Below are 57,671 nucleotides of genomic sequence, written 5' to 3' on the forward strand. Positions count from 1 at the left end.
TAAGGCGGCAAATCAACCGGATTCGTCAACACAGTATTCAGCTCTGGCCTATCGGCGAGCCGAATACTTAGTTATTGGCAATAGTTTTTTGCTATTTCTCAAAACATATCTCCATCTTTCACATCAACATCTAATAGTTTAAAGAAATGAATATATGCTTTCTTAAATTTATCAATTGTGCTTCTATCACATTCGATTAAAATGCTAATTGCATATTGTCTTACGTATTTTTTTTCTCCAATTAATTCTAAATTTTTATCTTCTGTATAAGATTTGACGTTCACGCCTTCTGTTTTTAGATTCACACTTAATAACTGCCAGCCATCATTCCTATATTTTACACTTATAGATTTTACATCATTTGGTTTGATTTCGTTAACGAATGAAGTTAATCCTCCTGCAGTTCTAACAGCACTAAAAAGCACTTTGTTTTCGTATTTGTCGTAAAAAATTTGCTCCTTACCATCAGAATTTCTTGAAATCCAATCAACGGTTTCATCTAATGTTTGAGAATAACTGAGGGTTGTGAATAATATTATTATAAAGGTTAGAATATTTCTCATAAGAACATTTTGTTTTATAGTTTACCGAATTTTTAATTGTAAATATATTTATAGAGTTTATCAAGAACATCTTCTCGGTAATCTTCCAAAAATTGTTTTTTTTGCGAGTAAAATTTAGAATAATTGTTTCTAAAATTATCTCTGATTGCATTCGTTATTTGATTCCAATTGCGAGATTGATAATTATTCAGACTGTCATATTCATCTTGTGTTAATTTCCCAGACTCTTTTCTGACTTTTTCTTTTGTTTGAGAATAATAGCTCCATACGAGTTCTTTTGCTTTTGCCTCTTTTTCCCTGTCATTTTGTACCATATTGTACATTTTCTCCAACGTTTCGATTTCACTTTGGGCATAAGAAGCATTTGAGATAAAAATTACAGCTAATAATATTAATGTTGTTTTCATGTTTTTTGGTTTAAATTATTGCCAACGTTGTTGTGTATGGTTAGTTGCGTGGTTAAGCAACTAATTTAGCAAACAAATACGAACCAGAGAAAATTCCAAAGGAATTTGCCAAATAAGCACTTGCCAAAGCAATTAATTATACACGGTGTTGGCGGTTCGTTGTTTTTCCACGTGTTCAATTTTCAAATACTTTGTCCAAAAGTCAGTAAGTTAGTGTCAGGGTCAAGCAATGCAAATTCCTTTTGTCCCCAAGGTTTGGTATTCAATGCCCCGTTTGGATGAATTTCTGTTTTATTGGCAAGCAAAGATTTATATAAACTTTCAATGTCGTTGGTTCGTATATATACTTGTCCATAATTTTCTTTTGGGTTAAGGTCTTTAAATTCAAAAAAATGAATTTCTATTTTGTCTTTTTGAACCATTAAATACCCTTCATAGTCGCCTATTTCTTTAAATCCTAATTGATTTATGTAATAATCTCTTGTTGCGTTTTTATCACGCATTGGTAATTTTGGGTTTATTTCTGTTAGCATATATTGAATATTTACTTCGTAATTTATGAGTAAAGGTGGTGATAAATTCAAACTCTGTAATTGATTATAATCAAGAAATTAAACAATTCGTGCTCTTATGCAAACAACGGGCATAATTAATTGCTTCGGCAAGTGCTTATTTGGAAAATTCCTTCGGAATTTTCTCGCGTTCGTTTTTGTTTACTAAATTAGGTGCTGAAACACGCAACTAGTCATACACAATCACGTTGGCAATAATTATAAAAAAAACACTTCTATTCAGCATTTTATTTATTTCAATTAGCAGTACAATCTTTTCTCAAAACTTAACTTTTAAGGAATTGTTAGATATTAATAGCTATGGGATAGTTCAAGCTGAAGAATTTTTAACGGAGAAAAACTTGGAGTTTTTGGATTCTGTATCGCCTGAAAAAAATAAAAATGGGAATGCTAACATTTGGATTTAAAACTAAAGTTCAAAATAAAGCTGAATCATTCCTTTACTATATTTTTTCCAAAAATGATAATAATAGAATTAGCATACAGATTTCTAACAAAGAAAAATAACTTGCATATTTAAAAGAAATCAAAAATGGAGAAATTGAATAGGTTTACAAAAACTCACTTGATGTATTCACAATTACAACTTACACAGAAACATCAGGTAGTAAAAGCGAAGCTTATTGGCAAATAGTAATTAGAGACATCGATGAATAATAAAAAATTAGATTTAGAAAAAGTATCTATAAAATCATTTTCTGCCAAAGTAACTTTAGGACTGGAAATAGGCTACACCAAAAAGCTAATAGAAAAGTCAGAAATAATTAAATCTTTACAGAATTATCAAAACCAGTTAATTAAGGAGAAAAATTTAATTTTAAGTGTTTCGTTGAGCGTTTGTGATATAATTTTAAGCGGACAAGTTGAGCCTCATCTGAAACTAAACTTCATAAATTATCCGAAATTTCCAATGGAGGAAAAAGTACTTAAAATTGAAATTGAAAATTTGACAAAGTATTTAATGAAAAAATTTGAACAGAATAGAGTTGTTATAGAGTATTTAGACGAAACAATAATGATTGAAAACTCTGAATTAATTGACCCAAGAATTAAAGTAAATGAATAAAAAACTATTGCCAACAACGTATCCTATGAAAAGCACTAATCCCGTTCTTCAAAAATAATATTTTTATTTTAATTATCTCATAATGATTATTTTGGGGTGTTGGAATGTTGATAATTCCGATAGGATTATCAATATTTCAATACCATATAACTTGCTCCGCATCCTATATGTGATGCATCGTCCAAGCGCGGTCACCGGCATCTGTATGATTATAAGCTATAATAAACCCGGCCACTTGCTATAAAGATGTGATTCCAATCTCTTGGATCACCTACGTTGTTTTGTGGTACGGGCTTTTAATACTTCTTTGTGAGCTTTGTTATCTGTTTATTTTATTATTCTATGACCCCTATCGCATAAGGGGTTTCTGTTTTTATGACAGCCAAGGTCCTGCTCAATAATTTACGGGCCACCTTGATTATTATTGATTTGACGTTTTTTCCCAAATGCTTGCGGTAATACGTCTGCATTATGGGGTCTGCCCTGATGGCCTGCCAGGACGCTTCTATAAAATAACTTCGCATCAATCTATGGGCGCGCATTGTAATGCCTGTGCTCTTTTGGTTGTCCCCACTTTGGTGGATTCCGGGTGCCAGACCAACATAGCCCGCAAGATGTTTTATGCTGTTAAAGCGTCGCAGATCGCCAAGCTCGCAGATAATGCCGCAGGCCACAATCCCGCCTATTCCCGGAATACTTTTCAATAAATAATAATCCTTCTTGTAATGCTTGCGGCAATAGGCGCGCATCTTTGTGGAGACATCCCGCAGCTCCTGGTCTATGAACCTGAAGCTCCGCATTCTGCTGTCCAGTGTCTCGCGCGCCGATGGATATGCAAAGACTACTTCGTCCACCCAACCGCGGAACTTGTGGCTCCAATGGTCATTATCAAACTCCTCGGGAATAGCAATGCCAAAATACAGCAACTGCATTTTTATAAGGCTCTTGATACGCCTGTAATCCTTAACCAGATCGTTTCTTCTTCTGAAAAGACTGCGCAATTGCTCCCGCTCCACATGGGGAACGTGAATACTCTCAAGTCTGCCATCCTTGAGCTCTCTACTTATCAATTGGGCATCTATTTTATCGGTCTTGGTAAAACGTTCCTTTCCCTTGCGGTGGATGTCGGCAGGGTTCACTACCAGGGAATGCCAGCCGTATGCCTCAAAACTACGATGGGCGTAATAGCCGCAACAACCTGCTTCATAAGCTGTAGTAACCTGATGGTCGGGAAAATGTTTGGCTACATACTCGTATAACACTTCAGGCTTTGGGGGCATAGCGAATGACTTGCCGCCAAAAAGATCGGTGGCGCAATGAACTTTCCAGCTACGCTTGTGAATGTCGATGCCAATGTATAACTTTGGTTGGGCAGTGGGTTCTAATTTCATATCTTATTGTTTTGGTGAACTTTAAAGATACGAGACTCGCTGCTTTTTCATAGATGCTATAATCCATTGCTAATACTAGCCTACTTACGAAAATCCTCGCAGATTTTTGCTACGCACAGTTCGCTTCGCTCGTGTCTATTCGGTTTGGATTTACTAAATTAATTGCTTAACCACGCAACTAACCAAACTCACAACGTTAGCTGTAATATAAAAATGAAAGACTTACCATATATCATAGACCTAACCTTAAAACGTGATAAAATTGAAAATATGGAAAGCTACCCTTTTTCAATTCCTGCAATACGTGAACTTGATTCTATAAAACTAGGTAAAGAAGTTACATTTTTTGTAGGTGAAAATGGTACTGGAAAATCAACATTGCTGGAAGCAATAGCTGTTTCTTTAGGTTTTAACGCCGAAGGTGGTTCAAAGAATTTTCAATTTGGCACACGTAATTCCCATTCAAATCTTCATGAATACTTAAGACTTGCGAAATCCTATAAAAAACCCAAAGATGGTTATTTTTTAAGAGCCGAAAGTTATTTTAACGTTGCTACAAATATTGAAGATTTAGATAAAGAACCTCGTGGAGGGGCTCCAATTATAGACTCTTATGGTTCATTATCTCTTCATGAACAGTCTCATGGCGAGTCATTTTTATCTCTAATGATTCATAGGTTTGGAGGCAAAGGGATTTACCTACTTGATGAGCCCGAAGCAGCTCTTTCTCCAACTCGACAACTCGCAATGTTAAGAAGAATGAAGGATTTAATTTCTGATTCTTCTCAATTTATTATAGCAACTCATTCACCAATTTTATTAGCATATCCTGATGCTAAAATATATGAATTTAATAATAAAGAAATCTCTCAAATAGAATATGAGAATACGGAACATTATCAAGTAACTAAAGCATTTCTTGCTAATCCTAAAAAAATGTTTGATGAGCTATTTAAGGAATAGTGAAACTAAAAACTACAGCTAACACCCTATAAAAATAATGCTTAGTTTAGTGCCTAATCAAGAGTCCGTGCTCTTTTGTTATACATAAACGTTGGCAAACATATGGAAAACCCTATCCAAACTTGGATTGAGTCTGACAAAAAAGTTTCAGACCTAATAAACGAAATCGAAAATTCAGAACTATCTGAGCAAGCACAGGCAGAATTAGCGATGGATAAACTGTGCCTTATGTTTGACTTACCAAAAATGCCTGAAGACACATCAAGATATGAAGACTATTACGAAGAAAATGAAATTGATGATGCACGCTCCGTTTTTCAGGAATATGCTCTTCTAAAGTATTTCTATCCAGAGCAAGACCCTCGTAGCCTAATTTTATGGGCAGTTTATAACTTGATTCATTTAATTGGTGTAGACATAGATGAAATACTTATAAATGAATTTGGAGAAGACTTTCCAGATGATTGTATAGTTGGATATAGAGGTAAAGGAATTGATGGAGAAATAGTATTTCCTTTAAAAGAAGGGAAAAACTGGTTTGAATTAGGCTGTATTGCAGCAACAAAGATTGTGAAACACAACATATAAATACGTTTGCCAACACCCTATAAAAAAAATTGCTAGTTTTAGCCAAAGAGGGATTTTGGGCAATGATGCACGGCAGCTGAACAGATGGGGCAATGTTGATCGGCAGTTTTTTCCTTATCATAAAAGGGAGCGGAAGATTTGCATTGGATTGGTTAATTTTAAAAGGAACCAATGAACGACAATAATAATAAAGGACTTTTAAGAACACTTACATTAAAAGATGCTGTGGGTGTGGGATTGGGTGCAATAATCGGCGCAGGCATCTTTGTTGTTACAGGTATTGCAGCCGGCGTTTCAGGTCCTGCATTTCTTATAGGGCTTATTGTGGCAGGCATTATTGCCGCTTTTAACGGTTTAAGCTCTGCGCAGTTGGCAGCAATATACCCTGATTCAGGCGGAACCTATGAATACGGTTACAAATTAATTAGTCCTGTTTTTGGCTTTTCTGCAGGTTGGATGTTCTTAATAAGCAAATTGGCTGCTGGTGGTGTTGTAGCTATAGGCTTTGGTAGTTATTTTTATCAATTGGTTCCTATAGGTTCGCCACTCACCCTCTCCATAATTGCAGTGGTTTTTCTTACTATCATCAATTTTTTCGGTATCAAAAAAGCAGGGATGCTCAACCTTGTGATTGTGACTGTAACTCTTTTTTCACTCTTATATCTTGTTTTTAGTGGCGTCCCTAAAGTTAATCCTGATAATTTTAAGCCATTTGCACCTTTTGGGATTTCGGGAATTGCAGAAGCTGCTGCTTTATTGTTTTTTGCATTTACGGGTTATGCGAGAATTGCAACGCTTGCTGAAGAAGTAGCTGAACCTAAAAAAACAATCCCAAAAGCAATTATTATAACAATTATCACCTCCATAGTTCTTTATGCTGCTGTTTCTATAGTTGCAATAGGTGTTATTGGAGCCGAAAATATGGCAGATAGCAAGTCGCCTTTACAGATGGTTGCAAAATCATTGACCACCCCTGCAATCAATACCGTAATTACAATAGGTGCTTCAACTGCGATGTTGGGCGTTTTGTTGAGCCAAATTTTGGGTATAAGCAGAATGATGCTTGCGATGGGCAGAAGACACGATTTGCCGCCAATTTTTCAAACAATACACTATCGTTATAGGGTGCCACATTTGGGAATAGTTGTTACAGGACTAATAATCTTGCTCCTCACCATCTTTGGAACTTTTGAATTTGTTGTTAGGGCAGCTACATTTACTATTTTGCTCTATTACAGTATTACAAATATTGCAGCACTTAAACAGCCTCGAAAAGAACAAATTTATGGCAGGATAATCCCTATTTGTGGTTTGATAGGATGCTTGACTATGTCTGTTTCTTTGCCATTTAATGTCATTATTTCAGGTATTGGATTGCTCATAATAGGTTTTATGATCAGATTTCTCTTTCATAAAATATATGACGGACGAGAATTATAAACCCTACCTTGCATCCATACACATTGGCAAGTCGCTCAAAGCCGACACACAAGCCAAATCGTTGATTTACGACTACTTTTTATTTTATATTTAGGAAATCGTAGACCTTCAGTGCGCTTTTAATAATAAAAAGATAAAAACATAATATAACGCTTTGGCTCAGTGCAAACTTGAAAGTTTAACACTTTCTACTGGTCTACTTGCCATATACTAAACATTATAATCAAGTTGAGAAAAACGTTACTAATAATATTTATCGTCATCGGAATAACATCTTGCAAGAGTCAAGAAGTTAGTGGAATTTGGATGTCATATAATAATCGTGTTATTGAAGACGGTCAAGTTACCACTACAAGAGATGAAGGAATTATTATTGATTTTGACAAACAAACTATTGGAAATATATCAACTGACTCAATAATAGGTGTAAAAATTGATTTTAAAGAATCAAAAATATTCTTGAATTCTGACACATTAAACATTCACTTCAAAACTTACCAAAAAGATTCAATTGAAATTGATTTTGGACGTAATATGATGCACGTTTTTCGACCTATAAATCTAGAACATAAATTAACAATAGATAAAGACAATATTATTGAATTTCTTACTCAAAATAAGTATAAAAAAATAAATGAATATTTAAGTTTAAACTTTCTAAACGACATGCATTTCTATGCCACTTTATATGACAGGAAAAATGATAAACGATTTCTAAAAAGCCAAATTGACAAAAATGGTTATTGGTTTGTTAAAGAATTAAAAGGTAATTTCTTTTTAATATTTGCAGTTGAGGAAATTGGAGAGCAAAATATTTATCAAATTACAAAACTCACTAAATGTCAGATGGAATTAAAACCAATGCAGGAATATGGAGAATGGATTATTGAATTAACCGAATTAAAAACTTGCTTATAACGGGCAAATGCTTATTTAGAAAATTCCTTCGGAATTTTCTCGCGTTCGTTTTTGTTTACTAAATTAGTTGCCCACGGAACTAACCATACACAAACACATTAGAAAACATTATATATGAAAAACGTTATAAAAATTTTACTCCTATTAATTATATTCGGTTGTTCAAGTGATAATTCGGAAGATACTATTAATCCTGAAGCGGAAATTAGCATAGACAATATTACTCCCTTAAGAGTTAAAATTGGAGATACTATAACAATGACGGGTTCTAATCTTGATAAATTAAGTTATGTCCATCTTATACATAATGATAGACTACTTAAACAAAATGATGTTAAAATTGAGCGTTTTTCATTTATTTCAAAAAGCAATGAAAAAATAACTTATAAAGTACCAAAACTGGTACGTGAGGATATATCAATTTTAATACCAGATATCGATAAAAAATACAAACTGAACTTAGTTGGTTTTATCCAAATACAGAATGACATTACCGTGAGACAGTCACAGGTTTTAACAGAAAAAATAGCATTCATAAATGATGGCAATAAAATATACAAATCTATAGATGGTTTTTATAAATGGGAAATTTTAGTTGAATTTTCCAATAAAAATATTAGCAGTTTTTTCTTTTTAAATGAAAACATCGGATGGATTGCTGTTATGGAAGAATCTGGCAGAAACATTTATTCCACTTTAGATGGCGGGAAAAATTTATCCTTGAAATATCATATTAATGATTTGTCAAATAAGATATTAGATGGTAGTGATATAAGAAAAATACAATTTACTTCTCAAAACAAAGGTTTTTTTAAAGATGGAAATGGAAACATTTTTGTCGCTGACAATAATTCTTTTGAGAATGTTTACAATCATTATCCTAATTTAAGTTCGTTACCTTTTGGAAGAATAAAACTTTCGGATTTTAATGCAGTAAGTGATGATTTAATCTTTCTTGCTCCTAATGGCGATCCATACCTCATAAAAATTGATAATCAAAGTATTACATACTCGGAATTTGACCTTTACCCATTGGCACCACAATTTTTTGATAATATTGGATATGTTCAAGTAAATAGTGACATTTATAAAACTTCGGACCTAGGTAATTCTTGGACAAAAATTAAAACCTTTGACAACTATTATCCTCAACTCCATTTTTTCAATGAAGATGTTGGATTTGCAATGCTAAATTATACTCCTGAAGTTTTTTATAAGACGATTGATGGTGGCAATTCTTGGATAGATTATTGGACTCCCCCATATTCGTATAATAACAAGTTGCCTTTAATTACACCTAAGCACATTTGGTTATTTGGAGATTTATGGAAATATATTGAAGAATAACAATTCTTACAATGCCTATATGTAATTGCTTATTCTCGTCTATTCTAAAATTCCTTCGGAATTTTCTCGCGTTAGTTTTTGTTTACTAAATTAGCTGCTGAAACACGCCTCTGCCCATACACGTAACGTTGCCACACATTTGAAAAAAATCGTCTACATATCAATAATTCTACTGATATTAAGTTGCAAAGCACAAATTATAACACTTGAAGATTTTGAGGACTACCCCACCGAACTTCCTGATGGGGCTTACCTAAAGGACGTAAATAATATTTTGGGGAAATATGTTGGGACATGGAAAGGAACTTATAATAATCAAAACTATGAGTTTGTAGTTGTCAAAACTACCTTTGAAAATACAACTTTAAAATACAAACATGATAAATTATTAATTCGCTATAAAATCACCAATAACTCAGGTACAGTACTGGCCAATACCTTAAACTTACCAAATGGTGATAAATACATTATTAGAGGTAGCTACTTGGCAAAATCGGGGAGTTACGTCTTAAGTTATCTTGGTTTAAATGGAAAATGTGGACAAAATGGTACTGTTTTTATTTCTGTTTACGATGTTAATAATGTCAAGATGAAACTGTTCCTTGAGCCATATGGTGAAATTTACTCTGAATGTACCACAGGTTATGCAGGACAAATTTTACCTACTGACTGGATTGATTTAACCAAGCAATAAAGTCATATCCTTAAAGATTTTATAAAGTTAATGCCATCATTCCATATCTGCTTAGAAATGATGGAAATATCGAAATGAAAACATTAAATAGTATCGGATAAGTTGACACCAATGACTGTGGATATAAATTCGACTTTAGCTTATTCCGTAAATCATAGTATACAACCGCCCTACTTTACTTACAACAACCGTTAGCACCAGGCTGTGAAATTCGCCAACTGCAGAAAACAAGGATTTAAACTGCTAATTTTGTATCTTTGATAAAAAGCTGAACAGAATGAATTTAGAAGCTCGAAAAATACAATTTGTACAAGAATTTTTAAAACTTCAAAGTGAAGAAGCTATTTCACGTCTTGAAAAAATTTTAAAGAAAGAAAAGAATACTTTAGACAGCCGGACATATGAACCAATGACTGAAGACGAACTAAATAATAGAATTGACAAGTCCGAGTCTGATTTCAGAAACAAACGATTCAAAAGTAGTTCGGATCTTTTAGCAAAGTACAAATAAAGGCTTTGAAGATTATTTGGTCGGAATTTGCTGAAACACAACTTGACGAAATTTACGAGTACTATTTACAGAAGACAAATCCTAAAATAGCTAAAACGCTTCTTAATGGAATCATTAATGCACCATTAATAGGTCAAGAAGAAGAGCTACTTAAACATAGAAAAATTGAATATAGATATTTACTATTTAAAAGCTATAAACTGATTTATTCTGTGGACGATGAAAATGGATTTATAAAAATCTCAGACGTTTTTGATACTAGACAAAACCCACCAAAAATTAAACGCATAAAATAAAAGTCTTTTGCAAACATGTTAAATAAGCCATGGCTGGGCTTATCCTCACCTTAGCGACTATAACATTGTTAATATGAAATATAATGGTTAACTTTGTAACTCGTTAATTTTTAATACAAATGGCAGCAGTTTACTTTCTACATACTAAGAAAAACCCATTAGGGTTTGCACTGTCATTATCTTACTTACATGACGATATTTTTTTGAAAAACTCAAAAGAGTTTATTGATTAATCCCTGTTACGACTCATAACAGGGCCACTCTATTTTATACTCAAAGTTTAATCTTATTTCTTCTTACTACTATTATTAGCATTCAAAAACTGGAGCTCCATATACTGCGCACTATTTTGAATGATTGAGTCGCAACTATGTAGTATTAAGAAGGAAGTTCAAAAAAATATATGATGTCAGAAAATATAATTGTAACAACAGGAATTTACGATATGATTAAAGAACACGTTCGTAAAAAGAAAGTAACCAAGCAAGAAGAGGAACTATTACTTCTAGAATTAAAGAACGCCCAACAAGTACTTAGGCGTGAATTACCAGAGGATGTCGTAACGGTAAACCGACGTGTGAAAATTAAAGATCATACGGAAAATAAAGAAAAAGAATATATGTTTGTTTCAACCACGAAAACGAACAATAAAAAAGGAAAATTATCCATTTTATGTGATGTTGCCGTTGCTACAATTGGTAGACAAGTAGGCGATATCATAAATTGGCCTTTTAAGGATGGGGAAAGAAAATTAGAAATTTTAAGGGTTGAAAACCTTTAACTCTCACAAATAAGAAAAAAAAAGAGTCTTTGTATGAATGCAAAGGCTCTTTTTTTTATCCTTAAAATGCAATTAATGTAGTGTATCCTACAGAAATGACTATAAATAATGGTCATAAAAGAATATTCAAATATGATTAACTTTGTCAGTGACACGTGGCGATGTTCGCAAAAAAATGCATCGTTTCACCAAAACGCTTTGTAAAACCATCTAAAATGGTAAATAAAGGCCTAAATATCATAAATCTGACAACGATGAAACACGTATTATCCATAGCACTTCTGACGCTAATGTTCTATGGTTGCAAAGACCAGAACACACAAGAAAAACAGGAACAACCTGCCCCATTCGCTATTGAAACCAGCTCCGAAGATTTAACGGATGCCATTCAAATTAACACCATCCAAGTTGGATCAGAAACCACAAATGACAAAAATAGATTTCATACCTCGTATCCCAGTACGGCCTATGATTTTATTAATACGCACCAAGAAGCATTTGCTCAAGCCTACTTAAAAGAATTCCAAAAAAACATAAAAGATGACAATGAAAAGGCGGTCGCAGGACTGGATTTTGGACAACATTTTGAAATTATTGAAAGTACGCCTTCCATTCTTGCCTTTTTAATAGAGCGTTACACGTCTTATGGCAACAATTATAACACGCAATATTTCACCCATTTGTATGATCTAGAGGAAAACAAACGACTCGAGTTTTCCAATTTGTTTTATCCACAGGAAAACTTTGATAAACTGGCCAACATTGTCAAATCAAAGACCACCGATATTTTAACCGAAAAAATAAATGCGATGGAAGGTCTTACCGATAGTGACAGAACAGCTTTAATGAAAAGCACTCAGGAAATGATTGCCCAAGGCACGGAGCCTACCAATAAAAATTATCATGCATTTTCTTGGGACGCTTCAGGGAACCTGACCATTTATTTCGATAAATATCAAGTGGCCTCAGGCGATCATGGGAATATTGAAGTGCAATTGGCTCCTGAAACCTATAAAGATTTGGTGGCTAAAAAATACCAATATGTCTTCCATATTAAAGCAGAAGAGACAGACATCGCAACGCCCATCATAAAGGACACCACTACCTCCCAAAAGGTTTTTGACATTGATTGTAGCAAAGAGCCTTGCGTTGCCATTACGTTTGATGATGGTCCTGCCAAACATACCTCCCAACTTTTAGACATTTTAAAAGAACACGGTGTTAAAGCTACGTTTTTTGTATTGGGAAAATCAGCAAAAATTCAAAAGAACACACTATTAAGAGCCTATAAAGAAGGCCATCAAATTGGAAATCACAGTTGGGATCATAAGGATTTAAAAAAACTCTCTGAACCGGACATCCTGAATCAAATACAAAACACGAATGAGGCCATTTCAGAAATTACAGGCGCCGATGTACACGTTATGCGACCGCCTTATGGTTCATTTAACGAGATTGTAAAAAACAAAGCGGGCATGCCGATTATTTTATGGAATTTAGACCCTTTAGATTGGAAGGATCGCAACCCTGAAATTGTTGCACAACGCATGAGCGACGCTAAAACAAATGGAATAGTATTGGCGCATGACATTCACAAATCGACCGTAGAAGCTATGCCTGCAGTCATTAAAAGTTTAAAAGCGAAAGGCTATCATTTGGTAACCATTGACAATCTATTTTCAGAGCAACCGCTCGCCAATGGAAAGGTTTACAATAGCAGGCACAAATAGATAACAACTGGTTCACTCGCCATTTTATTCGTCTGTATAGATTAATAGAAATGCAACCACATACACCTTGGTAACAATTTAACTCTCACTATGGGAAAGCCTTATTTGATTTTAGCGTGTTTATTGACACTACTTGGTTTTCAAACTTACGCTCAAGAATTTAAGATTGACACTACTCAACTGAGTCAATATCTAAGCAAAAAACACGTCAACAATCAGTTTGATGGCGTTGCTTTGGTTGCATATAAGGATTCCATCATATACAGCAAATCCCTTGGTTTTGCCAACAACGAATTGAAAAGTCAATTTGATCATGCCACCAAGTTTCAAATCGCTTCCTTATCTAAACAATTTACTTCCTTTGGCATCCTGATATTAGAGCAGGATAAAAAATTAAAAACTGAAGATTACGTATATCACTATCTTCCAAATTTTCCGTTCAAGGACATAAAAATTCAGCACTTAATGGCCCATACTTCTGGACTTCCGAATTTTATTGATGCGATGTGGAAAGATCTTGATACCACTAAAATTAATGGCAACAAGGAAATGTTATTAATGTTAGAATCTGACAAATACCCACTACAGTGGACACCAGGAAGCCAATGGGAATATAGTGAAATTGGCTATTGTACGTTGGCAAGTTTGATTGAGAAAGCAAGCGGAACCGACTTTAAAACGTTTATGGAGGAACGTATTTTTAAACCGGCTGGAATGAAAAACACATCAGCGGAATTCTCTACAGACTACCGAACTATTAATGATTCTGATATCGCCATGGGTTACGTGTATGATTCCATTAGCAATAAGAAAATAGTTGCTTATGAGGCGCCTGAGAACACGTTTATCTATTGGTTGGGAGGCTTTTATGGCGATGGTTCAGTAGTTAGTACAGTTGAAGACCTATTGAAATGGGATAAGGCGTTGTATGAAGGACACATTATTCACCCGGAAAGTCTTGAAACGGCGATGACTCCTACCAAACTTAACAACGGAAACCTTGCAGATGCCTGGGGTACTTCCTACGGGCTAGGATGGTTTTTGTACGAGTCAGATCACTTTGGACGGATACAAACCCATTCTGGTGGTCATCCGGGATATAGCAGCAGACTGACGCGTAGTCCAGACAAGAATTTAACGATTATTCTTTTATCAAACTTGTCCATTCCTGAGTTTTGGGAATTTAATATTTTAAAAGAACTCGAAAAACAGCAGTAAGCACGGTAATTACCTCAATAATAATTGGCAATTTTAGCCTAGTTACAATAATCTAATCTGCTATTTATTTGTTAACTTAATCGTTTCATTACACAATCAATCTTATCCACCATCATTGTAACACGTTTGAGACAACTAACATATTACTTAATAATACTAATTATTTCTTCGGGATGTTCTGAATACAATACAGAATGGAAAGCGGAAAGAGCAGCGACTATCGATTTTGGTACAGCGCCTAAAAATGAGAATTTTATCCTCTCATTTCACAAGAGAGGAGATACTTTGAATTATAAATATGTTAGTATAATTGACAGCACAAAACATATCTCTATTCAAAAGATAGCACACTCAAACACCTTATTTTTTGGATTTGATAAGTTTATAAGGTCAGACAGACCATCATTCCGAAACCCTAAACTGAATGACTTAGAATTTGATTATTATGATTTGGAAACTCCTATAATGGATGGAACAGGGCCAATTTTGTATAATTTAGAATATGGACTTCTTGCGATAAACAATGTTTATGGTCCTACTATCATTTTTCTTGAAGAAAAAGACAATAATTTAACCGAGCAGATAGTTAAACAACTGAACAAATAGAAACAGGACACCTTAACTGGGAAAGCCACAACTGGCTACCTCCTATTGGCCAAACCCATCTGAATTCTCCAATTACGGCTTTTTATTCAAAGCCGTTTATCCTTGGAAAACCTTAGCTCGTAATTTATTCATAAAACGATCGCCATAACATTGACCGTCCAGAATAAAATTCAGGTTAGTCAAATACCCCTTATGCTTTTTTACCTCCTAAAAAGCTTGCCACTAAAGCGGCTATTCCTAGTCCGATTGTAATGTAAGCATTGGTATTGTCTTGCGCTTCAACATTTAGAGGTCCAACACTTATGGAGGCTTCTGGAGCAACCATCGTATAAATACCATAAATTAATAGCGCAATTCCTGCAACCATTAAAATTGTTGTGACTGTTTTATTCATTATAATTTAGTTTAGTTTGTAGGAAAAGATAACAAAAATATACTTACAATAAATAGTTTAAGACCTGAAAAATCAAATTAAGATTGTATTTTCATTTCTAAAAATTGATGCACTAATGATGGCGCTATTTTAACCTTTATCGGAATTAAAAAAACCATAGCAATATCCGTAGCATAGAAAAATCCACGAAGGAACAATTACCTTAAAACTTTTGACCATTTCATATGAATTTAAAAGACGATTATACCAGCCAGATACTAAAGCTTAAAGCCGATTATGAAGGGGACGTCACTGCTGTTCTTATCGCTTCTAACGCTAATACTGGCAATAGAAAAAGCATTCTATACCTTCATGGTTATGTCGATTATTTCTTCCATCCGCATTTAGGCAAGCGCTGCAATCAGGCTAATTATGATTTTTATGCGCTCGATCTTCGTAAACATGGCCGATCGCTTATGCCACACCAGCATCCTAATTATTGCAAAACTATTGAAGAGTATTTTGAGGAAATTTCTATCGCCATTCGGCAAATTAAAAAAGAAAGCACATCAGTCTATTTATTAGCGCATTCCACCGGCGGATTAACGGCAAGCTGCTATATGAATTCCGGCAAGGAAAGAGCTCTCGTTGAAGGCTTAATCTTAAACTCTCCGTTTTTAGATTTCTATAAATCGAAACTTGATAGAGCACTAAGTATTTTTGCTGCAAAAAGTATTGCAAAAGTCTCCAACTACGCAAAGATAGAAGGCGCGCTTTCACCAGTTTACGCAGAGAGTATCCATAAAGATTATTTTGGCGAATGGGACTTTAACTTAGCTTGGAAACCTATAGAAGGATTCCCCACGTATTTCAAATGGGTAGCTGCAATAGCCAGAGCTCAAAAAAGTTTAGCGCACTCAAACATTTCAGTCCCTGTTTTAATCATGCATTCTTCGGGGTCAGTTAAACTATCAAAATATTCAAAAGAGGCCATGTCCCATGATATTGTTTTAAATGTTGAAGACATAAAGCGAGTAGGAAAAACGTTGGGCAACAAAGTGACGCTAATGCAAATTGACAATGCCGTGCATGATGTCTTTTTATCGCCTAAAGCAGTCAGAGAAGATGCCTTTAACAAGCTGTTTACTTGGCTAGGGAATCTCGATTCTAAAAATTTATAATCATACTCAGTATATAAAGAGCATTAAGAGTTTAGTTAACCCACAATGGCACCAAAAATCCATTTAAACCTCAGAATTACGATGGAAACGAAACTCAATAACTAAAAAAATCGTTCCTCTCACTACACCTGAATTTAAATGCTTTTGAAACACTCTAAAACAAAGTCAGCCTAATAAAAATGCAAATCAGTACATTATGAACTACTTTTGCATCTTCAAATGAAAAGATTAAACAACATATTACGCCTACCATTTTTCAGCACTTATTATTATCAAATAGGAGATGCTCGGTATGGCTATATGTATATTTCAAATGAAATCTGATAAGATAATCTGATAAATAACTATTTATAACCTAAAGCCCGAGCATCTAGCTCGGGCTTTTTTTATTCAAAAAAAATGGAAACACTAAGCAAATTAAAAGAACATGTAGAGATCATCCTTCCTGAAAATGGATTGGAAGTAAAGTTAGATCAAGCAAAAAAAGAGAACCGCAAACTAAATATTAAGTTGGGCTTTGATCCTACGGCACCAGATTTACATTTGGGTCATGCTGTGGTATTAAAAAAACTCAAGCAGTTTCAGGATTTAGGGCATCAAATCGTAATATTGGTCGGCGATTTTACCGCGCAAATTGGAGATCCTACCGGGAAAAATAAGAGCAGAAAACCTTTGACGGCAGCGGAGGTTAAAGAGAACGCACAAACGTACATCAATCAATTGTCTAAAATTATAGACATTAACAAAGTGAAAATCGTTTTCAACTCTGAATGGTTGGATAAACTGTCGTTTACTGAAGTCATTCAGATTTTATCAAAGGTGACCGTAGCGCAATTGATGCACCGAAAGGATTTTAACAAGCGCTTTACAGAAAACACCCCTATTGCAATGCACGAGTTGGTGTACCCCATTCTTCAAGGTTTTGATTCGGTTGAAATAAAGGCAGATATAGAAATGGGCGGAACCGATCAGCTCTTCAACTGTACTATGGGCCGACAATTACAAGAAACATTTGAAATGGACCCTCAGGTCGTCTTATGTATGCCTTTATTGAAGGGACTTGATGGAAAGGAAAAAATGAGTAAGTCTCTAAACAATATTATTGGGTTGACCGACGCACCGAATGACATGTTTGGAAAAACAATGTCTATGCCTGACAGCTTAATTGAAGAATTTTTGCATTTGGCGACTGATTTTTCAATGTCAGAAAAAGAAGCTATAAAAGTGAGCTTGGAAAATGGCGAAAACCCAATGAACATCAAAAAATTGATTGCCAAAAATATCATTACACAATACCATAATGCTGATGACGCCGAAAACGCTGAAGCATTCTTTAGCAACCAATTTCAAAGCAAAAAGTTTGAAGAAAAAAGCTTCGAACCAGTTTCGCTTGCAGATATTCAACATGACAGTGAAACGATCAATTTGGTGGACTTGTGTGTGCAACTGAAAAAAGGACAAACCAAATCGGCTATTAGAAGACTTATTGAAAGTGGTGCCGTTCAAATTAATAATGAAAAGATCCAAGAACCTCTTGCGGAAATCGGACTAAAAAAAGGCGCAAAAATAAAGATTGGAAAACGGGACTTTTTCGAATTACAAGAATAAAAGCTACCGCTAACATCTTCCTCTATCAAACAACCCAACTACAGCAGTTAGTTGGGTGTTTGATTTTAGATCTACTATTATATTCATATTCACTTTTCTATTCAGCGGATAACCAAATTGTCCCTAAACAATTGCCGAAGGTTATACATAAAAACCTTCTCACATTTTCTATTCAATTTATAATTTCCTATCTTATATGACTACACAGACGCTCCTAGTCTTACACAACTATCTTACTTTCAATATAAACCACAATGAGAGTAGCACTTCATTTCTTAATTTTATTGATAGGTGTTACCTCCTGCCAATCTCAATCTAAAAAATCAGCATCTGACAAACCCGTTGGCGGACCGTGTGAAGGCTGTGAAGCTATTTATGAATATGGAAACCAGAAATTATCTTCCATTGATACACTTCCCGATTTTAAGTACGTCAAGCCAAAAATAAAGCTGACCGGAACCGTATTCCAAAAAGACGGAAAAACACCAGCCAAAGATGTTATTCTTTACATCTATCACACGAACAGAAGTGGACTTTACCCTACCAAAGGCAATGAAAGCGGTTGGGCGAAACGACATGGATTCATCCGGGGTTGGATTAAAACCGACCGTACCGGGCACTATACGTTTTACACCTTTAGGCCAGCGGCTTACCCGAGTGGCATTGAGCCCGAGCACATCCACATAACCATAAAAGAACCTGAAAAAAACGAATATTATATAGATGCATTTGTCTTTGACGATGACCCCATGTTAACACATAAGGAACGAGCCGAACTACAACAGCGCGGTGGTTCCGGAATTGTAAAACTCCAATTGGAAGACAATCTCCTGACTGCCCATCGGGATATTATTTTAGGCCTAAACATTCCAAACTATGAGTAACAGATTTGTTTTCCTTATAGCAACTCTCCTTCTAACCTCTTGCACTGGCAAGCACAACTCCAATGCTGAACAAGCAACTGTAACCTCATCTGTTTACCGCAAAATTCAAGATTGAGCGCTTCCAATGGCATGTTGCTTATCAAGGAAATTTGATGGATAAAACTTTAGTCGATAAGGACATCGATTTGCAGACAATCTTACAAACAGACTAAATAATGAAACCAAAAGCAATTAAAGCAAACTAACCATAACACACTGATTAACAATTAACACACAAACAATAAGTATATTTTTTAAACGTTATATTTATCAACTTAAAAAATGGAACTATGAAAGCTACTTCTTTTATTTTAATCGCATTGTTAGTTTCGTTTTTTAGTTGTGATACCGATGACGAGACAACAGATCCAATTATTGGGAATTGGGTATTAGTAGAAAAATCAATGGATGGTACCGTTGTGGAATTCACCGATTGTCTCTCTCGAAATCGTGTCGAATTTTACTCCAACCAAACCGTGTCGTTTAAAAATTTCGTTACTAATGATGACACCGGCACTTGTGACCCCTATATTATCGAACAATCTTGGGAGCACAATAAAGGCTATTATCGGGTTTTTAACGCGTCTAAATTCGACCAAGAACAAAAGATATCCATAAGTAACTCTCAATTAATTTATTCCTATGAGAGCTGGGAAGTTATCAATGACGATATTATTACAACCGACTTGGTATTCACGTACGAAAAACAGTAACGCTCTTTATCTCACGCACCTCAGCGATGCTGTCAATTCAACTTCTGCCCTTTTTAGGAAAATCTGAGCTAGTTCTCTATTTCTAATTTATTCGCTAACTTCCTTGCGCAATTGTGCACCCATTACTAATGGTTGCGGAATATTGTCAACCGAATGAATTCCAATACTTGAAATTTAAATATGAAAAAACTCCTATATCTACTCATCTGCATAGGCTTGTTTAGCTCCTGCAAAACCAATCAAGAACAATCTACGACCCTAAAAATAATGTCTTATAATATTCGTCACGGACAAGGATTAGATACGATTTTGGATTTATCGCGTTCCGCAGAACTTATAAAACAACATGCACCCGATTTAGTTGGGCTTCAGGAAATCGACAATTATTGCAGGCGATCAGATAGTGTCGGACAAACAGACTATTTGGCGCAAAAAACGAAGATGGAGGGCACTTTTGGTAAATTCATGGACTTCCAAAGTGGCGAGTACGGCATGGCCACATTATCCGCTAAACCCTTAACATCGACAAAAGTGCTGCAATTACCAGACGCAAAATACGAACCGCGCTCAGCAATTATTCATGAAGTAGAGATCGCGAAAGATTGTAACATTGTATTTGCGAATGTTCATTTTGACTGGATTGGCGGCACTGAGGGTAGTGCGTTTCGTTTAAGCCAAGCTAAAGCACTGCTCAACTATATAGACACCTTAAACAAAGCGACTATTATTACTGGCGATTTTAATTGCACTCCAGATTCGCCAACAATGGCCTATTTTGCCGAGCAAGGTTTTGTATTTGTTGAAAAAGGATCCGATAATCTAAGTTTTCAAGGTGATGAGAAGTCTGAAATTGACCATCTCATTTATAGAGATTCAGAGCAGGTAAAATTCAAGGCGAAACATATTGAGTTACTGAAGGAACCTATTATATCTGACCATCGGCCATTATTGGTAGAATTGGAAGTGACTTTTTAGTATAGCACTTCAGTGTGAACTAAAACACGGTATAAAGCGTCGTGACAATAACACCCTTACCATGCGTTGACGCAACGGACAACAACAGTTTTGATTCTTTAACCTTAAAATGAAATGGTGGCGCCAACACGTCCAATCCGCTTCCTTTTTTAAGCCGAATGCCTTGTCCTGAAATAATATCTTTATTCGGTGTAAAATCGCCTTCCGGCAGATGTTCGGTTAGGATGACATACTTATAATTGGATAATTTATCAAGAATACGCTGTATTTCGGCATTCGATACATGCTGAAGCACTTGTCTTACTATTGCACAATCTCCAGCAGGCAAGGCATCTACCGCGATATCCAAACACTGAAATTCCAGATTTGCATGGTCGAATTTTTCTTTATTATGCGCTATAAGGTCGGCTACAATATCTACCGCAACATATTTCTGAGCGTACTTTACCAATTCCTTTCCGACATTAAAATCGCCACAACCTAAATCGCACACTATAAGCGGATTTTTAAAAGATTTCAAAAACGCTGTTACAACGTCTATATAAGGATTCACCAACTTTGGGTCGTGCGATCCATCGCCAGAATAAAATTCGGATTCGTTACCACCCCAAAGCTTCATTTCATAAACCTGTTCCATAGCCGCCTTAGTTGGCCAAGGTTTCTTTTTAGGTTTGGTGCGGTTATCCTGTTGCTTCATAACTATGCGATTTCAAGACCAAAACTACAGATAAATTTTCAACCACCACAACGCTTTTTCGGGATAGAAGCATGACCGTAAATGCCTGAAATTTACCTTTTCCAAAAAAATTAGTATCTTCGCCAAGTATTTCGAACCTTTATAAAGGTACCAACCGAGTGAAGACACCACGGTGGTAAAACAATATGGACATCAAGTCAAAATGAACGACATTTTCTTAAAGCCTTATCGAAATACAAATAACGTTTAATCATTTAATACTTATTTGTATGACCACTTCAATTCAACTTTTTTCAAAAGACTTAGAGCTAAAAACTCTAGAAACAGTACTCTTACCAATCACCGAAACTTCCATCAAAATCCATGATTTGATTGTTGATGATGGTATGTACCTCATCCGGGTTTGGCATTCCAATCTTAACACTCTGGTTGACTTTTCAAAATCGAAAAGTTATCAACTTATCAATTTTGATGACGACAAGAATTTTACTGGTGCGTCGTATGCTACCACCAACGCGAAAGGGAATTTCATCCTTCAAACCCAATCAAAATGGATTCTCATTATTCCCTTAGAAAAACGATTGGATCAAGATGTTATGAGTAGTATTTCAAATTTTGAAATACACATACACGAAGACCAAAAAGCTGCTGTTCTTCAAAAATTAAAAGAGGAATTCCCGATAACGCCATATACAAGTGTGGGACGGTTATCCACTACCCTATGGCGAATGAAGGCCGAACAACAATTGAATCTGCCAATATCATGGCGCGTTGGCAGTGCTATTTCAGTGACATCGGGCAAACGCGCAAGTGAAATGCAACAAGACGAATGGAATGCCTTTTTTGAGGACTTATGTGACACGCTCAAACAAAATTACCCCTCAAAGTATGAAAGTCTTTTCCCTTTAGCTTAACATCCAACCATAATTTCTTTCTAGCTTCTCCTGTGAAATTCACGATTTAAAGCTAACGCTAAACATTTTGCAGGAGAACGCTTTAAAATCGGTTTAATGGTTAAATTTGTTATTTAAACCTTATTTATGGCAACACACAACACCACTATATCCTCTAAAAACAAAATCTTAACGCTAGATGAACTTCATTTAAGTACGGCAATCAGAGAGAAACTGGACCAGCTTATTGAGGAATTCACTTACATTGAGGCGCTTAAAAAGCTTGATATTCCAGTTGATAATAAAATCTTACTGCACGGAAAAACGGGGTGTGGAAAAACAGCTACTGCACACGCCATTGGGAGAGCTTTAAAAAAAGAAGTTATTACGCTTAATTTAGGCGGTTTTGTATCCTCCAGATTAGGAGAAACAGGTAAAAATATTGCTGAAATTTTTAAAAAAGCCTCTTTCAGCAATGCGATTTTATTTATTGATGAATTTGACTTTATTGGTAAAATCAGGGATTATGACACTAAAGATTCTGGAGAAATGCAGCGCTTGGTGAACATCCTCATTCAACAAATCGATAATTTGCCAGACACTTCCTTATTGATATGCGCCACCAACCACGTGGAGATTATTGACACCGCGTTATTGCGAAGGTTTCAAATAAAACTGTATTATGAATTGCCAACCAATCAGCAACTTGATACATATTACGACAGACTTTTAGCGAACTATCCTGAAAACCTCAATACGATTGAACGCACGTATCACATCTCCTATGCCGAAGCTAAAGACATCACCTATCAACAAATAAAGGCTAATGTCATTCGGTTAGAAAAGGAGAAAAAGCAATAACCCAAATCAGAATTTCCGAACTATTCATTTTATAATTATCTCTTTTTACCATGAAAAATTTTAATGCCCTTTTAAAGATTAACCTATGTGTACTTTTCCTTTTTGCTACAACACTGCAACTATTTTCACAAGCAACAACACTAAAAGTAATTCCGGAAGTTCAACAATTTGTTGCTAAAAACGGTGTTCACACATTACCTAACACACTCCAAATACACGTAAACACAAGCAAAAATGACAGCTTGATGCAGATTGCAACACAGCTTAAGGAGGAGTTACACACGATGTTTCAAATTGAGGCGACTATAGCAACTACCTCAGCATTAAAATCAATTTCAGCAAATGAACTTCTTTTAACTTATAGCAATGCCGCGCTAAAAAACAGTGAAGCCTATACCTTAGATTTAGATGCTACCGTAGGCATCACTATTGAAGGTGCTTCCAGAGAAGGCGTATTTTGGGCAACGCGCACACTGTTACAACTTGTTGAAAACCATAAAAACCAAATCCCTTCCGGATTGGTAACAGATTATCCTGATTATCCAAAGCGTGGGTTTATGCTGGATGTTGGTAGAAAGTTTTTTACAATAGAGTATTTGAGAGATTATGTAAAAATTCTGTCCTATTATAAAATGAATGAATTCCACGTTCATTTAAATGATAATGCTTTTAAGAACTATTATGATAATGATTGGTCAAAAACCTATGCCGCTTTCAGATTAGAAAGTGATACCTATCCTGACTTGGCAGCAGAAGATGGGCATTATACAAAAGACGAATTCCGCGATTTACAACGCATAGGAATGCACTACGGCGTAAATGTTATCCCTGAAATTGACATCCCTGCGCATTCGTTGGCGTTTACACGCTATAATCCTGAACTGAAAGCTTCAGCGCCTTATGCTGATGATCATTTAGACATCCTAAATGATGAAAAGCTGCCTATGATCTATAATTTCTTCGACAAGCTTTTTGATGAATATATTAAGGGTGACAACCCTGTTTTTATCGGTCCTGACGTTCATATTGGTACCGATGAGTATATCAAAGAAGGTAAAGGAAGGGATGTGGATAATGCCCAAGCAAAGCGCTTTCGTGAGTTTACCAATCACTATTTAAAACACATCGCCGATTCAGGTAAAACGCCACGTCTTTGGGGTGGATTGGAATGGTTAAAGGATACGCCATTAACACACGTTAAACCGGTTGGCAACGCCGTTATGAATGCTTGGAGTAAGGATTGGGTGAATGCCGAAAAAATGCTTGCTGACGGATTTAAAATAATTTCCACACCAGACAGTTGGCTGTATATTGTTCCTGCAGCTGGTTACTATAGAGATTTCTTAGATATTGAATGGCTTTACGCTAACTACAGACCAGAAAAAGTGAACACCTCATTAACATTACCAGACTTCCAACCAGGACTTTTAGGGTCCACTTTTGCAGTTTGGAATGACATTTCTGGCAATGGAATTTCTCAATTGGATGTGCATTACCGTACCATGCCTGCTTTAAAAGTATTAGGCACAAAAAACTGGAAAGTAGCGCCGATAAAAAGCTATGAGGCGTACCAACAATTGGCCAATGCTGATTCTGACGGTCCTAAAACCAATTTAACAGGTAATTTTAGTGACCAAGAATTGAATGACATCGCTTCAAAAATTGGTCAGAAACCGGTCCGATTTAATGGTAAGAAAGAAGTTAGTTTAGGAGGTACCAATTTAGGATATACTTATGATGTTTCTTTTGATATTAATCCGAAAAAAGGGAATAAACGAAATGCTATTCTTTTCCAAAGTAACTACGGAACTATTACTTTAAACACAGATGGCACAGGTAAATTAGGGTTTTCACGCGATGGCTACACCTATACATTTAATTTTATTCCACAGGAAAAAAGCTGGCAAAACGTCCGTATTGTAGGCGATTATAAAAGTGTGACACTCTATGTAGATGGCAGTGAAAAAGAGCAATTAACGGCGTACAAAAAAACAGAGGGGCTACCTAACGGCTTCAACTTTCAACAAACATTAACGTTCCCATTAGAGAAGATTGGCGATCGGGAAAATGGATTTAAAGGCACGGTTAAAAACTTAAAATTATCCTCTATCAAAAAGTAAAAAGTTCTAAATTTATTTTAAAATAAAAACGCAAGAATATTAATCAAACACACGCTAACCAACACTAAAATCATCAATAAAATCCTTTGGCCCTAGGGTCCAAAACAAAAGTGATTTTATAAATTTAAAAACATTATCCACCCAATTTCCCAAATAACTATTTGCATTCACACCATGAAAATATTCATTTGCATACTTACAGTTCTGACTTTAAATTCATGTTCTAGGTTTGGAGAAAACGGAATTGAAGTAGCGATTGAAAATAACAGCAACACTCCCATTACTGACGTCCAGTTTACTACTTCTGAGAAACTGGACGTCATTAAAAGAACTAATATAGATCCGAAAGAAACCGCAACGGATTTTCTTTCAATGACAAAAAACCAATCTGACGGCGCCTATTTTTTGACTTTCACACGCGCCAATGGCAAAAAGGAAAAAATTGGCGGCGGCTATTATACCAATGGAGGTGCGTTGGACCGATGGGTTCAATTCGATATAAGGACAGATACTACTTTGGTGACGTTTAGTGGCAGTGGCTATTAAAAATTAGTATCAAGGAACAAAATTTAAGTCAAGCATACTTATGCACCTTAATGTATAATCCGAGTTGGCTTCCCTTCTATTATAATCCCCGTTTACTCCAATTCTGCTCACAATGACCCACGCTAATTTTCTATTCGGTTTTTATTTATTAACTTGAATGTTTTCCTTTAAAACTAATTATAAATAAGCATGACATTTTAGATGTCGTGCAATCATTAAAATGTAGTAAAATGAAAAAAGCGCTATTACTTTTATTATTATTTGGACATTTTTCCTGTAACCAACAGCCAGATAACACTAAACATCTGGAAGAGCGAATTGATAATTTAGAACAGCAACTTGCCGACACTTACAAACCTGGATTCGGTGATATTATGGGCAGCATACAAACCCACCACGCTAAATTATGGTTTGCAGGACAAAACGAGAATTGGGATCTTGCCGACTTTGAAGTGCACGAACTGGAGGAAGCGATTGAAGATATTCAGAAATTTCAAAGTGAACGAAAGGAAACGCAAATGATTGGAATGATGCTACCGCCATTGGACAGTATCACTAAATCTATTGAACAAAAAAATGCAGCATTATTTAAATCGAGTTACACGTCATTGACCAATGCATGCAACCAGTGCCATAAAGCGGCAGAAATGGAATTTAATGTGGTGACCATTCCCGAAACATCACCTTTTTCCAATCAGGATTTTAAACCTGTCAAGTAAGCTGGAAATGTGATTTAAAAATAACTATTTGTAATATTATCCTTAAAAAAAGCGAACACACCGAGAAGAATCTTGCGATGTCGAACTATCCTGGACTTGAAGTAGATAAAACCATCCCCGTCGAAACTTGGAATTTGATTTTAAAGTCCAAATAAAAGATCGACGACTTATTGGAATACTGTGTGAAATAAAAATCTTTACAATTTAAAACACAACGTCATGAATATAAAAAAGAACGTCATAGTTATCACTGGAGGTGCCGGAGGCATAGGTCAAGCTTGTGCCAGAACTTTTAAAGATCAACCATTAATAATTACGGATTATTCCCAAGACCTTGTAGATAAAACGGTGAAGCAACTTTCAGATGAAGGATTTGAAGTAACAGGAATTAGCTGTGACATCACCAACAAAGAGGACATCAAAAAGTTGACGCAGTTCGTTTCAAAAACTGGTACACTAAAATCTTTAATTCATACCGCGGGCGTTAGCGGAAGCGCAAAAGATCTCAAAAAAGTATACACCATTGATTTGGTTGCTACAGAACTACTCATTGATGCCTTTTATGAGCTTGCCGAAAAAGACACTGTAGCCGTGCTAATGTCGTCCATGATGGCGCATACCGTTCCGGCAAACAAAGCTTATGATGAGGCCCTTGCCAATCCGCAATCCGCCGATTCATTTGATACTGTGTGTCAGCATGTCAATAACAACGCTGACACGATGTACAATTTTGTAAAGCGTGGCGTCCAATTATTGATGCTTAAAAATGCTGAAAAATGGGGCGCAAAAGGTGCCAGGATTGTGACGGTTTCCCCTGGAGTTATTGAGACCCCTATGGCTTTAAAAGCCTCAGAAGAGCATCCTGAACGCATGAAAATGTTAAAACAAGCTACACCGTTAAAGCGTAATGGTCAGCCAGAAGAGATTGCAGATGTGGTGCACTTTTTAGTAAGTGATGCTGCTCGTTTTATTACCAGTACCGATATTTTAGTTGATGGTGGCGTTCTTCAAAACATCAAAAAGATGCTGTAATTACAGCTGAAGAATTATTGTATGGAAGTCATGACATTCAAATGAAAAAAAATGTAGCTTTCGAAGTTATTTAGTTTGACTAAAGATATGCGAGTAGTGTAAATAATTTTGAACCAACCTATGCCCAAATATTTAAAAATCATCATTCTTGGGGTTTCAATTATCGCATGTCTTTTAATCTATAGATATTATTCGAATAATATTAATGAGTTCGATTTACAAGAATTTAAAACTTTGAATGGAAAAATTATATGGGACAAAAAAACCAGACTGAAGTGGAGTGACTTTAAATTTGAACCACATGAACCTTTATTTGGGATTTATGCCAAAGTTGGAATGTCCGCAAGATATGAAGCTTACCCACCGATTTTATTTCGTTCCTTCACAACATTCTCTCCAACCGAATCAATTGTTTCTGATACTACAAATAACGACAATTTGAGAATTGCCCAGGCCAAATTTGATTTATTGGAAACTTATCGTCAGAAAATGGAAAAGGAAGTTGATAGTTTAAAACAACTAACGTCTCCAAATTTAGAACCATCTGATTTTGAGAAAATGAATAAACGCTACTACAGCGAATTTGAAAAAGAATGGGAAAGTTATAAGCCCATTACTATTTACACATTAAATCAGCTTGAAGAATTAATAAATAAACGATTGAGATAAAAAGCTACTTATACGTTTCTAATTGACGAAATTGATCCAAATCTACTTCCTAATGAACCACCTGAAAAACAAAGTCTTATAAACTATTTCGCCGATTTTAAAATGAAACACTAAACAGGAAAAAAATTTAAGATATTATAGCACTATAGCAAATCTTGAACGAGCAAAAAACATAAAAAATAAAAACATCTGCTAAGCCCGTATATAATTTATTGCTAGATTTAGCGCAACCAACTTTAATCCTTTTCTAAACTACCTTTCTGAATTTACATTTCGTTCTTTAATGCTCAAGCATTCCTTATTACTACCATTTTATCCCCACATCCTATCGCCTTATGAAAAAAAACCTTATTCTATTTGCAGTCCTTTTGATGTCTAGCTTTGCCAAAGCACAGTTCATAAAGGAAAAGTCCATTAATATTCAAATAGGATATGGTATGACTGTCCCCTATTATAGTGCAGACGAAATTATTGATAGCGGCTTTTTTCTTCAAGGAGAATACGTATTGAAAGCGGCTTCTTGGGTTGAATTTAGGCCATACGCCGGATTGATAGTCACCAACTCTAATGGAAAAGACTTTAACGACAATCCTACAGATGAGAAAGCTGAAACTAAAGCGTTTCAAATGGGAGGAAAAGCTCGGGTGAGAGCGCCAATTCCTTGGGTAGCTCCCTACATTGAAATTGGAATAGGCACCTCTATCGGGAAATTCGAAACCTCAACAGCATATACAAACATTCATAAAAGCGGAATCATCTATCATATTCCATTTGCATTTGGATTAGAATTTGGACGAGATCATAATTTTGATTTGGGATTTACCTATTTCTTTCAACAAACTGTTGAACAGTATAGCGGTGCATTTGCATTCGGCATTTCAATTCCCTTAAAATCCTAATCCTGCGAAGAATTATAACAAATGGTTTCAAACGATATGTAACAGAATCATAGTTTAATATTATAAATTACACAATCCCACAAAATTTATAGTTCGGAGCAATTAATTATAATAAAAAGGAAAATTGTAAATTTGATTAAGATTTTCAGCAATTAATATTTTACAATCATGTCAAACATCAAGCTAATTATAGAAGAAAGAGCAGCCAATATTGGAAACTTTATGGTTGGACGTTTATTGCCATTCAGACAAAAAAGAATGGTAGGACCTTTTATTTACATAGACCATATGGGACCTGTAAAACTGAGTGAACGCGATAATTTTGATGTACTGCCACACCCACACATAGGACTTTCAACACTTACGTTCCTTTTTGAAGGAAGCATTATGCATCGGGATTCGCTTGGGAACGAAGTGGAAATTAAGCCGGGTGCAGTAAATTGGATGACCGCCGGAAAAGGAATCGTCCATTCTGAACGTACACCAGAATATTTAAGGCACTCTGAATTGTTTATGCATGGTTTACAAATTTGGGTAGCATTGCCGAAAGCGTTAGAAGAAATGGATCCGGAATTTTTTCATGTTGAAGAGCAAGATATTCCAAGGTGGACTGAAGGCGACTTAGAGTTTAAGTTAGTTGCAGGAGAAGCATTTGACAGAAAATCGCCAGTTCCTGTGTACAGCAAGCTTTTTATGATTGAGATAAAAAGTAAAACAAAACAGACCGTTAATATCGGGGATCAGCTTTATGGAGAATCTGGGTTGTACATTCTTGAAGGCGCTATTGAAAGTGATGGCAATGTTTACGACTCTAAACAATTATTAGTAGCAAAAGACAGTACACTTTGTGAATTCACCATTCATGAAAACAGTTCCATTTATATATTTGGTGGTGAACCTTTAGCCGAAGAACGCTTTATCGATTGGAACTTTGTATCCTCAAGTAAAGAACGTATTGAAGTGGCAAAACAAATGTGGAAAGAACAAACTTTCCCTAAAATTAAAGGGGACGAAGTTGAATACATTCCTTATCCAACGCCAAGATTTAAAAAATAGAACACTTATTAGCATTTAACGCAGCAGCACATACAGCATAACCTAAACCTATATGAAAACAAGCCGATTAGAAGCATTTAGTGATGGCGTTTTAGCAATTATCATAACCATTATGGTTTTAGAGCTCAAAGCACCACATGAAACCACTTTAAACGCGCTACTCTCAAAAACACCAATTTTTCTAAGTTATGTTTTTAGTTTTATTTATATAGGCATTTACTGGAACAACCACCACCATCTGTTTCAAATTACACAAAGAGTCAATGGTAAAATACTTTGGGCAAATCTACATTTGCTTTTTTGGCTGTCGTTAATTCCATTTACTACCGCTTGGATTGGTGAGGATTACGATGAAAAACTACCGGTTATAGCCTATGGTGTTGTTTTATTATTTTGTGCCTTAGCTTATTTCATTTTACAAGCGCAGATTATAAAATCACATGGCGAGGAATTCCCACTAAGAAGAGTTGTGGGCTCTGACAGAAAAGGGAAGATTTCCATTGTGTGTTATACGCTTGGTGTTGGGGTATCATTTCTGAACACTTGGATAGCGATTTCATTATATGCCATTATAGCAATTATGTGGCTTGTTCCGGACAAACGAATTGAAGAAAGCATATAACCCTTTAAAAATGCTGATATAAGTGCTTAATGGATACGGTTAAAACATATCAAAAGGTAAATATCGCTCATGACCACGTTAGTTTTGGGATATCAAAAATGGAAGATATCTACACCAAAAGGAACGGCGAAGTGGACGAACCCCATCGACATAACTATTACACCGTACTCATTATCAATGCAGCAAAAGGGCTTCACAAAATAGACTTCAACACCTACGACTTAGGAGAACGACAAATATACTTTGTTGCTCCAGGACAGGTGCATCAAGTTATAGAAACAGAAAAATCGTTTGGATATGCCATGACGTTTTCCAATCAGTTTTTAGTAGAAAACGCCATCCGTCTATCCTTTATTGACAGTTTAAACCTCTTTAACAACTACGGACAAAGTCCACCATTAACACCAGGAAAGGAACAATTTGAGCGCATAGTCGATTTTACGGATCAAATTTTCAAACTTTTCAATAGTGATTCCAACATGAGGTTGCTTTCGATCGGCGCTTTTTTAAAACTCTTATTAATAGAATGTAATAATATCTGTTCTATCAATCCGATAGAGTCTGACGTGGACACTACTGGCGACAACCTCATCAGAAAGTTTAAAAATTTGGTAGAAAAAAATTACAAGAAAGAACATGCTACTACATTTTATGCCAGCGAACTTTATATTACGCCCGACCATTTAAATAGAACCGTAAAATCAAGAATTGGCAAAACCGCAAAAGACTTCATTCAGGCGCGAATTATTACCGAAGCAAAACGACTGCTCTATTTTACCGATTTATCGAATAAAGAAATCGCTTATGATTTGGGTTTTAACGAGCCCGCCAATTTTAGTGCATTTTTCAAAAAAAACACCCAATTATCCCCTTCCAGCTTCAAGAAAAACGAGCATAAAGCTTAAACATCGGATTTTCATAAGTCTACTCCCCTTTTTCATATTCCACACGCTTTACTTTGGTCATATCTTTGTACCATAGTTAAAGCATAGGCTATGAATCGTAAGAAATTTATTAAAAATATCCTTTTAACCGGTGTTATTGGTGCTATTGCTCCACAAACATTTAAAGGATCAGAACAGAAGCCTACAACATCTACTTACGACAAATTAATGGATCGCGTAGGATTTAATCATTTACCAAATAAAAACATAAAGACTATGAACACAATAATTCACAAAGCAGACACAAGAGGACACGCTAATCATGGTTGGTTAAATTCCCACCACACCTTTAGCTTCGCTAATTATCACAATCCAGAACGCATGAATTTTGGTGTATTACGTGTATTAAATGATGATACTGTAGCAGCCGGAATGGGTTTTGGTACGCATCCACACGATAATATGGAAATTATTTCTATACCTTTAGAAGGCGATTTGGAGCACAAAGACAGTATGGGGAATGTGGCCGTTATTAAAGAAGGTGATGTACAGGTTTTAAGTGCAGGAACGGGAATTACACATTCAGAATACAACAAGAACAAAGATAGGGAGGTGAAATTCCTTCAAATTTGGGTGTTTCCTAAAGAAAGAAACGTTGCGCCTCGTTATGACCAAGTTTCTATCAGAGATATTGCAAAAGACAATGCGTTTTATCAAGTGCTTTCACCTAACCAAGACGACGAAGGCGTTTGGATCAACCAAGATGCTTGGTTTCATATAGGAAAGTTCGAAAAAGGAAAATCTGATGCGTATCAAATCAAAAAGGAAGGAAACGGCGTTTATGCTTTTATTCTTGATGGTGAAGTAGAAATCAATGATACAAAACTTTCCAAAAGAGATGGTATGGGCATTTGGGATGTAGATAGCATTAATGTAAAAGCAACAGAAAATGCGCGTGTATTGTTAATGGAAGTACCGATGACAATGTAATGCTGGATTTTAGATATAATTTTCTGATATTTGAAGTAACAGCCTCATAATTAAGAGTAGTCACAATAAATACCACACAACATGGAAATAATTATAAAAGAAAGAGACAACAAAGGCTTTGCACTGGCAAGTGAAGATGATAAGAAAGCAGGAATAATGACCTATTCTATTGCAGGCGAAGACCATATTATTATCGACCATACTGAGGTAGAACCTGAGTTTAAAGGTAAAAATGTTGGAAAGCAACTACTTTATAAGATTGTAGAAATGGCCAGAGAGAAACATATTAAAATCACGCCTCTATGTCCATTTGCAAATGCCATGTTTAGAAAATTTGAAGACATTCAAGACGTATTAAAAAAATAATAAATCAATTACTAATAAAATAAATAATAACACTAAAAAACATTTTAAGATGAATAAGAACACAAATTGGTCAATCGACACCGCACATTCAGAAATCGCATTCAAAGTTAAACATATGATGATTTCAACAGTAACAGGTCACTTCGAAGATTTTGACGCTACTGCAAAAACTGATGGTGATAATTTTAAAGATGCAGATTTTTCGTTTAATGCAAAAACAGCATCTATCAACACTAAAAACAAAGACAGAGACGCACATTTAAAATCTGATGATTTTTTCAACGCTGAAAAATTCCCAGAATTGAAATTCGTTTCAAAATCTTTTGATGGTGAAAAATTAACTGGAGATTTAACTATTAGAGACATCACTAAAGAAGTTGTTTTAGATGCTGAGCTTAATGGTGTAGCTGTTGATCCTTATGGACAAACAAAAGCTGGATTTGAGATGAAAGGTGAAATTAACAGAAAAGACTTCAACTTAACTTGGAGTGCTGTTACAGAAGCAGGAAGCATTGTAGTTTCTGATAAAGTTAAATTGGTTGCTGACGTACAATTCATCAAACAAGCATAAGTAACATACTATAGTTAGATGCTTCTACAAGTATCATAACCTTAAAGTATATAAAAGAGGCAGGCAACTGCCTCTTTTTATGTTCAATACGATATTGAAATAATAGTTATACCTTAATAGGTACAAAACAATTGACGTAATCACAAACTAAAAAATAGACAGCGATGAAAGCAGCAGTTTTAGAACAATTAGGAGAATCTCCAAAATATTTGGATTTCCCAAATCCGGAAGTTAAAAGTAATGACCAGTTACTCATAAACGTAAAAGCAGCAGCGGTAAAGAATTTAGATAAATTACGTGCAAGTGGTAAACATTATGCAAGTTATACTGAATTGCCAACCGTAGTAGGTATGGATGGTGTGGGTGTTTTAGAAGACGGAACCAGAGTTTATGCTCAGGGAATTACAGGAATGATTGCGGAAAAGGCCATTATAAACAAACACAGGTACACTCCAATTCCTGACCATTTAGACAATAATACTGCGGCCGCATTACCAAATGCTGTTTTGGGTTCGGCTATGGCTTTAAAAGTGAGAGGTGAAATTAAACCGGGTCAGAATGTTTTAATAAATGGAGCCACCGGTGTGACTGGGTTGTTGGCAGTTCAGATTGCGAAATATTATGGTGCCAAAACCGTAATCACAACCGGTAGAAATCAAGAGACTTTAGAGAAAACTAAAGCACTTGGCGCAGACCTTAGTATTTCATTAAAGCAAAATGATGACGTCATTATAGAGCACATAAAAAAAGTGCATCGCGAAACCCCTATCGATTTGGTTATTGATTATATCTGGGGTAAACCAATTGAATTGATCATTACCGCATTGAAAGGTGGCGGTCTACATAATTATACTCACAAAACCCGAATTGTAACTGTCGGGTCTATGGCGGGAGAACATATCAGTTTATCATCGGGCGTCTTAAGAAGTTCTGCCATTGAAATTTTAGGATCCGGATTTGGAAGTCTTTCAGAAGAAGACCTTCAGTCTCTCAGTGAAGACATTCTTCCTGAAATGTTCCAACTGGCTGCGGATGGCAAACTAAAAATGGAACTGGTGGTAGATAGCCTTAAAAACATTGAAACATTATGGACCCAAAAAATTGATTCAGGCAAAAGATTAGTGATTTCCATGGAAGAATCATTGTAATTGTTTGTGAGAAAAAAGACCACTTGGCACACTATTTGAATAATTGAAGCGGCTTTAACCGCGTAATACAAACAGTAAAATATTTAAAACAATAAACTAAAAAATGACAAAACAATTTTTGACAATGACCATGCTTGCAGCCCTATTTTTAAGCGCTTGCAAAGAAACTCCAAAACAAGAAAACGCAGACACAGAAATAACAGAAACTGTTGAAAAGGTTGAAGACAACATCGTTAAAACAACTTCAATTGGCAATGACGGAAAGGAAATAGAATTCGTTTTCAATAATACAGCAGGTACAGCGACTTTCGTTTTGGATGGTGAGACTGTTGAATTACAACAACAAAAATCGGCTTCGGGAGTGTGGTACAAAAATGATCAGTATGAACTTATAGGAAAAGGCAACGACCTCCAATTGAAAAAAGGTAACGAGATCGTATTTGAACACCAAGATGACATTGTACAAACGTCTCTTAAGGACGACAAAGGTCAGACACTTGATATGACGTTCAACAACACAGAAGGCACGGTTAAAGTGTATCTAAATGGTGGAGAACAAATTGATTTAATAGCCGAGAAAGCTGCTTCAGGCATTTGGTACAAGAATGAGCACTATGAGCTAAGAGGAAAAGGAGAGAAATTGGAATTGACTAAAGACGGCAAGACAGTTTTCAAAAACTAAAAAGAGCCCATTTCTATATACAAAGCGGTTTGAACTAAAATTCAAGCCGCTTTTGCGTTCAGTTTGTGAGTTATTACAAAGCGAAGGTTGATCTGCAATGGCTGTTAGGACACATGCATGCTTTAGAATCTCGCATTAGTTATATCTATTCTGAAAAGAATCAAATTTCAATCGTAATCCGATTAATAATTAGCGAAATAGTGTTAACTTATACAACCTCTTGTTAAGACCTTTAAAATCTTAAAATAGAGACTTATTAACCAAAACAGAAATAATTATGAATGATGATTATGCCAAAAATGAAATTGATTACATCCGCCGCTATGAAGCTGCCGGCTTTACAGATCAATATCGGATTGTCGAGAATCAATTAGAAAATTTAGAAACAAAGAATAGATATGCACCTCAAGATGTGACTATATTAAGGGAACATCGTTATGAAGGTTTTAGTAATCCTTCTGATACGTCCTTATTATATGTTATCCAAACGAAAGATGGCAGTAAGGGAACTATGTTGGCAAGTTATGGAGCGGATGGTAATGATTCTATACATGAGTTTATGAATGCCATCCCAGAAAGCAATATTACTACTGATGTTATGCTTCCGCCTGATGCTGATGAGTAATCATTTTGATAAACTTGGAATCACCCAATTTGCAGTTTAGACGTACATTCCGATAATTTCAATTGGACTCCTTAAAGTGTCTCAATCACTTTTGGAATCGATTGTGATGCCCAGCATCGGAAACACTCAAAATAAAACGCATAAAAAAAGCCATAATCTTTAGATTATGGCTTTTCACTTTAGTAGCCGAACCCGAACAAATCTCGAAACATTTTTTGGAAGATTTGGAACGGTTAAACTCGTTAAGTCACGAAGCTACTGCCTAAAAGCATTAAGTAGAACCCTAATGAAAAAATATATTTGTTGATACTGTTTTATAATGTTAAAGTATATGTTGGTACATTTTTTTGACTAAATTTATAACCTATTTAAGCCACGAAACCGAATTATCAAGCATTATAATAGTTATCTTTTCGTAATTTGTTACCTTTGTAATGTAAAGAAGTAGTATGAAAACTATACAAAAGTTGAGAGTATTATCACAAATTTTCTCCCCGCCTATGTTCCAAAAGATAGTACGGGAAGACGATTATGTGCTTTTTCAAAAACAAATAGATAAATACTTCAACACTACCTCATACGAAACCAACTTAGACATAATCAAGTCTTTATATAAGTCCTTACAAAAGCAATATAGATGTGAATACATCTATAAGAATAATTTGATTATTGATATTATAAAAACTCATAGCTTAAAATCAACATTAACACTTAATGAACTAAAAATTGGTGCTTCAAAAGCTGACTTGGTTATGTTGAACGGTGCTGTAAGAGTCTATGAGATTAAAACGGAACTTGACGGATTAGAAAAATTGGCAAAACAAATAAATGACTACCAAAAATTTGCCAATGAGGTACATATTGTTACAGATGAAAAATATGCTAAAAAGCTCCAAGTTGAATACGAAAATACAAGCATTGGTATTATCGCATTAAATGCCAAAAATAAATTGGAAACAATAAAAGAGGCAGATGCAAATAAATCTTTCTTCGACTTTGAAACTATTTTTAAAATATTGAGAAAGCAAGAGTATCTTGATTTAGTTGCTGTTAATTTTGGTTCTGTCCCTGATGTTCCTAATACAAAGATTTTTAGAGCTTGTTACGAACTACTTGCCACAATTGATATAGTTGATTTTCAAAAGCAGGTATTAAATAAACTAAAAGAGAGAAAACTATTGAACCCCGACTTGCTGAAATCATCTAAAACCCCAAGAGAACTAAAGCACATTTGTAATTCTTTGGATTTTAATGAGCAGGAATATCAAAGATTGTATAATTTTTTAGCAACCAAAAGCGTATGTATCAACCGTATATAAGAGGAAAGCAGTTTGAGTTGATAGGAATAAGAGAATTAACTAAACCTGTTCTTTTGCCAAATAAAGAAAAAGTATCTCCTATTATTGAACCTGTCAAGGATTCTTCTACTTTAAAGACTACGATAAAAGAATTAGCAAGTAATGATATCAACTTTACAGTTGTTGTTAATCCACAAGTAGGAACATTCAAAGATACCAATGCAATCTTTAATGCTATTAGCAGTTCAGTTGGAGATTATACAAATTATCAGATAGGTGTTATTTTCCATAATAGGATAGACCATTCAAAAGCTATTGGCATTTTACAACAATATGCAAAAGTTATTCCTGCTCTAAGTATTATTCATAATGCCGTGTTTGATAACATTTCAGATGTTCTTAAATCATATCAAGAACATTTTGCCATTCGATATAATGTAATCAATCTATCATCGACAAGTAGAAGATATTTTAGAAATTTTGAAAGAAATACCTTAATTGAACTTGATGATTATTTCAATGCTCAAACAAAGAATGCGGATTATTTGCAAGTAGATGAAAGCAATTTTTCAGAAGAACATATCTATTACAAAGAAGAAGGGTTTGAAGGTTTTTCGGACTATCTTTCTATTGGAGAGGAATATTCGGAAACAGGGTTTCTTCCCTATGCTGTTGCGATACATTTATCTTATGCGGAAGCACAGACAAATAGAATAAAAGTTAAACATTTTGTTTCTGACTCAAATGATGACACATCAGATATTGCAGGAAAGTTTGCTGAGGCGTTAGATAAACTTATTGCTTGGTGTGACCAAACAGGCTATGACTCTATTGCTATATCTGAATTTAGACGATTTCACGAAAACGGACACTTTCCAGGATTAGGGACATTGAAGAAACTTTCCTTAATGAACCATATAGATTTAGTATTGAAATTGATTTAGTATGAATTGTTGCACAAATTGTTTTGAGAGCAGTTATATAAATGCTATCATTTTGGGTAACAAGATAACAGATAATTGTGATTATTGCCTGTCCGAAAATGTGAGTGTCTATGAGGCTTCCGAATTAAACCCTTTCTTTCTTGGGATTATTGACTTGTATGAAGTTGATACCGTCAATGGAAAACCATTAGAAAGTCAAATCATTACGGATTTTCATAAAAAGGTATTTACCCAAAAACTAATTGATACAAATAATATAAAACAGCTCATTGCTGAGATTATTAAAGATGACATTGCCAATTATCAAAATGTTTTAGACAACCCTGTAAGATTAAGGTTTCATAATACAGGAGCAGAGGAAGACGTTACTCAACCGCTTTTCCTTTCTTGGGATAAGTTTTCCGAAGAAATAAAAACCGTAAATAGATTTCATTTTGTAAATGCTTTGGATTTACAAAAATTAAAATCCTTATTCAAACATTTTCAGAAAGATTACAAAAAGGGAAAGAAATTTTATCGAGCAAGAATTAGTAATAATCCACAGGGGTATCCTTTCGAACAAATGGGTAATCCTCCTAATGAATTAGCTAAAAGCGGAAGAGCCAATCCAAATGGTATTTCTTATCTCTATATTGCTAATGACATAACAACAACTTTATATGAAGCAAGAGCAAGTTTATTTGATTACGTTTCTGTCGGTACATTTAAACTTGAAGAAGACATAAGAGTAGTTAATTTAAGTCGCTCCACATACGATGTATTCAGGCTTGCAGAATTAGAGTCTTTAGAAGAAGTTATGTTACACGGTTCTTTCATTGATAAATTAGAAGAAGAACTTTCAAAGCCAAGAAGAAAGAATGACAGCGAATTGGATTATCTGCCAACACAGTATCTTTCAGAACTGATAAAATCAATGGGATTTGACGGTATAGAATTTAGAAGTTCATTATATTCGCAGGGTTATAACGTTGCAATATTTTATCCTGAAAAATTCAAGTGCATTGAAACTAATGTCTATGACATTGAAAATATAAATCTTGAATACACCCAATTAAATACTAAATAAACCCTACCTCCCGTCCTGTTTATCCATATATTCTTCCAAAGAAGATTTCAGTTGGTCTAAAAACGAGGTGCGGGAACCGGCACGGTATTTCATTCGATGGAAAGAGTTATGCAGATCTCCTAAAGTAATCCGGAATAGTTTTTCTAAAACTAAACTGACTTTTCGTATTCCTACTTTACCATAGGAAAGAGAGCCATTCGCATAAAGAGCATAAATAAGTTCTATCAAGGCATTTTTGCTATCCGTCCAAAGAATACCATCGGATGAAATATCTCTTGCAGAAAGAGAGCCTGCTATTTCATCATCGTTAATTTTTTGGAGTATGTAGGTATAGAGTAGCTCATTTGCTATTATCCGAGCCACTTTGTTGTCATAATAAGTTGAAAAAAGTGGGTCAATTTCAAAGACGAAACTGTTCAGACCATCGTGGAAATTAATGTTGCCTAACCTAAAGTAGGTTTCATCACGATCGGTTCTTCCCGAACGATAATACCTGTAAAAATCAGAATAGTAGATATGCTCTTTGTATTCCTGTTTTAGTTCCTGCAACTGTTCTGAAAAATAACTTGCATACATTTTCCCTCCGTCAACAGGACAACATGTCTGTATGCGAAATATCTTATTGTGGTAAATGAGTTTAGAGAGAATATACGGTTTAATGTTGCGGAAGAAATTGATTTCCTCCCATTGGTTTTTAAAGCCTTGTTTTGTAACCACCTCCCTCATCGACCATAAATATTCTTTCAGGAATATCAGCATTTGGTACGCTTCATCAATCGCATTGGTGGCAGACACAGAAATTTTATTTTCTTTTCGCTGTATCTCCGAGATAATATGATTTAATGAAAATACCATTTTTGTTAGTCTGTTTTAACTATTTTCTCTTTCATTTCCTCGCCTTTCTGTTTTATAGATTCATTAGTTTTTGGAACGAAAAGTCGGAGCTGAACATTTCCGTTTCGTTTATTATTGATTCTTCCTGTGCTTCTCTTCCATAAGCAAACATTTGCTGTTCATAATTTTCAATAGCCTCTTCAATGCTGTTAAATTTCCTATCGGCCAGATTATCAGACAATATAAAGGCGTCCATCAACCCACTGTTTACGCCTTGTCCTGCAAAAGGAGGCATCAAATGAGCGGCATCTCCAATCATCGTTATGGGTAATGGACGCTTGCTTTTCCAAGACTTATTTAAGGGAAATATTCGTGTCGCTAATCCTACAAAAGATGATGTCAAACGAATCAGTTCTTTGTAGCGTTCGTCCCAATCGGAAAATTTTTTCAGGAGAAAATCAATGACATTATTTCTGTCTTGAAAATCTACTTGCATTTTGTTTTTCCATTCATCAGGTGTTTTAAAACTTATTCCAAAATGCAATGCACCATTATTATTGGGATTCGCAAATAATAAATTACCTTGATGAGCAGCCATTAGCCGGTTTCCATTGCATAGCCGAAGAAATCCAAGACAGTTTATCTCTGGTTGATGAATATCGGCTTGTATATTGAAAGTACCTGTTTCTTCAACTTCCGTGTCGGTAACAAATTTTCTTACTTTAGACATTCCACCATTGGCAATAATAACCAGATCTGCTGTTTCACTCGATTTATCCCCAAAAGTTAGTATCCACTTCTCCTTATCAGGTTCAAGGGTAACAAGTTTTCTATCCCAAATGACGGTGTCATTTTGTAAACTATTTAATAAGATAGTCCTTAAGTCATTTCTGTTTATTTCAGGATTGTCAAAACGATTTTCGGGCTTTACATTTTTTGTGGTTAAAATATTGCCCTTTTCATCAACAATATTTACACCCATTGGTAAAGCTAAATCATAATAAGTCTGTAACAATCCCGCTCTTTTCATTGCTTCCTGTCCCGAATCCCTGTGCAGATCAAGTGTCCCACCAAAAATCCTTGCATCTCGGTCTTTGTCTCTCTCGTAAACTGTAACGTCAACGCCGTTTTGCTGTAACAATCTCGCCATCGTCAATCCAACAGGCCCGCCTCCAATTATGGCGATTTTTTTATGTTTTAGTAAAATCATAACTGTTGTTTGCTGGTTTTCAGCTAATGTCTGTCAATTTAATTATTTTATTTTTTTCAAATTCAAACACGGATTTTCCGGACAACTTTAGCTCTTGCCCTTTTTTTAAGCCGTTCGGAAAGTCCATTGCTAAAATTGCTTTATAAGCAATTTCTACTTCCGTGTTGTTGTCAAAATGCTTAAACGATTTAACGGTCTGCGTTCTTTTTGTAAAGTATGTTTTTGCGGTTTCCGCCTGTTCTTTAAACGCCGTTAACCCTTTCAATGATAAACTGATCTCATTATTTTGGATGTTTTCAAAAACAATATTATCGTCAAGGTCTGCAACCATTTTTTCAATATCAAATTGGTTGTATCCATCGATGTAGTTATTGATAATGTTTACTCTGGCTGTCATATTTTGTTATTATTTATGGGTTACATTGTTTATGCGGTCTGCCGGTTGTCCTACTCTTTATTCAGCATATTTTTTAAAAATACTGGTGGCAATGTGTCCGCCAAAACCAAAGGTATTACTCATTGCGTAGTTCACTTGCCGTTGTTGTGATTGGTGCAACGTCAAGTTAAATATATCCCTATATTCGGGTTCAATATCTACCGAATTGATTGTTGGCGGAACAATGTCATTCTGAACCGCCTTAATGCAAGCAATTGCTTCAATTGCCCCTGCAGCACCTAACAAATGTCCTGTCATTGATTTTGTCGCACTAATATTTAATTTACTTTGTCTGCCGAAAAGTCTTTCCATTGATTTTAATTCGCTCATATCGCCTTGTGGTGTTGATGTAGCGTGTGTGTTCAGATAATCTATATCATTAGCGGAAATGTTTGCATCTTCCAATGCTGAAACCATACCTAAATACGCCCCTTCTCCCTCTGGGTGCGTACCTGTTAAATGATATGCGTCTGAAGCCATACCACCGCCAACAATCTCGGCTATAATTGGAGCGTTTCGTTTTATAGCGTGTTCATAGCTTTCCAAAATGATTGCACCTGCTCCTTCTCCCATAACAAAACCGTCTCTGTTGATGTCAAAAGGACGTGATGCCATTTGCGGATTTTCATTTAAGGTTGACAATGCTTTTGACGCGTTGAAACCACCAACGGCACTTTCGTTGATAGGCGCTTCCGAACCGCCTGTTATTATCATATCTGCTTTGCCCCAACGGATATAATTAAAGGCATCAATGATTGCGGTATTGGAAGTTGCACAAGCTGAAACAGTTGTAAAATTTATGCCTCGAAGCCCGTATTTTATCGAAATGATGCCCGAAGCAATATCGACTATCATCTTCGGGATGAAGAAAGGGCTAAAACGTGGTGTTCCGTCCCCTTGCGCAAATTCAGTTACCTGCTGTTGAAATGTGCCGATACCACCATTTCCCGACCCCCAAATAACGCCAATACGGTTTTTGTTCAGCGTTTCAAAATTGATGTTGGCATTTTTAATTGCTTCTTCAACGGAAATTAAAGCATATTGTGTAAACAAATCGTATTTTCTTGCTTCTGCTTTTTCAATATGGTTTAATGGGTCAAAGCCTTTGAGTTCGCAAGCAAATTTCGTTTTGAATTTTGATGTGTCAAATTTTGTAATGGGGTTAGCACCGTTAACACCTTTTAAAAGCGATTGCCAAAAATCATCTACGTTATTTCCAATGGGCGTTAATGCTCCAAATCCTGTAATTACTACTCTTTCCATTATTTTTTTTCTATATCAATTAATATTTGCCGGGATACTTCGTCAAAATATATTTTTTCAGTTATCATCGATATTCTTGAAATAGCCAATAGATTCGTCAGTATCATTAAAGCCTGAATGCGTGGTGCTGCTTTATAAACGAATAGTTTTTCTTTTTCTCCTTTATCCAGAATGTGTGCTAAGTAATCTATCTCTTCTTCTATATAATTGTTTAATATCGCTTTGATTTGAGGCTCTAAAGTGTTTATATCTGCCGCTAATGCAGCAATTATTGAGACTTTATTTTGCTCTCTTATTAAAATATGTTCATCTATATAACCTCTTAAAGCCGATTTCATATTGCTGTAATTGTTTCGTTTTCTGTCTTCTTTATTTTTTTGAATAACATGTTCTAAAACAGCTACAATCAAATCATTTTTCGTCGGAAAATAATAATGGATAGAAGAAGTTTTAATGCCAATTTCTTTAGATATATCCTTGTAACTAAAAGCATTTGTCCCTCTTGTCGTGATAAATGTTATGGCTTCGGTTACTATTTTTTCTTTTGTTTCCATAACGCAAAGATATAAATTTCTATCTACTAATAGGTAGATAATCTTAAAAATTTTGCTCGTACTTCTCTCTTTTTGATTTTTGTAATGATTTCTTTATTCAAATACTCCTTTTCAAATTCTACATTAAAAAAAGCCTTTCAGCAATAAAACTGAAAAGCTTTTCGCAGTTGTTACATATAAGTCAAAAACAATACGGGAAATCTCTCTTTTCGATTTTTACAACTTGGTTGTAAAAATCGAAAAGAGACTGTATGTTGCCTGAACAAATTAAAGGTATCGCTTCGGTCAATATGTCTTCATCCCAATCCCACCACTTGATATCTAACAGGATCTGAATCTCTTCGTCCGAAAACCTTTTTTTAATCGGTTTTGCAGGGTTTCCGCCGACAATAGTGTAAGGGGCAACATCTTTGGTGACTAATGACCTACTACCGATTACCGCCCCGTCACCGATCTTCACTCCCGGCATAATCATTGCCTCGCTCCCTATCCAAACATCATTACCGACAACTGTATCGCCCGCGTTTTCAAATCCGTTAATTGCTTTATTGAATGCTTCAATCTCCGGCATATAAAAAAAGGGAAAACTGGATATCCAATTATGTCGATGCCCTTGATTGCCCGCCATTATAAAACTTGCACCGCTACCTATGGAACAGAATGAACCTATGACCAATTTATCAACGTCATCTCTATCTGGAAATAAATAGCGAGCGCAGTCATCAAAAGAATGTCCATGATAATAACCGGAATAGTAGGAATATTTCCCAGCCGTGATATTGGGGTTGGTAATATGGTCTCTAATTATTTTGCCCTTAAATGGGCTATCGAAAAAATTCATCTTTTTAGCATTTATTATTAAATAATTCAATAGAATGTCAGGGCAACATCTATTGCCTTGACAGAGATTATATGTTCCTAAAAATATGCTAATCTGATTTTTTCATACAACAAAGGTAAGTAATTTTAAAACTTGTTTTGAAAATAAGGACAATCTCTATTATTTTTTTTGTCTTGTTTTCTTCTTTTTCTTCATTCTATTGGCAAAATCCTGTTCCTCGTAATCTTCGCCCTGTGCTTGGGGCAACAGGCTGAACAATCCCAAATCAGAACTGTGCGAATGTTCCTGCGTGATAAACTCGAAAAGGTCTTTGGTCGGTTGGTGGTCTATCGTGTTCGTATCGGAAACAGGGCTGTCCTGTGCTTTCAATGCGGGTTTGTTTCCGTTGTTCCACCAATCGTTAAACAGATTTGCCGACAGGTTTCTGTCCAACTGCGAGCCATTCCAAACAGTACGGCTACCATTGTCAATAAAAGTAATACCATAAATCCGTCCGCTGTCGTTTCTGCGGACAACGGTGTGAATGTCCTGTTCGGCAAGTTGCTTTTTAAATTCCTTTTCGCTGTTTGTGGTGTGAATGGCAAGTTCCACCGAATTTTTGAGAACAGACTTCGCAGGGTTGGTTTTCATCTTCTCTTTGGATTGTTCAAAGTGCCGTTGTAATCCGTTTACTCCTGCGTGCTTGCCAAACAAAGATGCTTTGAACGGTTTGCTTGCCTTTTCTCCCTTGTCGTTCAAAGCAAAATATACCAATCCGTGTACAGGCTCTCCGTTGCGTTCGCCTTTTATTTCCTCTGCCGTAATATTCAAAAACGAAAGCAAAGCGTTGTATGTCCCAATGCTTGTATATTGGTAATACTTCGGCAGGTGTCGCACTACCGAAGCTATTTGGCTTTTTATATCGCCTTTCTGCTGTTCTACCTTTTTGAAATTTCTGCTGTCGTGTTTCTGTTCCTGCTCGGTAGCTTTGTGCAGATTGTATTTCGTTTCCAAATCCCGACAGATAGCCATTGAGCGAGGGTGGTCGTAATCATCGGGGATTTTCCTGCCGTCAATGCCCACGCAGGTCGAAACGATGTGTATATGCGTGCGGTCAATGTCCGTATGTTTGAATACGATATACGGCTGATTGCCGTAACCCATACGCTCCATATATTCCTGTGCCATTTCGGTAAACTGTTCATCGCTTACCGTGTCTTTCGGGTCGGGGTTCAATGAAATGTGCCGTACCGTCTTTTCCGTTCGGATATTGGCAGACAGATACGGCTCAAAACACTTGTTGAAGTACGCAACGGAATACCTACCGTCCATTGTGTCGGGTATCTTATTCAGCAACAGAACCGCTCCGTTTTCCGTTTCCACTTTCTGCTGATTGTACAAAATAGCTCCGTACATATTGCTTCCCTTTCCGATTTTTGCAACCATTTCTTTACTCTTTGTTTAGGTATTTCTTTTCAAATTCTGCGGTAAGGATTAAAACTTTGAGCAATAATTCTTTCATTGCTGCGGTCTGTTTTTCCAATTTGTAGAGGTATGCCAATGCCTTTTTCTCCGAAAAGTGTGTGTTCAACAGCTTTACAATCTGATTGTAATTGGTTGCTATTCCTCTGAACTGTCCGAAAAACTTGGTCAATCCTGCGTGGTATTCTACCGCATTCATATCAATTTTTACGGTTTTTACCGTCTTTTGAAAGATACAAGCCGTAATGAAATGTGCCTTTATGTTCATTCCCGATTGGTCGAAAAGGGCAAGGAACTTGGCGTTTTCCTCTGCGTTCAGACTGATGGAATACCGATGTACCGCAGGGTCGTTCTTCGGTTTTCTTCCTGTCTTTTTAATCTGTTTTCTGTTCACTTCTTCCATAATCAAATCATTTTAATGTTAAACCAAAACTGCGACTTCGGAGCGGTTTTCAGCCACCTGCAAGGGCAAGTGCTTTTGAGATGCGGAATTTATTCCGAGTAGCTCAAAAGATAACTTGCTCTGAACAGGGGTTCAGAAAATCCGTTCTGCGGAACGGATTGGAGTTAGCCGAAAAAACCAACCGCTTCCATTTGCAAAGTTCGGCAAGACTGTTTGAAAAACAGCTGTTTACAGTCACGACAATGAACGCCAAATAGTGCCACTGACTGCCACTTTTATTTGGGTTGGGGGTTATCTTGACGATGCGTTGCTCCCCCTTAAAATTATTTTCCAAAAGAAAAAAACAGAAAAAAAAGAAAGCCATTTTAACAAGGCGGACAAGCGGAAAAACCAAAAGGAAACGGAATAAGTCCCGAAGGGTGGCGAAGCCATTATGCCGTAGTCTTTTGGTGGGCGGTGCGGTGGCTGTCCGCCTTATCTTTGCTACCTTTTTATTCTTTTTTGAATATGATTTTAACTTCTTTCATAATAATATTTGGCAACTGAACGCCAAATGCTACCTCTCACTGCAACATTGGAAGCCCGACTTGTTTACCTGATTAATTTAGTCAGTACAAAACGAGTTAGGCGATGCAGGAGAGAAAAGAAATAGAAAAAATACCTATCGAGGAAGCAATGGAGCTTCTCCGTGAGGTCGGTATTGACGTGGAACAGGAAACAGCCGAACTGATTATGGAGTTTTTGTACAACCTCACAATGATAATTATCCGTGAATGCTTTGACACCGAATGATTTATTTTGTAATTTAGCTAATCCCACACAAAGTCAATACCCACTTAAAAATGATTAGCTATGAAAAGAGCCGATTTATACATACGTGTTTCCACCGATGAACAAGCGGACAAGGGATATTCACAGCGTGACCAAGAGGAACGCCTGAAAAGATACTGTGCAACCAATAAGATTGCTGTTGGGCAGGTTATTTATGAAGACCATTCCGCCAAGACCTTTAACCGTCCCGAATGGACAAGATTATTGAACAGCCTTAAAAAGAGAAGTTCAAAAACTGACCTTATCCTGTTTACCAAATGGGACAGGTTCAGCCGTAATGCTGGCGATGCTTATCAAATGATTAGCACACTCAACAAACTTGGTATAGAGCCACAGGCGGTAGAACAGCCGTTAGACCTCTCCATTCCCGAAAACAAGATGATGCTTGCCATATATCTTTCTGCTCCCGAAGTAGAGAATGACCGCAGAGCATTGAATACGTTCTACGGTATGCGTAGGGCAAGGAAAGAGGGGCGTTTGATGGGTAGAGCACCTTTTGGATATATCAATAGAAGCAAAGAGGACGGACGAAAATACATTGCTCCGAAAGAACCTGAAGCAACAGCTATGCTGTGGGCTTTCAACGAAATAGCCAAAGGCGTGTTTGCCTGTGACCAAGTACGGCAAAAAATGAATAAGTTGCACAAGACAACTATAAGCCGAAGTGCATTTCACGTTGCCGTACGCAATCCGCTGTACTACGGTAAGATATTCATTGCCAAATTCAAGGACGAAGAAGCACATTTGGTGCAGGGTCAGCACGAACCACTTATATCCAAAGACCTCTTTGATAGGGTACAACTGATATTGGACGGAAACAAAAGGGTAGAACGTCCCAATACCAAAATACTTTCAGACGAGAACTTGCCCCTACGTGGTTTCTTGGTATGTCCCGAATGCGGTCGCAACCTAACGGGAAGTGCTTCCAAAGGAAGAACAAGCCGTTATTACTACTATCATTGTGTTTCCTCTTGTGGCTTTCGTCAAAAAGCCGAATTAGCCAACGATATTTTTGAAAAGAGTATGCGACAGTTTGCGTTGAACGGTACTTCTCAAATAGTAAAAAGACTTCTGTTGGACAACTACAAGAAATTCGCAAAAAATCCGTTTGACGAAAAGAAACAGATTGCACAGGAAATAGATAAACTGAATGCAAGGTTATCAGTAGCACGCAACAAACTGCTGTCTGAAATTATTGATGACGAGGAATATCTCGAAATCAAAGATGAGTGTAGGAAACGGATTGAGAGTTTGGAAGAACAGTTGAGCAAGGACGGTTCTGATACCAAGAAAATCAACGTAGAAAAGTCTTTGGACAGGGCTTTGAAATACATAGAAAGCATTCCTAAAATGTACAGCGAGGGCGAAATCAGAACAAGACGGGATATAATTGGTTCGATATTCCCCGAAAAATTGGAGTTTGACGGAAAAACTTATCGAACCGCTCGAATGAATGTAATCGCAAACTATATCTTTCAGATAACCAACGGATTACTCCAAAAAAAGAACAGGACAAACGAAAGTAAATTTCATTTGTCCTGTTTAGTAGCGGGAACTGGACTCGAACCAGTGACCTTCGGGTTATGAGCCCGACGAGCTACCTACTGCTCTATCCCGCGATGTGTAATCAAAAAATGACGCGCTTAGCTTTTAACTTTCGGTTCATAATGCCGACTGTATCATTTTAGGACTGCAAATATAAGAGCTTTTTTTTGATTTCAAAAGTTATTTTAAATAAAAAACTCCTAACTATTTACGTTAGGAGCTCAACTCATATGTGTACTAAGGCTAATCTTCTGTATCTAAGGTCGCAAGCACTCCGCCGGAACTTGCATTTTCATAATCAAAGGCTACCATGTTTGGAAACTTTTCTCCTAATTGAGCTAAATCGCCTTTAAAGTTGTTATTCCCGATAAGTAAGGTTTTAAGGTTTGTGATCTTTACTAATTCAGATGGCATCTCACCGTAAAACGCATTGTTAGAGAGCACTAACTCTTCCAAATTCACCAAATCGCCAATAGATGAAGGAATGACACCCAATAATTGGTTATCAAAAACACTTAGTACTTTTAAATTTTTAAGTTTAGAAAAATCAGAAGGCAATTTCCCAACCAATGCATTACTACTCAAAAGCAGCTCCTGTAAATTGCTAAGTTTTTCAATTGACGTTGGAATTGCACCGCCTAAATTGTTGCTATATAATTCCAATACCTTTAAGTTTTCAAGATTACCAATCGCACTAGGAATGGTGCCCGTAAGGTTATTCATGTACAAGCGTAAGGTCTCTAAAGAATTCAAAGTTGTTAATTCCACCGGAATAGCACCTTCCAACTTATTAAAGCTAATATCGATCGTCTTTATGCTGCCTAATTGTCCAAGGGAAGGAGGTATTGTTCCTGAAATTGAATTTCTAAATAAATTCAGTTCTTCCAGATACACCAAGTCTCCCAATTCACTTGGCAGTGTACCGTCAAGTTTATTATTATCTAAATTGATGGCCAACACTTTATTGTCCACAATGGTCACGCCATACCACGTATCAACTGGAGCTTCAAGATTCCATGTGGTTTGCCACGCGTTGCCATGGGTTGCATTATAAAGCGCAAGGAGGGCATTTTTTTCTTGAGTTGATATTTGACCAAAAGATACGATGGTCATCAATAAGGAAAACAAGGTTAGTGTAATGGTCTTCATGAAAAATGAGTTGGTTGCAATATTATAGAAACGAATATATTATAATATCGATGAAAAACCAATTTTTTTCGATGAAATGCACAATCATGAATTCAGTAAAATCACTTTATACTGATTTTCAATACTATACAGATTTAAATCAATCCCTCCAATTAAGAAGATTTATATCTGAAAAACCGTAAATAAGCACGCGAAATCCTATTTTTTAGGAGCTGGCGGATAAGCAGATAACACCTTTGCAACAAGGGTCTGAAATTGCGTTTCCTTAGCCTCTGGAGTCGCATTCGGATTATAATTACTATCGGTTACCGCTTGCCAAAACAAACCTGACTTTGAATCATCTACAAATTCGATCACAATCTCCCTGTTTATTTTTGCTTGGCCAACAGGAATCCCAATAGAAATTCCACCACCAACATTTCTTCCGCTGCCACCAACGCCCACCCCAACATTATTGCGTTGGGCTTCCTGGTACTGACTGCTTTTTATATTAATCAGAAAATCTGGCGTGTCAGACAATCGCATTCCTTGAGCCTGCAAACCCGAATCTAAAGCATCCAAGAGTCGTTTGGAATCCAATTCGCTCATGCCCATATCCATCGCTTCGTAATAATTATAGGTTTTATAGGCATTGAAATCTGTGCCTTTTTCATAATCATAATTTACCCGCACAGGCGCACAGGAAAAAACGAATAGAAAAACTCCCAATAGCAAAAGTCCTTTTTTCATGATGTTTTATTTTAAAGATACTAAATTTTGAAGCGTACGCAACGCTAAGAAAAACAGAATTCGAGACACACTATTGGGAATTGATCATCCACTAGTTATTATTTACTTGGTGGCATTGTAGGTCTCACCTCAATTTTACTCGGCAAGGTGCGCTCGTTCATTTTTACAAGATCTACGACTAATTCGCCCATATCTTCAATTTGAATTTTCCAAGCATCCTTAGTATTTGGCTCATTCCCGTTAAAATGTGTAGATACAGAACCTGGCATTATAGTGCTCACTTTAATATTATGTTCTCTCAAATCTAACATGACCGATTGCGTAAAGCCGGTCACTCCAAATTTACTCGCGTTATATGCGGAACCACCTGCGAAGAAATTAGTTCCTGCCAAACTTGAAATGCTGATAAAATACCCTTTGGATTTTTTCAGAGCCTCCACACTCGATTTGATGGTATAGAATACCCCAGAAAGGTTCGTATCTATAGTTTCCTGCCATTGCTCTGGCGTCAAGTCTTCAATAGACGCGAAGTGACCCAATCCTGCATTGGCAACTACAATATCCAATTGTCCAAATTCTGCAAGCACTTGTTTCACCACATTTTGTTGACTCTCATATTTTCTAACATCAGCCTTAAGGCCTAATGCCTTCGCTGAAGTTTTAGAAGCTTTCTCCAGACTTTCTGCCGCTTCTTTGGCTCTGGCTTCATCTCTACTGGTGATGGCAACATTAACTCCTTCATTCATTAAACTCAAGGCAACGCCATACCCAATTCCTTTGGTTCCGCCTGTAATTAAGGCAACCTTATCTTTTAAATATTTCATTCTATTTTGGTTTTAACCAAAGTTACGAAACGTAAAAATGAAGACTATGCTAGAATTCCTAAAATTGTATTAAACTTTGAGGAACGAGGCAGATTAATTCTCCTCAGATTTAGATTTGTCAACAGAATTGGTCAAGGCCGAAGAAATGATACCTGTCGGAATTGCAACAATACCCAAACCAATCATCAAAATAAAGAAGGTAAATACCTTCCCACCAACGGTAATAGGATACACATCGCCATAACCAACTGTAGTTAGGGTGATTATCGCCCACCACAAACTATCAAAAATAGAAGCGAAATGTTCTGGTTGCGCCTTATGTTCAAAATAATAAATGCCAACGGCAGCAAAATAGATAAGGATTAAGGTGATAAAAATGAACAGGAAAATCTGTTCTTTAGCACCTTTGATGGCTCTGGAAAATTGATTCATCGCACGATTATAGCGTACCAATTTCAAAATCCTGAAAAGGCGTAAAAAGCGCAGAGCCCTTAAGGAGCGAAGATCCACGCCTACAACTAAATAAAACGGCAGGATGGCGAGAAAATCGACGATTCCAAAAAAGCTGAAAATAAATCTCAGCTTATGTTCCGCTATATATATTCTGATAATATATTCAATGGTAAAAATAAGGACACAAAAAACCTCAATATAATGGAGGATAGCTCGTGTTTGTGGTTCAAGATCGGGCAGCGTTTCCATAGAGAACGTAATGACAGAAACCATAATTAACACTTGTATGACAAGCGAAAATATACGGCCTACCCTGTTCTCTCTACTATCAATAACATCTCTAAACTTTTCTTTCATTGTCTGGTTTTTCTATACTATAAAACTGCTCAATGACAGATAAATATTCGATTTTTAATTGTGTTTCAAAATGGAAATGCTCCCTATTCAATGTTTAAACATTCAACATCTTCCATAGCTTATCCTTTAATTCTGTGATGCCTCTTTGGGCAACAGACGAAATAAACATGTACTCTATTGGTAAGGTTTTATCAAGTTCTGCTTTCAATTCTGCTTCAAGTTCAGCATCGAGCATATCACTTTTAGAAATGACCACAAAACGTTCTTTGTCTAACATCTCAGGATTATAGCGTCGCAATTCATCCAATAAAATCTCGTATTGTTTTAGGATATCTGGAGCATCAGCAGGCACTAAAAATAATAGAATGGAATTTCGCTCAATATGTCTTAAAAAGTAATGACCAAGCCCTCTTCCTTCTGCAGCACCTTCAATAATTCCAGGAATATCCGCCATCACAAAAGACTGAAAATCACGATACTCTACAATACCTAAATTTGGTTTTAGGGTTGTAAATTCATAATCTGCAATTTTGGGTTTTGCTGAAGTAATCACAGACAGTAACGTCGATTTCCCAGCATTTGGAAAACCTACAAGACCTACATCTGCCAATAATTTAAGCTCTAAAAGAATATCGCGTTCGCTTAACGGAATTCCAGGTTGAGAATAGCGTGGCGTTTGGTTTGTTGACGTTTTAAAATGCCAGTTTCCAAGTCCACCTTTTCCACCTTCAACAATGATTCGTTCTTCACCATGTTCAGTGATTTCGAAAATAACCTCATTGGTTTCAAAATCTTTCACCACAGTTCCCAACGGCACATCTACATATACATCTTCGCCATCAGCACCAGAACTTCTGGAAGCACTTCCGTGCTCGCCATGCCCTGCTCTAACGTGTTTTTTGAATTTTAAATGGAATAATGTCCATTGGTTTTCATTACCTCTAATAATGACATGGCCACCACGGCCACCATCACCACCATCAGGTCCTCCTTTGGTAATAAATTTCTCGCGGTGCAAGTGCATAGAACCTTTACCTCCGTTTCCGGATTGCACGTTCATTTTTACGTAATCAACAAAATTTCCTTCAGTCATGTTCACTTCCCACTATTGTGGCATTTTTTTAATGACATTAAATCTTCAACATTGAAGTTTTAATTCATTATTTATTAAAATTTATAATCCCAAATATTTAAGGGTGACCAACTCAGGAATGTACTATAATGTATCAATTACTTTAGTCAAGCGTTCTGTGATTTCTGAGATATCACCTACGCCATCCACCCCGCAATATTTATCTTGAGCCATGTAATAATCCTTTAAAATGGCTGTTTTCTTGTAGTATTCAGTAATACGGTTTCTGATAATTTGCTCATCAGCATCATCTGCTCTACCACTGGTTTTTCCACGGCCCAACAAGCGCTCCACCAAAACCTCATCATCAACTTCAAGCGCAATCATCGCATCAATTTGCGAATCTTTAGCGTCCATTAATTCATCCAAAGCTTTTGCCTGCGCATTGGTTCTTGGAAATCCATCAAAAATGAATCCATTAGCACCCGCATTTTTTTCTACTTCCGCATTAAGCATATCAATAGTTACCTGATCTGGAACCAATTGACCTTTATCCATAAAGGATTTGGCAAGCATTCCTAAAGCAGTTTTATTCTTAATATTATATCTAAACACATCACCAGTGGAAATATGTACGAGATTATAGGTCTCCTTCAAAAAATTAGCCTGGGTTCCTTTCCCAGCACCTGGAGGTCCAAAGAGGACAATATTAGTCATGTGTTGTGTGGTTTTTAATTGATATACTGCTGGCAAATCCCTTCCCAATCCGTCGTAGTCTAATCCGTAACCAACAATGAATTTAGTGGGAACATCAATACCAATATAATGTAGTTTAAAATCTTTTTTATAGGCTTCAGGCTTATGGAAGAGTGTGGCAATTTTTAATTCCTTGACTTTCTCATTTTGGAAAATACGGTGGATTTCCTCCAACGTATTTCCAGAATCGATAATATCTTCAAGAATCACAACAGTTCTACCAGTCAAATCCTGCGTCAACCCGATCAATCGCTCAATATCTTCTGTAGATTTTACACCTTCATAGGACGCTAACTTAATAAAAGTAACTTCACACGGTTTTGGGTATTTTTTTACAAAATCGCTCACAAACATGAATGATCCGTTTAAAACACCTACAAATACCGGAATTTCCTCTTTTAAATCGGCTGCTACTTCCCCGACCATTCTTTCTATTGCAGCATCAATTTCCTTTTCAGAAATAAAGGGCTTAAAATATAAATCGTGAAGTTTGATCAATGGTTTAGTTTTTAAAAGATGTAAAGATACGCTTTTTGATTTAAAATTTACGCCCGAAAAATTGTGATATGATTTACAGTTTTCAGAGTTTAAACGTACTTTTGCGTTATTAATGAGCTAAATTTAACTGATTTTTCTCTGTAAGAACCTTAAACATGAATTATTTTTCTTCTCAATTTAAACTTGGTATTCTTGGTGGAGGCCAATTAGGCAAGATGTTGCTTACAGAAACTCGAAAGTTTGATATTTACACCTGTGTTCTTGACCCAAGTGACGAAGCGCCTTCTAAAATTGCCTGTAATGAATTTACAAAAGGTGATTTAATGGACTATGATACCGTCTTTAATTTTGGTAAAAATGTAGATGTACTGACTATAGAAATTGAGAATGTTAATGTGAACGCTCTGGAGGCTTTGGAAAAGAAGGGCATCAAGGTTTTTCCTTCTTCTCAAACCTTAAGAACTATTCAGAATAAGGCCACACAGAAATTATTTTATGTGGACCATAATATACCGACGGCTGATTTTGTACGATTTGCATACGTATCAGAAATTGAAGATGCTATTGATAATGGCGGTCTCCAATTACCGTTTGTATGGAAAGCCGCGCAATTTGGTTATGATGGTAACGGCGTGAAAGTTGTACGAAGCAAAGCAGATTTAAAAGATTTGCAAGATGGTGAGTGTATTGCTGAAACCATGGTTCCATTTAAAAATGAACTTGCGGTTATTGTAAGTCGTAATTCAAACGGAGACGTAAAAACATATCCGGTTGTAGAAATGGAATTTCACCCAGAAGCCAACCAAGTAGAATATGTAATTTGTCCTGCAAGAATCAATTTTAACGTGGCAAAAAAGGCTCAGGAAACAGCGCTAAAAGTTTCTGAAGCTTTTAATCACGTAGGTTTATTGGCGGTTGAAATGTTTCAAACTCAAGATGATGAAATTCTTGTCAATGAAGTAGCGCCGAGACCTCACAATTCCGGTCATCACACTATTGAATCCGGATACACATCTCAATTTGAACAGCATTTAAGGGCTATTTTAAATTTACCATTAGGTAAAACAGATTATAAAGTGGCGGGCGTCATGGTAAATCTTGTGGGAGCCGAAGGTTATTCTGGAGATGTCATTTATGAGCATATTGAAGACATAATGGCTATGGAAGGTGTAACGCCTCATATCTACGGAAAAAAGCAAACACGACCTTTCCGAAAAATGGGACATGTCACCATTGTTAATGAAGATTTGAACAGCGCGCGTAAAATTGCAGAAGACGTTAAGAACCTCATCAAGGTAATTAGCCAATAAAAACGAATCAATTATATTATAAAATCCGAGGTTTCGGAATTTTACAACAACATAAATATGAGCAAAATAGGAATCATTATGGGAAGCAAAAGCGATTTGCCAGTTATGCAAGACGCTATTGATATTTTAAAACAATTCAACATAGACGTTGAAGTGGATATTGTTTCAGCTCACAGAACTCCTGAAAAATTATTCGATTATGGAAAGAACGCACACACACGCGGATTTTCAGTAATCATTGCAGGTGCTGGAGGTGCCGCGCATTTACCAGGAATGATAGCATCATTATCGCCATTGCCAGTAATTGGGGTTCCTGTTAAAAGCAGTAATTCTATTGATGGTTGGGACTCTATCCTATCCATTCTTCAAATGCCAGGCGGTGTTCCGGTAGCTACCGTAGCATTAAACGGCGCTAAAAACGCAGGGATCTTAGCCGCACAAATCATTGGAAGTTCTGATGCTCAAGTTCAGGAAAGAATTATTGCTTATAAAGAAGATTTAAAAGCTAAAGTAATAGAAACAGCTAAGGAGTTGAAATAGAAAACCCCGACAAAGTCGAGGTTCTCTTGCTATTAATCAACTAATAGAGGTTTTTATTTAAAAAAACTTCTTTAAAACTGTGCGACAAATGTACAGCATATTTTATTCTGAAATCGAAAAAAATATGATAAATAACAGATTGTCAACATTTTATTGTCGCATTCAAATTACAAGAAGTCTACACCACAGAATCAATTTGCTATGAATATCTTAAATACGCCATTTAATACCACCTATAACACAGCACCATTTTCGCAAATAAAGGACGCCGACTTTTTACCTGCGTTTAAAATTGCCATTGAAGATGCACGTGCAGAAATTGACACTATCATTGCTCAGGAAGCTGATCCTACGTTTGAAAACACTATTGAAGCACTAGAGTTTTCTGGCCAACAATTGGACCGTATTTCTAGTATATTTTTCAATTTGAATTCGGCAGAAACGAATGATACCATTCAGAAAATTGCTCAGGAAGTTTCTCCGTTATTATCGGAATTTGGCAATGACATTACGCTAAATGAAGACTTATTTAGAAGGGTAAAAGCGGTATACGACAGTAAAGACAGTTTAGATTTAACTGTGGAGCAACAAACACTTTTAGACAAACAATACAAGAGTTTTTCTCGCAATGGCGCCAATCTTCCAAAAGATAAAAAACAAAAGTTACGCGCTATTGATAAAGAATTGAGCCAGCTTAAATTGAAATTTGGCGAAAATGTATTGGCGGAAACAAACAACTTTGAAATGCTCATCACCAATGAAGATGAACTTTCAGGATTGCCAGAAGGCGTTATGGAAGCGGCAAAGCAATTGGCAGAAAGCAAGAACAAAGAAGGTTGGATGTTTACTTTGGATTACCCAAGCTACATTCCATTTATGACCTATGCAGACAATAGAGCGCTGAGAGAAAAATTAGCGATTGCTGCAGGCAAAAAAGCCTTTAAAGGTGATGCTTTAGACAATCAAAATAACGTGTTACAAATTGCAAAATTACGATTTGAACGCGCTCAATTATTAGGCTACAAAACTCATGCACACTTTGTTTTAGAAGAG

The 57,671-nt window shown here is 36.1% G+C and carries 63 protein-coding genes, 1 tRNA gene and 1 riboswitch (1 of these 65 running past the window's edge); of the genes, 43 read left to right on the top strand and 21 right to left on the bottom strand.

From position 1 onward, the window contains the following. Window positions 1-98: 98 nt before the first annotated feature. The 3 genes from Q0947_RS14175 to Q0947_RS14185 form a co-directional block, all read right to left on the bottom strand. Complete coding sequence (locus Q0947_RS14175; protein WP_299399106.1) at window positions 99-563, bottom strand: hypothetical protein; 465 nt, start codon at window positions 561-563, stop codon at window positions 99-101. 32 nt (window positions 564-595) lie between these two features. Beyond that, entirely contained in the window at window positions 596-970 is a 375-nt protein-coding gene (locus tag Q0947_RS14180) for a hypothetical protein (protein ID WP_299399109.1), read from the bottom strand. A gap of 182 nt (window positions 971-1,152) precedes the next feature. Beyond that, window positions 1,153-1,503 carry a VOC family protein gene (locus Q0947_RS14185; RefSeq protein ID WP_299399112.1) on the bottom strand — a complete coding sequence of 117 codons (351 nt, stop codon included), beginning with the start codon at window positions 1,501-1,503 and terminating at the stop codon, window positions 1,153-1,155. Between the two features lie 688 nt (window positions 1,504-2,191). Between Q0947_RS14185 and Q0947_RS14190 the strand changes: the two genes are divergently transcribed. After that, a complete protein-coding gene (locus Q0947_RS14190) occupies window positions 2,192-2,608 on the top strand; it encodes a hypothetical protein (RefSeq protein WP_299399114.1) in 417 nt (138 codons plus the stop codon). 335 nt (window positions 2,609-2,943) lie between these two features. Here Q0947_RS14190 and Q0947_RS14195 read toward each other — a convergent pair whose 3' ends face one another. Beyond that, the gene (locus Q0947_RS14195) at window positions 2,944-3,999 is read right to left on the bottom strand and encodes an IS110 family transposase (protein WP_299399116.1); all 1,056 of its coding nucleotides are present in this window, start codon (window positions 3,997-3,999) and stop codon (window positions 2,944-2,946) included. Between the two features lie 213 nt (window positions 4,000-4,212). Between Q0947_RS14195 and Q0947_RS14200 the strand changes: the two genes are divergently transcribed. The 12 genes from Q0947_RS14200 to Q0947_RS14255 all read left to right on the top strand — a co-directional run bounded on the left by Q0947_RS14200 (window position 4,213) and on the right by Q0947_RS14255 (window position 15,091). Next, a complete protein-coding gene (locus tag Q0947_RS14200) occupies window positions 4,213-4,962 on the top strand; it encodes an AAA family ATPase (protein ID WP_299399118.1) in 750 nt (249 codons plus the stop codon). A gap of 102 nt (window positions 4,963-5,064) precedes the next feature. Continuing rightward, window positions 5,065-5,550 carry a hypothetical protein gene (locus Q0947_RS14205; RefSeq protein ID WP_299399119.1) on the top strand — a complete coding sequence of 162 codons (486 nt, stop codon included), beginning with the start codon at window positions 5,065-5,067 and terminating at the stop codon, window positions 5,548-5,550. A gap of 171 nt (window positions 5,551-5,721) precedes the next feature. After that, window positions 5,722-6,990 carry an APC family permease gene (locus tag Q0947_RS14210; RefSeq protein WP_299399120.1) on the top strand — a complete coding sequence of 423 codons (1,269 nt, stop codon included), beginning with the start codon at window positions 5,722-5,724 and terminating at the stop codon, window positions 6,988-6,990. 228 nt (window positions 6,991-7,218) lie between these two features. After that, complete coding sequence (locus tag Q0947_RS14215) at window positions 7,219-7,908, top strand: hypothetical protein (RefSeq protein WP_299399122.1); 690 nt, start codon at window positions 7,219-7,221, stop codon at window positions 7,906-7,908. A gap of 114 nt (window positions 7,909-8,022) precedes the next feature. After that, window positions 8,023-9,255, top strand: coding sequence for a hypothetical protein (locus Q0947_RS14220; protein ID WP_299399125.1), 1,233 nt, complete (start codon window positions 8,023-8,025; stop codon window positions 9,253-9,255). Between the two features lie 139 nt (window positions 9,256-9,394). Further along, the gene (locus tag Q0947_RS14225; protein ID WP_299399128.1) at window positions 9,395-9,949 is read left to right on the top strand and encodes a DUF6705 family protein; all 555 of its coding nucleotides are present in this window, start codon (window positions 9,395-9,397) and stop codon (window positions 9,947-9,949) included. 277 nt (window positions 9,950-10,226) lie between these two features. Continuing rightward, window positions 10,227-10,460: a hypothetical protein gene (locus Q0947_RS14230; protein ID WP_299399131.1), complete on the top strand. Its 234-nt coding sequence runs from the start codon at window positions 10,227-10,229 to the stop codon at window positions 10,458-10,460. 5 nt (window positions 10,461-10,465) lie between these two features. Next, window positions 10,466-10,756, top strand: a complete 291-nt coding sequence (locus tag Q0947_RS14235; RefSeq protein WP_299399135.1) for a type II toxin-antitoxin system RelE/ParE family toxin — start codon at window positions 10,466-10,468, stop codon at window positions 10,754-10,756. Window positions 10,757-11,162: 406 nt separating this feature from the next. Continuing rightward, window positions 11,163-11,537, top strand: coding sequence for a GreA/GreB family elongation factor (locus Q0947_RS14240; RefSeq protein WP_299399138.1), 375 nt, complete (start codon window positions 11,163-11,165; stop codon window positions 11,535-11,537). Window positions 11,538-11,791: 254 nt separating this feature from the next. Beyond that, window positions 11,792-13,267 carry a polysaccharide deacetylase family protein gene (locus tag Q0947_RS14245; protein ID WP_299399141.1) on the top strand — a complete coding sequence of 492 codons (1,476 nt, stop codon included), beginning with the start codon at window positions 11,792-11,794 and terminating at the stop codon, window positions 13,265-13,267. A gap of 90 nt (window positions 13,268-13,357) precedes the next feature. Then, entirely contained in the window at window positions 13,358-14,485 is a 1,128-nt protein-coding gene (locus Q0947_RS14250) for a serine hydrolase domain-containing protein (RefSeq protein WP_299399144.1), read from the top strand. Between the two features lie 126 nt (window positions 14,486-14,611). Continuing rightward, window positions 14,612-15,091, top strand: a complete 480-nt coding sequence (locus Q0947_RS14255) for a hypothetical protein (protein WP_299399147.1) — start codon at window positions 14,612-14,614, stop codon at window positions 15,089-15,091. Between the two features lie 190 nt (window positions 15,092-15,281). Here Q0947_RS14255 and Q0947_RS14260 read toward each other — a convergent pair whose 3' ends face one another. Continuing rightward, window positions 15,282-15,485 carry a hypothetical protein gene (locus Q0947_RS14260; protein ID WP_299399149.1) on the bottom strand — a complete coding sequence of 68 codons (204 nt, stop codon included), beginning with the start codon at window positions 15,483-15,485 and terminating at the stop codon, window positions 15,282-15,284. Between the two features lie 224 nt (window positions 15,486-15,709). Here Q0947_RS14260 and Q0947_RS14265 point away from each other — a divergent pair, with 224 nt between their 5' ends. The 5 genes from Q0947_RS14265 to Q0947_RS14285 all read left to right on the top strand — a co-directional run bounded on the left by Q0947_RS14265 (window position 15,710) and on the right by Q0947_RS14285 (window position 20,864). Next, a complete protein-coding gene (locus Q0947_RS14265; RefSeq protein WP_299399165.1) occupies window positions 15,710-16,645 on the top strand; it encodes an alpha/beta hydrolase in 936 nt (311 codons plus the stop codon). 399 nt (window positions 16,646-17,044) lie between these two features. Further along, window positions 17,045-18,253, top strand: a complete 1,209-nt coding sequence (gene tyrS, locus Q0947_RS14270; RefSeq protein WP_299399166.1) for a tyrosine--tRNA ligase — start codon at window positions 17,045-17,047, stop codon at window positions 18,251-18,253. A 254-nt stretch (window positions 18,254-18,507) separates the two neighbouring features. Next, a complete protein-coding gene (locus tag Q0947_RS14275; protein WP_299399167.1) occupies window positions 18,508-19,137 on the top strand; it encodes an intradiol ring-cleavage dioxygenase in 630 nt (209 codons plus the stop codon). A 329-nt stretch (window positions 19,138-19,466) separates the two neighbouring features. Beyond that, on the top strand, window positions 19,467-19,889 hold the full coding sequence (locus Q0947_RS14280) for a lipocalin family protein (RefSeq protein WP_299399170.1): 423 nt from the start codon (window positions 19,467-19,469) through the stop codon (window positions 19,887-19,889). 180 nt (window positions 19,890-20,069) lie between these two features. Next, entirely contained in the window at window positions 20,070-20,864 is a 795-nt protein-coding gene (locus tag Q0947_RS14285) for an endonuclease/exonuclease/phosphatase family protein (RefSeq protein WP_299399182.1), read from the top strand. 19 nt (window positions 20,865-20,883) lie between these two features. On the opposite strand, the gene Q0947_RS14290 is transcribed toward Q0947_RS14285, so the two are convergent. Then, entirely contained in the window at window positions 20,884-21,561 is a 678-nt protein-coding gene (locus Q0947_RS14290) for a class I SAM-dependent methyltransferase (RefSeq protein ID WP_299399183.1), read from the bottom strand. 121 nt (window positions 21,562-21,682) lie between these two features. Further along, window positions 21,683-21,776: riboswitch (SAM-I-IV-variant riboswitch) on the top strand. Window positions 21,777-21,830: 54 nt separating this feature from the next. On the opposite strand from Q0947_RS14290, the gene Q0947_RS14295 reads away from it, so the two are divergent. The 20 genes from Q0947_RS14295 (at window position 21,831) to Q0947_RS14390 (ending at window position 39,552) form a co-directional block, all read left to right on the top strand. After that, window positions 21,831-22,475 (top strand): hypothetical protein, encoded by a 645-nt coding sequence (locus tag Q0947_RS14295; RefSeq protein WP_299399184.1) that lies wholly within the window; start codon window positions 21,831-21,833, stop codon window positions 22,473-22,475. A 126-nt stretch (window positions 22,476-22,601) separates the two neighbouring features. After that, window positions 22,602-23,315 (top strand): ATP-binding protein, encoded by a 714-nt coding sequence (locus tag Q0947_RS14300; protein WP_299399185.1) that lies wholly within the window; start codon window positions 22,602-22,604, stop codon window positions 23,313-23,315. Between the two features lie 50 nt (window positions 23,316-23,365). Further along, window positions 23,366-25,435 (top strand): glycoside hydrolase family 20 protein, encoded by a 2,070-nt coding sequence (locus Q0947_RS14305; protein WP_299399186.1) that lies wholly within the window; start codon window positions 23,366-23,368, stop codon window positions 25,433-25,435. 174 nt (window positions 25,436-25,609) lie between these two features. Then, window positions 25,610-25,981, top strand: a complete 372-nt coding sequence (locus tag Q0947_RS14310; protein WP_299399187.1) for a hypothetical protein — start codon at window positions 25,610-25,612, stop codon at window positions 25,979-25,981. Between the two features lie 230 nt (window positions 25,982-26,211). Then, a complete protein-coding gene (locus Q0947_RS14315) occupies window positions 26,212-26,700 on the top strand; it encodes a hypothetical protein (RefSeq protein ID WP_299399190.1) in 489 nt (162 codons plus the stop codon). Window positions 26,701-26,919: 219 nt separating this feature from the next. Beyond that, window positions 26,920-27,732, top strand: a complete 813-nt coding sequence (locus Q0947_RS14320) for an SDR family oxidoreductase (protein ID WP_299399193.1) — start codon at window positions 26,920-26,922, stop codon at window positions 27,730-27,732. Window positions 27,733-27,966: 234 nt separating this feature from the next. Beyond that, on the top strand, window positions 27,967-28,401 hold the full coding sequence (locus tag Q0947_RS14325; protein WP_299399196.1) for a hypothetical protein: 435 nt from the start codon (window positions 27,967-27,969) through the stop codon (window positions 28,399-28,401). Window positions 28,402-28,736: 335 nt separating this feature from the next. Continuing rightward, window positions 28,737-29,300 (top strand): hypothetical protein, encoded by a 564-nt coding sequence (locus Q0947_RS14330; protein WP_299399200.1) that lies wholly within the window; start codon window positions 28,737-28,739, stop codon window positions 29,298-29,300. A 168-nt stretch (window positions 29,301-29,468) separates the two neighbouring features. Next, on the top strand, window positions 29,469-30,356 hold the full coding sequence (locus Q0947_RS14335; protein WP_299399204.1) for a pirin family protein: 888 nt from the start codon (window positions 29,469-29,471) through the stop codon (window positions 30,354-30,356). A 52-nt stretch (window positions 30,357-30,408) separates the two neighbouring features. Next, window positions 30,409-30,978 carry a TMEM175 family protein gene (locus tag Q0947_RS14340; RefSeq protein WP_299399209.1) on the top strand — a complete coding sequence of 190 codons (570 nt, stop codon included), beginning with the start codon at window positions 30,409-30,411 and terminating at the stop codon, window positions 30,976-30,978. A gap of 29 nt (window positions 30,979-31,007) precedes the next feature. Continuing rightward, window positions 31,008-31,883, top strand: coding sequence for an AraC family transcriptional regulator (locus Q0947_RS14345; RefSeq protein WP_299399214.1), 876 nt, complete (start codon window positions 31,008-31,010; stop codon window positions 31,881-31,883). A 255-nt stretch (window positions 31,884-32,138) separates the two neighbouring features. Then, window positions 32,139-32,852, top strand: a complete 714-nt coding sequence (locus tag Q0947_RS14350) for a pirin family protein (RefSeq protein WP_299399464.1) — start codon at window positions 32,139-32,141, stop codon at window positions 32,850-32,852. A gap of 81 nt (window positions 32,853-32,933) precedes the next feature. Then, a complete protein-coding gene (locus tag Q0947_RS14355; RefSeq protein ID WP_299399219.1) occupies window positions 32,934-33,218 on the top strand; it encodes a GNAT family N-acetyltransferase in 285 nt (94 codons plus the stop codon). Window positions 33,219-33,267: 49 nt separating this feature from the next. After that, window positions 33,268-33,789 carry a YceI family protein gene (locus tag Q0947_RS14360; RefSeq protein ID WP_299399224.1) on the top strand — a complete coding sequence of 174 codons (522 nt, stop codon included), beginning with the start codon at window positions 33,268-33,270 and terminating at the stop codon, window positions 33,787-33,789. A gap of 164 nt (window positions 33,790-33,953) precedes the next feature. Continuing rightward, window positions 33,954-34,937 carry a zinc-binding dehydrogenase gene (locus Q0947_RS14365; RefSeq protein WP_299399229.1) on the top strand — a complete coding sequence of 328 codons (984 nt, stop codon included), beginning with the start codon at window positions 33,954-33,956 and terminating at the stop codon, window positions 34,935-34,937. A gap of 103 nt (window positions 34,938-35,040) precedes the next feature. Next, entirely contained in the window at window positions 35,041-35,619 is a 579-nt protein-coding gene (locus Q0947_RS14370; RefSeq protein WP_299399233.1) for an MliC family protein, read from the top strand. Between the two features lie 277 nt (window positions 35,620-35,896). Further along, window positions 35,897-36,244 (top strand): hypothetical protein, encoded by a 348-nt coding sequence (locus tag Q0947_RS14375; protein WP_299399237.1) that lies wholly within the window; start codon window positions 35,897-35,899, stop codon window positions 36,242-36,244. Window positions 36,245-36,693: 449 nt separating this feature from the next. Continuing rightward, on the top strand, window positions 36,694-37,563 hold the full coding sequence (locus Q0947_RS14380; RefSeq protein ID WP_066679297.1) for a sce7726 family protein: 870 nt from the start codon (window positions 36,694-36,696) through the stop codon (window positions 37,561-37,563). Beyond that, the gene (locus Q0947_RS14385; protein WP_066679298.1) at window positions 37,545-38,486 is read left to right on the top strand and encodes a sce7725 family protein; all 942 of its coding nucleotides are present in this window, start codon (window positions 37,545-37,547) and stop codon (window positions 38,484-38,486) included. The genes Q0947_RS14380 and Q0947_RS14385 overlap by 19 nt, the downstream gene beginning before the upstream one ends. 52 nt (window positions 38,487-38,538) lie before the next feature. Beyond that, the gene (locus Q0947_RS14390; protein WP_066764787.1) at window positions 38,539-39,552 is read left to right on the top strand and encodes an RES domain-containing protein; all 1,014 of its coding nucleotides are present in this window, start codon (window positions 38,539-38,541) and stop codon (window positions 39,550-39,552) included. A 3-nt stretch (window positions 39,553-39,555) separates the two neighbouring features. Here Q0947_RS14390 and Q0947_RS14395 read toward each other — a convergent pair whose 3' ends face one another. The 8 genes from Q0947_RS14395 to mobA all read right to left on the bottom strand — a co-directional run bounded on the left by Q0947_RS14395 (window position 39,556) and on the right by mobA (window position 46,554). Further along, window positions 39,556-40,407 carry an RteC domain-containing protein gene (locus Q0947_RS14395; protein ID WP_229986995.1) on the bottom strand — a complete coding sequence of 284 codons (852 nt, stop codon included), beginning with the start codon at window positions 40,405-40,407 and terminating at the stop codon, window positions 39,556-39,558. A gap of 52 nt (window positions 40,408-40,459) precedes the next feature. Beyond that, window positions 40,460-41,596, bottom strand: a complete 1,137-nt coding sequence (gene tet(X) / locus Q0947_RS14400) for a tetracycline-inactivating monooxygenase Tet(X) (protein ID WP_299399256.1) — start codon at window positions 41,594-41,596, stop codon at window positions 40,460-40,462. Between the two features lie 19 nt (window positions 41,597-41,615). Next, on the bottom strand, window positions 41,616-41,993 hold the full coding sequence (locus Q0947_RS14405) for a nuclear transport factor 2 family protein (RefSeq protein ID WP_299399260.1): 378 nt from the start codon (window positions 41,991-41,993) through the stop codon (window positions 41,616-41,618). A 57-nt stretch (window positions 41,994-42,050) separates the two neighbouring features. Further along, window positions 42,051-43,295 carry a beta-ketoacyl-ACP synthase II gene (gene fabF, locus Q0947_RS14410; RefSeq protein ID WP_299399265.1) on the bottom strand — a complete coding sequence of 415 codons (1,245 nt, stop codon included), beginning with the start codon at window positions 43,293-43,295 and terminating at the stop codon, window positions 42,051-42,053. Further along, window positions 43,295-43,849 (bottom strand): TetR family transcriptional regulator, encoded by a 555-nt coding sequence (locus Q0947_RS14415; RefSeq protein ID WP_299399269.1) that lies wholly within the window; start codon window positions 43,847-43,849, stop codon window positions 43,295-43,297. Before Q0947_RS14415 ends, fabF begins: the two co-directional genes overlap by 1 nt. Before the next feature lie 181 nt (window positions 43,850-44,030). Next, window positions 44,031-44,690: a type B chloramphenicol O-acetyltransferase gene (gene catB, locus Q0947_RS14420; RefSeq protein ID WP_066679309.1), complete on the bottom strand. Its 660-nt coding sequence runs from the start codon at window positions 44,688-44,690 to the stop codon at window positions 44,031-44,033. A 159-nt stretch (window positions 44,691-44,849) separates the two neighbouring features. Continuing rightward, window positions 44,850-46,115: a conjugal transfer protein MobB gene (mobB, locus tag Q0947_RS14425; RefSeq protein WP_066679310.1), complete on the bottom strand. Its 1,266-nt coding sequence runs from the start codon at window positions 46,113-46,115 to the stop codon at window positions 44,850-44,852. Between the two features lie 4 nt (window positions 46,116-46,119). Beyond that, window positions 46,120-46,554, bottom strand: coding sequence for a conjugal transfer protein MobA (gene mobA, locus Q0947_RS14430; protein WP_066679312.1), 435 nt, complete (start codon window positions 46,552-46,554; stop codon window positions 46,120-46,122). Window positions 46,555-47,184: 630 nt separating this feature from the next. Here mobA and Q0947_RS14435 point away from each other — a divergent pair. Both Q0947_RS14435 and Q0947_RS14440 read left to right on the top strand, forming a co-directional pair. Then, window positions 47,185-47,346, top strand: a complete 162-nt coding sequence (locus Q0947_RS14435) for a hypothetical protein (protein ID WP_165826534.1) — start codon at window positions 47,185-47,187, stop codon at window positions 47,344-47,346. A gap of 60 nt (window positions 47,347-47,406) precedes the next feature. Further along, complete coding sequence (locus Q0947_RS14440; RefSeq protein ID WP_229991308.1) at window positions 47,407-48,972, top strand: recombinase family protein; 1,566 nt, start codon at window positions 47,407-47,409, stop codon at window positions 48,970-48,972. Here Q0947_RS14440 and Q0947_RS14445 read toward each other — a convergent pair. From Q0947_RS14445 to Q0947_RS14475, 7 genes are all read right to left on the bottom strand, one after another. Further along, window positions 48,932-49,004, bottom strand: a tRNA-Met gene (locus Q0947_RS14445). The genes Q0947_RS14440 and Q0947_RS14445 overlap by 41 nt on opposite strands. Window positions 49,005-49,173: 169 nt before the next feature. Continuing rightward, window positions 49,174-50,079, bottom strand: coding sequence for a Two component regulator three Y domain protein (locus Q0947_RS14450; protein ID WP_299399292.1), 906 nt, complete (start codon window positions 50,077-50,079; stop codon window positions 49,174-49,176). Window positions 50,080-50,277: 198 nt separating this feature from the next. Then, window positions 50,278-50,808, bottom strand: a complete 531-nt coding sequence (locus Q0947_RS14455; RefSeq protein WP_299399295.1) for a DUF4136 domain-containing protein — start codon at window positions 50,806-50,808, stop codon at window positions 50,278-50,280. A gap of 98 nt (window positions 50,809-50,906) precedes the next feature. Beyond that, window positions 50,907-51,632, bottom strand: a complete 726-nt coding sequence (locus Q0947_RS14460; protein WP_299399299.1) for an SDR family oxidoreductase — start codon at window positions 51,630-51,632, stop codon at window positions 50,907-50,909. 93 nt (window positions 51,633-51,725) lie between these two features. Next, window positions 51,726-52,442, bottom strand: coding sequence for an ion transporter (locus Q0947_RS14465; RefSeq protein ID WP_299399302.1), 717 nt, complete (start codon window positions 52,440-52,442; stop codon window positions 51,726-51,728). A 94-nt stretch (window positions 52,443-52,536) separates the two neighbouring features. After that, window positions 52,537-53,535, bottom strand: coding sequence for a GTPase ObgE (gene obgE / locus Q0947_RS14470; RefSeq protein ID WP_299399306.1), 999 nt, complete (start codon window positions 53,533-53,535; stop codon window positions 52,537-52,539). A 123-nt stretch (window positions 53,536-53,658) separates the two neighbouring features. Then, window positions 53,659-54,768: an adenylate kinase gene (locus tag Q0947_RS14475; protein ID WP_299399310.1), complete on the bottom strand. Its 1,110-nt coding sequence runs from the start codon at window positions 54,766-54,768 to the stop codon at window positions 53,659-53,661. Between the two features lie 155 nt (window positions 54,769-54,923). Here Q0947_RS14475 and Q0947_RS14480 point away from each other — a divergent pair, with 155 nt between their 5' ends. From Q0947_RS14480 to Q0947_RS14490, 3 genes are all read left to right on the top strand, one after another. Further along, window positions 54,924-56,078, top strand: coding sequence for a 5-(carboxyamino)imidazole ribonucleotide synthase (locus Q0947_RS14480; RefSeq protein ID WP_299399313.1), 1,155 nt, complete (start codon window positions 54,924-54,926; stop codon window positions 56,076-56,078). A 57-nt stretch (window positions 56,079-56,135) separates the two neighbouring features. Next, window positions 56,136-56,618: a 5-(carboxyamino)imidazole ribonucleotide mutase gene (gene purE, locus Q0947_RS14485; protein ID WP_299399317.1), complete on the top strand. Its 483-nt coding sequence runs from the start codon at window positions 56,136-56,138 to the stop codon at window positions 56,616-56,618. Window positions 56,619-56,819: 201 nt separating this feature from the next. Continuing rightward, window positions 56,820-57,671 carry the 5' portion of a M3 family metallopeptidase gene (locus tag Q0947_RS14490; RefSeq protein ID WP_299399322.1) on the top strand. It continues 1,182 nt past the right edge of the window, so only the first 852 of its 2,034 coding nucleotides appear in the window; the start codon lies at window positions 56,820-56,822; its stop codon lies off the right edge, out of view.

This window comes from uncultured Gelidibacter sp. (assembly GCF_947500795.1).
In the GTDB taxonomy this organism is placed as follows: Bacteria; Bacteroidota; Bacteroidia; order Flavobacteriales; family Flavobacteriaceae; genus Gelidibacter.

Bases quoted from the DNA above. Each gene is read 5' to 3' on its own strand.
- Q0947_RS14370 (WP_299399233.1), top strand. From the start codon at position 35,041: ATGACAAAACAATTTTTGACAATGACCATGCTTGCAGCCCTATTTTTA.
- Q0947_RS14440 (WP_229991308.1), top strand. From the start codon at position 47,407: ATGAAAAGAGCCGATTTATACATACGTGTTTCCACCGATGAACAAGCG.
- Q0947_RS14275 (WP_299399167.1), top strand. From the start codon at position 18,508: ATGAGAGTAGCACTTCATTTCTTAATTTTATTGATAGGTGTTACCTCC.
- Q0947_RS14405 (WP_299399260.1), bottom strand. From the start codon at position 41,993: ATGACAGCCAGAGTAAACATTATCAATAACTACATCGATGGATACAAC.
- Q0947_RS14320 (WP_299399193.1), top strand. From the start codon at position 26,920: ATGAATATAAAAAAGAACGTCATAGTTATCACTGGAGGTGCCGGAGGC.
- Q0947_RS14295 (WP_299399184.1), top strand. From the start codon at position 21,831: ATGACCACTTCAATTCAACTTTTTTCAAAAGACTTAGAGCTAAAAACT.
- Q0947_RS14220 (WP_299399125.1), top strand. From the start codon at position 8,023: ATGAAAAACGTTATAAAAATTTTACTCCTATTAATTATATTCGGTTGT.
- Q0947_RS14330 (WP_299399200.1), top strand. From the start codon at position 28,737: ATGAAAAAAAACCTTATTCTATTTGCAGTCCTTTTGATGTCTAGCTTT.
- Q0947_RS14460 (WP_299399299.1), bottom strand. From the start codon at position 51,632: ATGAAATATTTAAAAGATAAGGTTGCCTTAATTACAGGCGGAACCAAA.
- Q0947_RS14355 (WP_299399219.1), top strand. From the start codon at position 32,934: ATGGAAATAATTATAAAAGAAAGAGACAACAAAGGCTTTGCACTGGCA.
- Q0947_RS14345 (WP_299399214.1), top strand. From the start codon at position 31,008: ATGGATACGGTTAAAACATATCAAAAGGTAAATATCGCTCATGACCAC.
- Q0947_RS14455 (WP_299399295.1), bottom strand. From the start codon at position 50,808: ATGAAAAAAGGACTTTTGCTATTGGGAGTTTTTCTATTCGTTTTTTCC.
- Q0947_RS14250 (WP_299399144.1), top strand. From the start codon at position 13,358: ATGGGAAAGCCTTATTTGATTTTAGCGTGTTTATTGACACTACTTGGT.
- tyrS (WP_299399166.1), top strand. From the start codon at position 17,045: ATGGAAACACTAAGCAAATTAAAAGAACATGTAGAGATCATCCTTCCT.
- Q0947_RS14285 (WP_299399182.1), top strand. From the start codon at position 20,070: ATGAAAAAACTCCTATATCTACTCATCTGCATAGGCTTGTTTAGCTCC.
- Q0947_RS14180 (WP_299399109.1), bottom strand. From the start codon at position 970: ATGAAAACAACATTAATATTATTAGCTGTAATTTTTATCTCAAATGCT.
- Q0947_RS14210 (WP_299399120.1), top strand. From the start codon at position 5,722: ATGAACGACAATAATAATAAAGGACTTTTAAGAACACTTACATTAAAA.
- Q0947_RS14340 (WP_299399209.1), top strand. From the start codon at position 30,409: ATGAAAACAAGCCGATTAGAAGCATTTAGTGATGGCGTTTTAGCAATT.
- Q0947_RS14305 (WP_299399186.1), top strand. From the start codon at position 23,366: ATGAAAAATTTTAATGCCCTTTTAAAGATTAACCTATGTGTACTTTTC.
- Q0947_RS14260 (WP_299399149.1), bottom strand. From the start codon at position 15,485: ATGAATAAAACAGTCACAACAATTTTAATGGTTGCAGGAATTGCGCTA.
- Q0947_RS14360 (WP_299399224.1), top strand. From the start codon at position 33,268: ATGAATAAGAACACAAATTGGTCAATCGACACCGCACATTCAGAAATC.
- Q0947_RS14310 (WP_299399187.1), top strand. From the start codon at position 25,610: ATGAAAATATTCATTTGCATACTTACAGTTCTGACTTTAAATTCATGT.
- Q0947_RS14385 (WP_066679298.1), top strand. From the start codon at position 37,545: ATGTATCAACCGTATATAAGAGGAAAGCAGTTTGAGTTGATAGGAATA.
- Q0947_RS14380 (WP_066679297.1), top strand. From the start codon at position 36,694: ATGAAAACTATACAAAAGTTGAGAGTATTATCACAAATTTTCTCCCCG.
- Q0947_RS14315 (WP_299399190.1), top strand. From the start codon at position 26,212: ATGAAAAAAGCGCTATTACTTTTATTATTATTTGGACATTTTTCCTGT.
- Q0947_RS14280 (WP_299399170.1), top strand. From the start codon at position 19,467: ATGAAAGCTACTTCTTTTATTTTAATCGCATTGTTAGTTTCGTTTTTT.
- mobA (WP_066679312.1), bottom strand. From the start codon at position 46,554: ATGGAAGAAGTGAACAGAAAACAGATTAAAAAGACAGGAAGAAAACCG.
- Q0947_RS14350 (WP_299399464.1), top strand. From the start codon at position 32,139: ATGAACACAATAATTCACAAAGCAGACACAAGAGGACACGCTAATCAT.
- Q0947_RS14435 (WP_165826534.1), top strand. From the start codon at position 47,185: ATGCAGGAGAGAAAAGAAATAGAAAAAATACCTATCGAGGAAGCAATG.
- purE (WP_299399317.1), top strand. From the start codon at position 56,136: ATGAGCAAAATAGGAATCATTATGGGAAGCAAAAGCGATTTGCCAGTT.
- obgE (WP_299399306.1), bottom strand. From the start codon at position 53,535: ATGACTGAAGGAAATTTTGTTGATTACGTAAAAATGAACGTGCAATCC.
- Q0947_RS14395 (WP_229986995.1), bottom strand. From the start codon at position 40,407: ATGGTATTTTCATTAAATCATATTATCTCGGAGATACAGCGAAAAGAA.
- Q0947_RS14190 (WP_299399114.1), top strand. From the start codon at position 2,192: ATGAATAATAAAAAATTAGATTTAGAAAAAGTATCTATAAAATCATTT.
- Q0947_RS14365 (WP_299399229.1), top strand. From the start codon at position 33,954: ATGAAAGCAGCAGTTTTAGAACAATTAGGAGAATCTCCAAAATATTTG.
- Q0947_RS14205 (WP_299399119.1), top strand. From the start codon at position 5,065: ATGGAAAACCCTATCCAAACTTGGATTGAGTCTGACAAAAAAGTTTCA.
- Q0947_RS14200 (WP_299399118.1), top strand. From the start codon at position 4,213: ATGAAAGACTTACCATATATCATAGACCTAACCTTAAAACGTGATAAA.
- Q0947_RS14450 (WP_299399292.1), bottom strand. From the start codon at position 50,079: ATGAAGACCATTACACTAACCTTGTTTTCCTTATTGATGACCATCGTA.
- Q0947_RS14415 (WP_299399269.1), bottom strand. From the start codon at position 43,849: ATGGAAACAAAAGAAAAAATAGTAACCGAAGCCATAACATTTATCACG.
- catB (WP_066679309.1), bottom strand. From the start codon at position 44,690: ATGAATTTTTTCGATAGCCCATTTAAGGGCAAAATAATTAGAGACCAT.
- Q0947_RS14290 (WP_299399183.1), bottom strand. From the start codon at position 21,561: ATGAAGCAACAGGATAACCGCACCAAACCTAAAAAGAAACCTTGGCCA.
- Q0947_RS14230 (WP_299399131.1), top strand. From the start codon at position 10,227: ATGAATTTAGAAGCTCGAAAAATACAATTTGTACAAGAATTTTTAAAA.
- Q0947_RS14480 (WP_299399313.1), top strand. From the start codon at position 54,924: ATGAATTATTTTTCTTCTCAATTTAAACTTGGTATTCTTGGTGGAGGC.
- Q0947_RS14375 (WP_299399237.1), top strand. From the start codon at position 35,897: ATGAATGATGATTATGCCAAAAATGAAATTGATTACATCCGCCGCTAT.
- Q0947_RS14195 (WP_299399116.1), bottom strand. From the start codon at position 3,999: ATGAAATTAGAACCCACTGCCCAACCAAAGTTATACATTGGCATCGAC.
- mobB (WP_066679310.1), bottom strand. From the start codon at position 46,115: ATGGTTGCAAAAATCGGAAAGGGAAGCAATATGTACGGAGCTATTTTG.
- Q0947_RS14265 (WP_299399165.1), top strand. From the start codon at position 15,710: ATGAATTTAAAAGACGATTATACCAGCCAGATACTAAAGCTTAAAGCC.
- Q0947_RS14245 (WP_299399141.1), top strand. From the start codon at position 11,792: ATGAAACACGTATTATCCATAGCACTTCTGACGCTAATGTTCTATGGT.
- Q0947_RS14465 (WP_299399302.1), bottom strand. From the start codon at position 52,442: ATGAAAGAAAAGTTTAGAGATGTTATTGATAGTAGAGAGAACAGGGTA.
- Q0947_RS14335 (WP_299399204.1), top strand. From the start codon at position 29,469: ATGTCAAACATCAAGCTAATTATAGAAGAAAGAGCAGCCAATATTGGA.
- Q0947_RS14300 (WP_299399185.1), top strand. From the start codon at position 22,602: ATGGCAACACACAACACCACTATATCCTCTAAAAACAAAATCTTAACG.
- Q0947_RS14240 (WP_299399138.1), top strand. From the start codon at position 11,163: ATGTCAGAAAATATAATTGTAACAACAGGAATTTACGATATGATTAAA.
- Q0947_RS14185 (WP_299399112.1), bottom strand. From the start codon at position 1,503: ATGCTAACAGAAATAAACCCAAAATTACCAATGCGTGATAAAAACGCA.
- fabF (WP_299399265.1), bottom strand. From the start codon at position 43,295: ATGGAAAGAGTAGTAATTACAGGATTTGGAGCATTAACGCCCATTGGA.
- Q0947_RS14175 (WP_299399106.1), bottom strand. From the start codon at position 563: ATGAGAAATATTCTAACCTTTATAATAATATTATTCACAACCCTCAGT.